Origin of the sequence: Agrobacterium sp. BT-220-3 (assembly GCF_025910175.1) — a bacterium.
Classification (GTDB): Bacteria; Pseudomonadota; Alphaproteobacteria; order Rhizobiales; family Rhizobiaceae; genus Agrobacterium; species Agrobacterium oryzihabitans.
Genome location: NZ_JAPAIX010000017.1, coordinates 1 through 44,096, shown reverse-complemented (window position 1 = coordinate 44,096; position 44,096 = coordinate 1). Strand labels below are relative to the sequence as shown.

The 44,096-nt window shown below is 57.2% G+C and carries 44 protein-coding genes and 3 pseudogenes; 29 read left to right on the top strand and 18 right to left on the bottom strand.

What is annotated here, in order from left to right:
- Both OK142_RS23770 and OK142_RS23765 read right to left on the bottom strand, forming a co-directional pair.
- Positions 1 to 404: pseudogene (locus OK142_RS23770) on the bottom strand (hypothetical protein); the annotation flags it as partial.
- A gap of 32 nt (positions 405 to 436) precedes the next feature.
- The gene (locus OK142_RS23765) at positions 437 to 808 is read right to left on the bottom strand and encodes a YsnF/AvaK domain-containing protein (protein WP_092938732.1); all 372 of its coding nucleotides are present in this window, start codon (positions 806 to 808) and stop codon (positions 437 to 439) included.
- A 460-nt stretch (positions 809 to 1,268) separates the two neighbouring features.
- On the opposite strand from OK142_RS23765, the gene OK142_RS23760 reads away from it, so the two are divergent.
- Positions 1,269 to 1,838 carry a hypothetical protein gene (locus tag OK142_RS23760; RefSeq protein ID WP_244712593.1) on the top strand — a complete coding sequence of 190 codons (570 nt, stop codon included), beginning with the start codon at positions 1,269 to 1,271 and terminating at the stop codon, positions 1,836 to 1,838.
- Positions 1,839 to 1,940: 102 nt separating this feature from the next.
- Here OK142_RS23760 and OK142_RS23755 read toward each other — a convergent pair whose 3' ends face one another.
- Positions 1,941 to 2,495: a recombinase family protein gene (locus OK142_RS23755; RefSeq protein ID WP_092938736.1), complete on the bottom strand. Its 555-nt coding sequence runs from the start codon at positions 2,493 to 2,495 to the stop codon at positions 1,941 to 1,943.
- A 132-nt stretch (positions 2,496 to 2,627) separates the two neighbouring features.
- A complete protein-coding gene (locus OK142_RS23750; RefSeq protein WP_498685623.1) occupies positions 2,628 to 3,788 on the bottom strand; it encodes a site-specific integrase in 1,161 nt (386 codons plus the stop codon).
- 77 nt (positions 3,789 to 3,865) lie between these two features.
- Here OK142_RS23750 and OK142_RS23745 point away from each other — a divergent pair, with 77 nt between their 5' ends.
- Together OK142_RS23745 and OK142_RS23740 are read left to right on the top strand one after the other, a co-directional pair.
- Positions 3,866 to 4,144, top strand: coding sequence for a type II toxin-antitoxin system Phd/YefM family antitoxin (locus tag OK142_RS23745; protein ID WP_077549226.1), 279 nt, complete (start codon positions 3,866 to 3,868; stop codon positions 4,142 to 4,144).
- Positions 4,131 to 4,562: a plasmid maintenance toxin (PemK-like) gene (locus tag OK142_RS23740; RefSeq protein WP_077549225.1), complete on the top strand. Its 432-nt coding sequence runs from the start codon at positions 4,131 to 4,133 to the stop codon at positions 4,560 to 4,562. The genes OK142_RS23745 and OK142_RS23740 overlap by 14 nt, the downstream gene beginning before the upstream one ends.
- A gap of 378 nt (positions 4,563 to 4,940) precedes the next feature.
- Here the strand turns inward: OK142_RS23740 and OK142_RS23735 are convergent, their stop codons facing one another.
- Positions 4,941 to 6,029 carry a tyrosine-type recombinase/integrase gene (locus OK142_RS23735; protein ID WP_112636358.1) on the bottom strand — a complete coding sequence of 363 codons (1,089 nt, stop codon included), beginning with the start codon at positions 6,027 to 6,029 and terminating at the stop codon, positions 4,941 to 4,943.
- Between the two features lie 127 nt (positions 6,030 to 6,156).
- On the opposite strand from OK142_RS23735, the gene OK142_RS23730 reads away from it, so the two are divergent.
- Positions 6,157 to 7,116 (top strand): DUF1403 family protein, encoded by a 960-nt coding sequence (locus tag OK142_RS23730; protein WP_112636391.1) that lies wholly within the window; start codon positions 6,157 to 6,159, stop codon positions 7,114 to 7,116.
- 2 nt (positions 7,117 to 7,118) lie between these two features.
- Positions 7,119 to 7,796 (top strand): SMC-Scp complex subunit ScpB, encoded by a 678-nt coding sequence (scpB, locus tag OK142_RS23725; protein ID WP_112636392.1) that lies wholly within the window; start codon positions 7,119 to 7,121, stop codon positions 7,794 to 7,796.
- Between the two features lie 4 nt (positions 7,797 to 7,800).
- Here the strand turns inward: scpB and OK142_RS23720 are convergent, their stop codons facing one another.
- Genes OK142_RS23720 through OK142_RS23710 form a run of 3 tightly spaced genes read right to left on the bottom strand, consistent with a single transcriptional unit; the run spans position 7,801 to position 11,317 of the window.
- Positions 7,801 to 8,853, bottom strand: a complete 1,053-nt coding sequence (locus OK142_RS23720; RefSeq protein ID WP_112636359.1) for a TniQ family protein — start codon at positions 8,851 to 8,853, stop codon at positions 7,801 to 7,803.
- Entirely contained in the window at positions 8,850 to 9,728 is an 879-nt protein-coding gene (locus OK142_RS23715; RefSeq protein WP_112636360.1) for a TniB family NTP-binding protein, read from the bottom strand. Before OK142_RS23715 ends, OK142_RS23720 begins: the two co-directional genes overlap by 4 nt.
- Before the next feature lie 2 nt (positions 9,729 to 9,730).
- Positions 9,731 to 11,317, bottom strand: coding sequence for a TnsB C-terminal domain-containing protein (locus tag OK142_RS23710; protein WP_279877775.1), 1,587 nt, complete (start codon positions 11,315 to 11,317; stop codon positions 9,731 to 9,733).
- Positions 11,318 to 11,449: 132 nt separating this feature from the next.
- Between OK142_RS23710 and OK142_RS23705 the strand changes: the two genes are divergently transcribed.
- The 10 genes from OK142_RS23705 to OK142_RS23660 all read left to right on the top strand — a co-directional run bounded on the left by OK142_RS23705 (position 11,450) and on the right by OK142_RS23660 (position 21,043).
- Positions 11,450 to 12,571, top strand: coding sequence for an RHE_PE00001 family protein (locus OK142_RS23705; protein ID WP_498685619.1), 1,122 nt, complete (start codon positions 11,450 to 11,452; stop codon positions 12,569 to 12,571).
- Between the two features lie 155 nt (positions 12,572 to 12,726).
- On the top strand, positions 12,727 to 13,689 hold the full coding sequence (locus OK142_RS23700; RefSeq protein WP_498685618.1) for an SMEK domain-containing protein: 963 nt from the start codon (positions 12,727 to 12,729) through the stop codon (positions 13,687 to 13,689).
- The gene (locus tag OK142_RS23695) at positions 13,682 to 13,924 is read left to right on the top strand and encodes a hypothetical protein (protein ID WP_035226358.1); all 243 of its coding nucleotides are present in this window, start codon (positions 13,682 to 13,684) and stop codon (positions 13,922 to 13,924) included. The genes OK142_RS23700 and OK142_RS23695 overlap by 8 nt, the downstream gene beginning before the upstream one ends.
- Entirely contained in the window at positions 13,914 to 14,780 is an 867-nt protein-coding gene (locus tag OK142_RS23690) for an AAA family ATPase (protein WP_107341922.1), read from the top strand. Before OK142_RS23695 ends, OK142_RS23690 begins: the two co-directional genes overlap by 11 nt.
- 155 nt (positions 14,781 to 14,935) lie before the next feature.
- On the top strand, positions 14,936 to 15,874 hold the full coding sequence (locus OK142_RS23685) for a cation diffusion facilitator family transporter (RefSeq protein WP_003501216.1): 939 nt from the start codon (positions 14,936 to 14,938) through the stop codon (positions 15,872 to 15,874).
- A 128-nt stretch (positions 15,875 to 16,002) separates the two neighbouring features.
- Positions 16,003 to 16,641 (top strand): DsbA family protein, encoded by a 639-nt coding sequence (locus tag OK142_RS23680; protein ID WP_035226356.1) that lies wholly within the window; start codon positions 16,003 to 16,005, stop codon positions 16,639 to 16,641.
- Between the two features lie 197 nt (positions 16,642 to 16,838).
- Complete coding sequence (locus OK142_RS23675) at positions 16,839 to 17,513, top strand: peptidylprolyl isomerase (RefSeq protein WP_234797436.1); 675 nt, start codon at positions 16,839 to 16,841, stop codon at positions 17,511 to 17,513.
- Positions 17,514 to 17,612: 99 nt separating this feature from the next.
- Positions 17,613 to 18,611, top strand: coding sequence for a L,D-transpeptidase family protein (locus OK142_RS23670; protein WP_107341923.1), 999 nt, complete (start codon positions 17,613 to 17,615; stop codon positions 18,609 to 18,611).
- Between the two features lie 63 nt (positions 18,612 to 18,674).
- A complete protein-coding gene (locus OK142_RS23665; protein WP_498685612.1) occupies positions 18,675 to 20,321 on the top strand; it encodes a phosphoethanolamine transferase in 1,647 nt (548 codons plus the stop codon).
- Between the two features lie 23 nt (positions 20,322 to 20,344).
- Positions 20,345 to 21,043 (top strand): L,D-transpeptidase, encoded by a 699-nt coding sequence (locus OK142_RS23660; RefSeq protein WP_062428152.1) that lies wholly within the window; start codon positions 20,345 to 20,347, stop codon positions 21,041 to 21,043.
- Positions 21,044 to 21,134: 91 nt separating this feature from the next.
- Here OK142_RS23660 and OK142_RS23655 read toward each other — a convergent pair whose 3' ends face one another.
- The gene (locus OK142_RS23655; protein ID WP_003501205.1) at positions 21,135 to 22,091 is read right to left on the bottom strand and encodes an endonuclease/exonuclease/phosphatase family protein; all 957 of its coding nucleotides are present in this window, start codon (positions 22,089 to 22,091) and stop codon (positions 21,135 to 21,137) included.
- A gap of 227 nt (positions 22,092 to 22,318) precedes the next feature.
- Here OK142_RS23655 and OK142_RS23650 point away from each other — a divergent pair, with 227 nt between their 5' ends.
- The 3 genes from OK142_RS23650 to OK142_RS23640 all read left to right on the top strand — a co-directional run bounded on the left by OK142_RS23650 (position 22,319) and on the right by OK142_RS23640 (position 27,246).
- The gene (locus OK142_RS23650) at positions 22,319 to 24,973 is read left to right on the top strand and encodes a heavy metal translocating P-type ATPase (RefSeq protein WP_137088042.1); all 2,655 of its coding nucleotides are present in this window, start codon (positions 22,319 to 22,321) and stop codon (positions 24,971 to 24,973) included.
- Between the two features lie 161 nt (positions 24,974 to 25,134).
- Positions 25,135 to 25,635 (top strand): copper chaperone PCu(A)C, encoded by a 501-nt coding sequence (locus OK142_RS23645; RefSeq protein ID WP_062428154.1) that lies wholly within the window; start codon positions 25,135 to 25,137, stop codon positions 25,633 to 25,635.
- A 282-nt stretch (positions 25,636 to 25,917) separates the two neighbouring features.
- Positions 25,918 to 27,246, top strand: a complete 1,329-nt coding sequence (locus tag OK142_RS23640; RefSeq protein ID WP_003501192.1) for an Nramp family divalent metal transporter — start codon at positions 25,918 to 25,920, stop codon at positions 27,244 to 27,246.
- 289 nt (positions 27,247 to 27,535) lie between these two features.
- Here the strand turns inward: OK142_RS23640 and OK142_RS23635 are convergent, their stop codons facing one another.
- The 3 genes from OK142_RS23635 to OK142_RS23625 all read right to left on the bottom strand — a co-directional run bounded on the left by OK142_RS23635 (position 27,536) and on the right by OK142_RS23625 (position 29,332).
- Complete coding sequence (locus OK142_RS23635; RefSeq protein ID WP_003501190.1) at positions 27,536 to 27,952, bottom strand: MerR family transcriptional regulator; 417 nt, start codon at positions 27,950 to 27,952, stop codon at positions 27,536 to 27,538.
- A gap of 169 nt (positions 27,953 to 28,121) precedes the next feature.
- Entirely contained in the window at positions 28,122 to 28,634 is a 513-nt protein-coding gene (gene lspA / locus OK142_RS23630; RefSeq protein WP_003501188.1) for a signal peptidase II, read from the bottom strand.
- Positions 28,631 to 29,332, bottom strand: coding sequence for a L,D-transpeptidase (locus tag OK142_RS23625; protein ID WP_003501186.1), 702 nt, complete (start codon positions 29,330 to 29,332; stop codon positions 28,631 to 28,633). The genes lspA (OK142_RS23630) and OK142_RS23625 overlap by 4 nt, the downstream gene beginning before the upstream one ends.
- Before the next feature lie 255 nt (positions 29,333 to 29,587).
- Between OK142_RS23625 and OK142_RS23620 the strand changes: the two genes are divergently transcribed.
- The 9 genes and pseudogenes from OK142_RS23620 to OK142_RS23580 form a co-directional block, all read left to right on the top strand.
- A complete protein-coding gene (locus OK142_RS23620; protein ID WP_003501184.1) occupies positions 29,588 to 29,926 on the top strand; it encodes a hypothetical protein in 339 nt (112 codons plus the stop codon).
- Positions 29,927 to 30,172: 246 nt separating this feature from the next.
- Complete coding sequence (cyoA, locus tag OK142_RS23615; protein ID WP_107341912.1) at positions 30,173 to 31,291, top strand: ubiquinol oxidase subunit II; 1,119 nt, start codon at positions 30,173 to 30,175, stop codon at positions 31,289 to 31,291.
- A 17-nt stretch (positions 31,292 to 31,308) separates the two neighbouring features.
- Complete coding sequence (gene cyoB / locus OK142_RS23610) at positions 31,309 to 33,309, top strand: cytochrome o ubiquinol oxidase subunit I (protein ID WP_003501180.1); 2,001 nt, start codon at positions 31,309 to 31,311, stop codon at positions 33,307 to 33,309.
- A gap of 1 nt (position 33,310) precedes the next feature.
- Positions 33,311 to 33,931: a cytochrome o ubiquinol oxidase subunit III gene (cyoC, locus tag OK142_RS23605; protein WP_003501178.1), complete on the top strand. Its 621-nt coding sequence runs from the start codon at positions 33,311 to 33,313 to the stop codon at positions 33,929 to 33,931.
- Positions 33,928 to 34,314: a cytochrome o ubiquinol oxidase subunit IV gene (cyoD, locus tag OK142_RS23600; protein ID WP_035228678.1), complete on the top strand. Its 387-nt coding sequence runs from the start codon at positions 33,928 to 33,930 to the stop codon at positions 34,312 to 34,314. Before cyoC ends, cyoD begins: the two co-directional genes overlap by 4 nt.
- 177 nt (positions 34,315 to 34,491) lie before the next feature.
- A complete protein-coding gene (locus tag OK142_RS23595; protein ID WP_003501174.1) occupies positions 34,492 to 34,854 on the top strand; it encodes a hypothetical protein in 363 nt (120 codons plus the stop codon).
- Between the two features lie 223 nt (positions 34,855 to 35,077).
- Positions 35,078 to 36,574 carry an IS21 family transposase gene (gene istA, locus OK142_RS23590; RefSeq protein ID WP_498685605.1) on the top strand — a complete coding sequence of 499 codons (1,497 nt, stop codon included), beginning with the start codon at positions 35,078 to 35,080 and terminating at the stop codon, positions 36,572 to 36,574.
- Positions 36,571 to 37,329 (top strand): IS21-like element helper ATPase IstB, encoded by a 759-nt coding sequence (gene istB / locus OK142_RS23585; protein WP_498685603.1) that lies wholly within the window; start codon positions 36,571 to 36,573, stop codon positions 37,327 to 37,329. The genes istA and istB (OK142_RS23585) overlap by 4 nt, the downstream gene beginning before the upstream one ends.
- 129 nt (positions 37,330 to 37,458) lie before the next feature.
- Positions 37,459 to 38,220, top strand: a pseudogene (locus tag OK142_RS23580) (divalent metal cation transporter); the annotation flags it as partial.
- 232 nt (positions 38,221 to 38,452) lie between these two features.
- Here the strand turns inward: OK142_RS23580 and OK142_RS23575 are convergent.
- Positions 38,453 to 38,869, bottom strand: coding sequence for a MerR family transcriptional regulator (locus OK142_RS23575; RefSeq protein WP_035228718.1), 417 nt, complete (start codon positions 38,867 to 38,869; stop codon positions 38,453 to 38,455).
- 123 nt (positions 38,870 to 38,992) lie between these two features.
- On the opposite strand from OK142_RS23575, the gene OK142_RS23570 reads away from it, so the two are divergent.
- Positions 38,993 to 39,502 carry a copper chaperone PCu(A)C gene (locus OK142_RS23570; protein WP_035228721.1) on the top strand — a complete coding sequence of 170 codons (510 nt, stop codon included), beginning with the start codon at positions 38,993 to 38,995 and terminating at the stop codon, positions 39,500 to 39,502.
- Between the two features lie 50 nt (positions 39,503 to 39,552).
- On the opposite strand, the gene lspA (OK142_RS23565) is transcribed toward OK142_RS23570, so the two are convergent.
- The 3 genes from lspA (OK142_RS23565) to OK142_RS23555 all read right to left on the bottom strand — a co-directional run bounded on the left by lspA (OK142_RS23565) (position 39,553) and on the right by OK142_RS23555 (position 41,220).
- Entirely contained in the window at positions 39,553 to 40,062 is a 510-nt protein-coding gene (lspA, locus tag OK142_RS23565) for a signal peptidase II (protein ID WP_051796774.1), read from the bottom strand.
- A gap of 269 nt (positions 40,063 to 40,331) precedes the next feature.
- Positions 40,332 to 40,937 (bottom strand): transglutaminase-like cysteine peptidase, encoded by a 606-nt coding sequence (locus OK142_RS23560; RefSeq protein ID WP_037094250.1) that lies wholly within the window; start codon positions 40,935 to 40,937, stop codon positions 40,332 to 40,334.
- Between the two features lie 73 nt (positions 40,938 to 41,010).
- Positions 41,011 to 41,220, bottom strand: coding sequence for a hypothetical protein (locus tag OK142_RS23555; protein ID WP_137039963.1), 210 nt, complete (start codon positions 41,218 to 41,220; stop codon positions 41,011 to 41,013).
- A 679-nt stretch (positions 41,221 to 41,899) separates the two neighbouring features.
- Here OK142_RS23555 and OK142_RS23550 point away from each other — a divergent pair.
- Positions 41,900 to 42,433 (top strand): hypothetical protein, encoded by a 534-nt coding sequence (locus OK142_RS23550; protein WP_037094253.1) that lies wholly within the window; start codon positions 41,900 to 41,902, stop codon positions 42,431 to 42,433.
- Positions 42,434 to 42,845: 412 nt separating this feature from the next.
- Here the strand turns inward: OK142_RS23550 and istB (OK142_RS23545) are convergent, their stop codons facing one another.
- Positions 42,846 to 43,739, bottom strand: coding sequence for an IS21-like element ISRel5 family helper ATPase IstB (istB, locus tag OK142_RS23545; RefSeq protein WP_037095010.1), 894 nt, complete (start codon positions 43,737 to 43,739; stop codon positions 42,846 to 42,848).
- Positions 43,736 to 44,096, bottom strand: a pseudogene (locus tag OK142_RS23540) (IS21 family transposase); the annotation flags it as partial. The pseudogene OK142_RS23540 and the gene istB (OK142_RS23545), both read right to left, overlap by 4 nt.

The following is a 44,096-nucleotide window of genomic DNA, read 5'->3' as shown; positions in this document are numbered from 1 at the left end:
TCCTGCTGGTTCCAGCCTTCCGAGCGCCAGCTCTCGGCGCGCTGATCGAGATCGATGCTGCCCTCGTCATCGAGGATATCGATAACCTTGTCATAAGAGGCGGCGGTGACGTTGCTGACCGTCACAAGATAGCCACCGCGGCGAAGACCTTCGGAATAGACGGCGCGGTCCTCGTCGGGAAAGAAGAAGTCTTCCAGCTTCTCCCAGAAGCCCTTGTGCTCGGAGGCAACTTCAGTCGAGGTTGTAGACTCCTTGCCGGCGACGACGCGAATGCCGTCGCGGGCAATCCCGTCTTTGACAAGGCGTTCGACGGCGGCATCCGCATCGCTGCGGTTTTCGAAGAAGGCCGTCACCGTGTTCGATGACGAGGCGCCGTATGACGATGTGGTTTCGCTGTCGGTCATGAGTTTCTCCTTTTCTCGGATTGATAATTAGCTCAGGGCTCGTCGCGCTCGATGCTGGCACGTTGCTTGCGCAGTTCGACCGGAATGGAAACGTCCTCGGTGGTGGCGACGCGGCGGATATGGATCTCTTCGACCAGCATCAGACGCTTCTCGACAACGAGAACCTCCTCCATCACAGGTACAATGGTCACGTCACCGTCCGTGCGAACACCCGGCGCTTCTGAGACTTCACGTCCGATTGCCACACGCGTCACCTCGACATTCTCGCTGTCGAGGCGTGCTTCCGCTGCTTCTGTGACAAACTCGGTTTTGGTGCTCACGCGAACGCGGCCGTCGCTCACGGCGCGCTTGTCGATGACAAGCTGTTCTTCGATCAGCGATAGTTTCTTGTCAGGCTCGGCCATGCGGGTTCCAGATCGTTTGTGACCAGCATTGAACGAGCGAAGTCCAACCTTGTTCCTACCAGTTAGTAAGATCTCGAAGGTGAACGGCGTGGTCGGCGGTCCAAATCCTTTCAAGGCGTAGACGACCGCTATCGCACAGAGAAAGGCCACGGCAACAATCCCATCCGGCCAGAACATCAACTATCAAGACGACGAGGGTTGCGGGAAGATGCGGGGGCGCCGGTGGATCCGGCGCCCTTTTTGCTTTACGACAGGTGATGCGGCTTGGTGAGGCCGTAGCCGCAATGCGTTGCTGGGAAGAGAGACACCAGAACACGTTGCCGCTCTGGAAGACCTCCTGCGCGTTACCGGGGGACTTGTAGCAGCTTCGGAAGCGGTTGCCGCAGCCACATGGGAATACCGATACGTGCCAATGAATTTGCGTATACAAGCCGGCGGGCTTGGAGATGCGGGGAACTCGATGAGTATCATTTCCCGCAACTATGGCATCCTTATGCAGTCTATCGAGCAAATGCTGGATCTGTTCCGTGAAGCTGTAGAGGGAATGACAGATGCCATTACTTTCGGTGCCTTCCGTGACTGTGCTGCACAAATCCAGAAAGAGATGGCTGAGGTTTTCTCGCAGGAGCGGGCTGGCGACGCTATTGTAGCGGAGATCAGCCGGCTACAAGAGCTAAGAGATCGTCAGTTAAACGATGCGGCATCAAGGTTAGGTGTCATTCAGGACTGCGCTCAACGGTTCTTTGCTGCCAAGGACGACATGGACCACCTGACCTCCGGCCTAGCCGCGATCAAAGTGATGGGAAAGGTGGAGGGCGCCAGAATCTCTGATGGACAGTTTGGGGCGCTGATCAATGACCTGGAATGTTATCAGCAGGCTATGTCCCGAGGCTTGGCTGAAATAGGACAAGTCAACAACTTCGTCAGGATCCAAATCAGGTATTTGCAGCCTAATACACTAGCACCGAGTATGTGTCATTGTCCTGACTGTGCGTACAGTTTCTCGGCGCATGGCACATCCACAATATAGGCGTCATCTCGCGTTTTTCCTTAAGAGCATTAGGGTCCATGATGGATGAAGTCGCATTTGGTTCCATAATTAGACGCCTTGCTGGGGCGATGTCGCCCTCGACTAGGAGGATGCGACTTCTCTAAGCGCACGATACACGCTCGCCCGGCCTATGCTCAGCCTCTTTGCAATATCTGTTGGCCCGATTCCTTCGGATCTAAGACGGCAGATCTCGGCAACATCGACGTGGGGCTTCCTTCCTTTATAGACCCCTCTGTGCTTGGCAGCAGCGATGCCTTCCATCTGTCGCTCTCTGCGAAGGTTCGTCTCGAACTCAGCAAACACGCCGAGCATATCAAGGAAAGCTTTGCCGGCCGCTGAGCTGGTGTCGATCGGCTGTTCGGTCGCTTTTAGCGTCACCCCTTTTTGCTTGAGCAGCCGTACGATGTCCTGCAGATCCCCAACTGACCGCGCTAACCGATCGACCCGCGTCACGACCAGGCTGTCTCCGTCGCGCATGAATTCCAGGAGCGTATTGAGCTCCTTCCGATCCTGTTTGGTCGATCCAGATTTCTTTTCCGCCCGGATGACCGTGCACCCGGCCTCCTTCAGAGCCGCCTCTTGAATAGCAAGATCCTGATCGATCGTGCTGACCCGCGCATACCCGTAAACAGCCATGAAACGTCTCAATAGGTTCTAGACCTTCAATGAGTAGCGTCTCATAAAAGCAAAATCAACCCAAATGATACACTGATTGGCGTCTCACCGAGGTTGTCTCAAGAGGTATACCTTAGGGAGCCCATCACCGACCTAGAGAAGCCTGGCTGCTCTGCCACTCCGTCTCGTTGCGCTGTTGTAGTATTCGGATGCTTGTTGGACGGATCGATGCCGGGATTGTTCCATAGCTTCGGGGAGGGGAATGCCGCGATTGGCCGCTTCGGTTAGGTAGCCGGAGCGCAGGCCATGCGCTGAATACTCCGCAGGATCGAGACCAGCCATATCTGCACGCTGCTTGACGATGTCGTTGATTGCCTTCGGATCCAGCGAACGCTTGGAGACATTGCCCCAGCGATCAATCGCCCGAAACACACTGCCGCTTTCGATCCTGGCAAGCGCGAGCCAGGCATTCAGCGCTTCGACAGGCCGGCCCGTGAGATAGACGATTTCCTGATTGTCAGCGCCGCTGGTCTTGGTGCGACCGAGATGGATGGACAAGGAGGGCAGGGGAGGCGACCCTTCGACAGGGATGGGTGCTTCCATGACCAACTGCTCCTTGCGCAGTCCGGCAACTTCGCTGCGGCGCCGACCACCGGACGCGAAAGCAACCATCAGGATCGCCTTGTCTCGGATATCGCGCAGGCTGTTGGACCGGCATGTGCCAATCAACTTGGACAGGACATCGCCTGTCACCGCCTTGGCGCTCTTGCGCCGTTTAGGGCGCGGGGTTGCTCGTACTGCCAGTCTTATCGCCGACTTGAGAGCAGGGGAGGCGAAGGCGCCAACCAGTCCGCGCCATTTGGTCAACGTCGACCAGGTGGCCAGTCGACGGCGAACCGTATCCGGGGCATGCGGCCCCGTCTTCCGCAGAAAACCCTGGAGCCGTAGCTTGTCTTCGATGTCGATAGGCATGCCGTGGCCCGGATCTGTCAGGCGTTTCTCAGGATCCCAAAGATGATGGGCGACAAACTTCAGCAGGAGAGCCTCGGGCGCGGGCCAGGGGAGTGACCGGCCCGTGGCCGCCAGCGCCCATGCCTGCAGATATGCGAGATCAGAGGTCAGGGCACGCAAGGTGTTGGCGCCCATGCCCTCATTAACCAGATGCCGAAGTGTGTCGACATCCTGATCCGTAAGAAGTTCGGCCAGTTCGTCGCGGCGTTCCATTGGAAGAACGGCGGCGATAGTGTCCAGTTCTTCCAAACGCCGCGACACCAACTCGTTAGTCGACAGTGATATCGCCGGCTTTCGCATCATGGTTTGATCCCCGGGTAATCAGCAGGTTTGCAAAAGTTCCGGAAAGCCCGTATATTCCGGAACAAAGGAGATCTGCCATGACGTCGATTGTGACGGCAGCTGCCGTTTCGAAGAATTTCGGTGCCTACCAGGATGCAGCCGTGCGAGAGCCGGTCATCATTACCAAGAACGGCCGGCCGCGCACGGTGCTCATGGCCTATGAAGATTACGTCCGCCTGGCCAAGCGCGATCGGCGGGTCGATCTGACAGCTGCGATCAGTGACGACGAGCTTGACGCGATCGAGGCTTCGACGATGGAGCCTGGCTTGGATCATCTCAATACCGAACTGCTGATGGACAAGAATGCTGCCGATTGAACCCAAGGTCGGCTGGGTCTTTCGCTATTCCTATCTCTGGCACTGGCAGCATCTGGACGGACGGGAAGAGGGTGACAAGGATCGCCCCGCTGTCGTGCTGGCCATTGTTGCAATGCTTGAGGACGGGACACCTGCAGTACGTGTCCTGCCGATAACGCATTCGCCGCCGTCTGATCCCCACGATGCAATCGAAATCCCGCCTGCTACCAAGCGCCGCCTGGGTCTCGATGACGAGCGATCCTGGATCGTGTTGACCGAAAGCAACCGCTTTGTCTGGCCGGGGCCCGACGTTCGGCCTGTTGATAGCGAGAGCGGGTATCACGGGCCGCTACCTCCGGCACTCTTTGAAGAGGTGAAGCGCCGGTTCGTTGAGCTCGCGAGAAGCCAGCGGCACAAGGCGACCATTCGCAGCGACTGAGCCGCTCTTCATCCTGTTGTTCGTCATCAAGATCTACGCATCCTGCTGTGGTTTCGCCGTGTTTTGGCACAACATTAAGCCCTCAGAGTCGTCAGATCAATCACTTCCGATAAGGTTTACTTATCGATGGTTTAAAACCCAGCCGTTAATCATACCATGTGACGAACTTGATTATTCAACTAGAGTTCGTTTAGCAAATCGTTTACCATAAAATCAATGGCTTACGATGTTTCAAAAATCAGCATGAATGCCTTGATGCGGCCGGCTTTCGACGCCGGTTGTGGCTTTTACTTCCCGATTTCAATTGAAGCGCTAAGCTGAAAATCCAGCCCGCATTTTTGACCTAACGATTTCATTTCCGGGGCAGGGGAGGGCCTCTTAAAGCCCTGACGCCTTGGTGAGATTGGTGCGGAAGCGGTCGCGTCGGCGCTGATATTTGCGCGTCATCTCGGCCGAGGCGTGGCCCAGCTGCTTCTGGACGTAACGCTCCTCGATCTCGGCCGAGGAGGCAAGGCCGGCGCGTAGCGAGTGGCCGGCGAACAGCCCCGCCCGTTCTCCTTCCGGCAGATCGGAACGGACTCCGGCAGCAAGCGCGGTCTGCTTGACCAGACGGGCGATATGCTTGTCGGAAAGCCGCTCCACGTCGACCGTCTTGTTATCCTTGAAGATGCGGCGGAAGAGCGGGCCTCTGGCGATCCGGCCGAAGCGGATCCAGTTCTCGAGAGCAGCAACGGGGCAGGTCTGGTCCACGGCGCCGCGACCGACCTCGACCTCACGCCAGCCGGTCTTGCCGCGCAGCGTCACCAGCACGCCCTTGCCGGGAAATATCTCGATCCAGCCATGGCCGTCGCTGTGATCGTCGCGGACGATGTCGAGCCCGACGATCTCGGACCGGCGCAGGCCGCCGGCGAAACCCAGGAGCAGGATGGCCCGGTCACGCAGACCGCGCAGATCATGACCGAGCGTGTTGACCATCGCCTTGATGTCTTCGCCCAGCACAGCCTCTTTCTGCCGCGGCGGCTTGGCGTGCTTGCGGCGGATGCCGGCTAGAACCGTCGCGATATGGCGGTCGGAGCGGTCCATCGGCGTGCCGCGCTGGGTAAAGTTCCAGGCGAGGCCGGAGAGGCGCCGCTCGATCGTCGCGACCGACAGGGCAGGGGACTTGTGCTTCGGATCACCGGCAGCGCAAGAACCGATATAGAGGCCGATCACCTGGGTCGACGGCGGCATCGGCTCGAAGCCCTCGCGGCGGCACCAGGCGGTAAAATGCCGCCAGTCCTTGGCGTAGGCGTCACGGGTGTTTTCGGAACTGGCGGCGTTGGCGTAGGCTGTCGCGGTCTCGACCAGCGCCTCCAGCCGCGCCGGCCGCGACGCGGCGCCCATTTCCACGACGAGCTCGACGCCGGCGGGAAGGTCGCCGTCATCAATATCGTCGATTTTGGGCGTGTTTGCCGGGGAAATTTCCATGGTTCGGAAGCCTATCACCATATGTCCGGTAATGGAAGGTTATTGGACATAAAACAATCATGACAAGCTGTGCGGTTTTGTGGGAAATTGATAGCACAAACCGCGCGTCTCGATTATGCTCTGGTGCATGGATTCGCGCCGCCGCTCCCCGTTTGCCACTCCGATCACGCCGGCGGCCGTGCCGCTTCTGCCGGCCTGGGCGACCTCGCGCCACCATGATATGAGCGAGACGGATGCCGCCTTTGCCGCCGGCATCGCCCTGAAATCGTTGGACGATCTGGTGCGCGCCGAACCCGTCTGGGCCGGTTGCTGGCGCCAGCGGCTGGCGCTGAGATGCGCGCAAGCCGCCGTGCAGCTGATCGGCCGCAACGAGGGCGAAGCGGGTTTGCGCGACGCGCTGCTGCTGACCGCGCCCGGCGACGATCCGGGGCCGGCCGGGGCGATGGTTTTGGCCTTCCACAAACTGGCGGGGAAGACGCGACCGGTCGGTACGAAGGTTCTGGAGGAGTTGGCGGCGCTGATCGGCTTGCGCCGTGAGGGTCTCAGTGAGATCGCCGATCTGTTCGACGCCGCGCTGCAGTCGCCGCGCACAGCGCCATTCGTCGCCGCCGATCTCGTGGCAAAAATCTGCGCCGCCCGGCCCGACGCCGAAATCCTGGCCTGGTGGCTGGCCGCTCGGCTGCTGGCGGAAAAACTCGGCTGGGATTGTGGCGTGCCGCTCACGATGGGCGAACGCTATGGCGCGGCGTTGAAGACGTTCGGCGGCCGCGGCCGGCTGCGACCGGGCGAGCCCGCCTTCCCGCGGGCGGTGTGCCTGGCGTTGGTCGCGGGCACCGTCGAGGCGCTGCGGCAGGCCAACGACATCGGCCGGCGGGCCGAAAGATTGCTGGCGGCGGCGCCAAAAGTGCGGACCAAAGGCGCCGGCGTCGTCATCCAGAAACTGCTCGACGAGGATGCCGTGCCGGCGTCCGCGCCGGGCAGCCCTCTCTCCCGCTGGGCCGCCACCCGGCTGTTCGAACGGCTCCAAAATTTTGGCGCGGTGCGCGAGCTGTCCGGCCGAACCTCGTTCCGGATTTTTGGGTTGTGATGATGGCGGGATCGAGCGCGACACGACGCAAGGCACGGCCGCAAGACGAGGTGTTGCTCGATCGCGAGCTTGAGGATTTGCCGCCGGAATTGCGTTGGCGGGAATGGATGCTCCGGGCGGAGGCCGTCATTTTTGCCGCCGCCGAACCAGTCAGCCGTGAAACATTGGCGCGAGTCGTCGGCCGAAACTGCAGCATCGAGCTTTTGATCGACGACCTCAGGGAGGAATTACGTGACAGGCCTTACGATATCGTCGCGGTTGCCGGCGGCTGGCAGCATCGGAGCCGTTCGGCCTACACCTCTGCGATCCGCGCCTCGCAGGCGTCAACGCGGAGCGTCACCGCATCGCTGTCCGAAACCGAGGCCGCCGTGCTGGCGGCGATCGCCTACCTGCAGCCGGTGACCCGCGGCGAGTTGTCCAACATGTTCGGAAAGGAGGTGAGCCGCGACATGATCGCCAGTTTGCGCGACGCCGGCTTCCTCGGCTCCGGCCCGCGTAGCCCGACCCCCGGCGCGCCCTACACCTATGTGACGACGAAGCATTTCCTGTCGGCATTCGGTCTTGAGACGCTACGCGACCTTCCCGATCTGGAACGGCTCGAGGACGCTGGGCTGCTCAGCCGGCAGGCGCTGGGAGAGGGCGCGACTGCTGAGTCTGAGAGCGACTCTGTGGAGGAGTGACTGTTCAGGTCTTGCGTGCTTCTTTACGTTCAATCAACTCCGGTGGCAGGCGACAGCCGGGACCTGGGCTCATTCTGGCATAGGCGCCGAGCAAGTACGGAATCTTTTTGCCTGGTTTTTTGACCTCAGAGGCACCCGGCAGACCTCCTTTTCGGCCGAGAGCGTTGGCAAGCAGCTCGATCCAGGCGCAGTGATCACTCGTCGGCGGAACCAGGCGCCACAGACGGCGAGCTTTGCGGTCGTTTTCATCATCCACGGGCCATTCACTGGGGCGACTGAGATGTTCGGCGCAATATGTCCTCGCGGATGTCGACAGACTGGTGAGCATCATCGTCGAGTAGTGGCCGCCAGCAGCACTCGGCATGCTCAACAGGCGACGAATAAGCAGAGGGCCAGACGAGGCATGGGCGGTTGCTTCCAGACTGCAGAAATTGTCGATGCATCGGTCGAGCGTTCTCGCCGTTGGACTGAGGTAGGGAACCGGTGCGCGGCGCAAGTCATAGCCGCACGCGACACAATAATGTTGCGGCACGAGTTCGGCCTGGTCAAAGACCGCAATGCAGCCGAGGCAGGACGGACATCGGTCGCGCAATCGACAGCCGTGCTCTATGCATGAGAGCCGTGTTGCCAGCCGCCATCGACGCCGAAAATATGGCTGCGCGTCCTCTGCAAGGCAGCGGGAGCAGAACTGCAGCCAGGTCGAACTCCATTGACGGCCGTTGTTGCGTAGCGGCAGCAGGAGTTCCCGCGGCAAGTCATGCGACAACGTCATCGCGGCGAGCTGATTGTGCGCGATACCGGTGTTGGCGCTCAGCAGGTTCGCAACGTCGGCTGGCAGCCTGAGATCAAGGGCTGCCGACCACATTCCCGGATTGAGTCCGAGCACGCGTGCGAAGGCGCGAGGAGCAACCCCATTGGCGTGGGCAAGCCGATGTAGCCAACTCGACAGCAACTCGTCCGGCTGCGGCGCAATGATGCCAGGCCACCGATCGGAAACCATGTCACGATATCGTTCGCGAATGCTGATGACCGGCGCGTGCGGGTCGACCGTCGTCATAGAAGGCTCTCGCGCAAAGCCGAGTTGCGCCGCTGCGAGACCGGCACGTGGCGCAGCTCGTCGATGCTGGCTTTGCTGATGCGTTCGGTCCCGGATCTGATCGCCGCAATGGCTGCCTTGGTGACGATGGTGACGATCTCGCCGATCAAGCCTTCCGACAGGCCGAATATCCGGCGCGCCAGCGGCTCGTTCGACAAATCCGAGGTTTTGGCGAGCGGCAATGCGGCCTCGAGACTGTCGAGCAGCATGAGATAGTTTTCGTCATATTGCCAGCGCGGAACCGCGACCAGCTCGAAGCGGCTCGCCATCTCGCTGGTGGCGTTGATGAAATCGCAGACCGCCACCTCGCCGATCAACACCGGCGAGATGTCGTACTGGCGGCCGATCCGCCGAAGGAAGGCGAAGACGGCTTCGACGTCGCACGCCCGGCCCCGCAACGCATTGTGAAACTCGTCGAAAATTAGCACTCTCGGTTTGAGGCTGGACAGCAAGTGGTCGAGTTGCTCCGCCTTGCGGCGAAGGTCCCATATGTTACCGCCAGGAGCGCGCAACGCCTGCAGAATGCTGGCATAGAAGTGGCCGAGGCCGGCGCCTTCGCGTGTCTGGACGATCCATACTTTTTGCTCAGGCGCCCTCCTCAGGTGCTCGACGGCGAACCGCTCGGCGATCATCGTCTTGCCATTGGCGTAGGGTCCGACCAGCATCAGCCCCTGGGTTCGCAGGGACGGAGGTCGTTCCACGAGCTCGGTCAGCCGCCGATGGCTGTCTTGGGCCGCATGATGTCCGATCCATCGTGGCGCGCGGATATAGGCGATCCTCTCTTCCGGATCACGGTCGAGATACGGCCGGACATGCTCGAGCAAATGATCGGACATGGCTACCAATCCTCGACCGGTAGCCGGCTCTTCCGGCGCGGAGGATGCTCTGCTGGAGACGGCGCCGGTGTCTGCATGACGGCATAAGGTTTTTCCGCGGCGACGGCGTGGGAATTGCGGACAGCATCGCGCAACTGGCGCTTGGACGGTTTGGCAGCTTCAATAATGGCTGAGATCTCGCGGCGGAGCGCAACCTTCTGAGTGCTTGACCGGTGGTTTGCAGCTCGTCGACGGGCGCGTTCCGCCTCATGCTCCCACAGCGTCACTGACGTCAGCTGACCGTCGCGTCGTTCGACCGGTCGAAACTGTCGGGTTTCCGGGTCGCGGACATAGATGTGGCTGACGTCGCGAGGATCGTATCGCACCTCGAGCTTTCCAAGCCGGTCCCGCTCTGGAACGAAGGCGCCCAGCCACGCCGAATAATAGTGCAGGGCGAACATGCTGATCCCTTGTGGCGACAATTGCCGTTTCGTCCTCGGCAGAAACGACAGCAGCACGCGTTGCGGATCGTCGCCGTAGACCGGCAGTGCCGAACTGTTGCGTTGCCATTCCGTCAGCGGCACCTTCAGGGTCTTGGAATTTTCCTGAAGATTGTGATCGATCACGGCCAGCGCAACGCAGCGCTCGAGATTGGCAAAGCTCAGGCATGCGCGCCGCTCGGATGGATATTCGTCGCGGTCGGCCACCGAACGGCCCGAAGAGCCCGGGTAGGTGGCGAGAACCCCGTTGACTTTTCCCAACAGCCGTTCAACCACGCCGCCGTGGTGGACCCTCCCACGATCGCGGGGGCGGATACGAATGCCGTAATCATCACAGCCTTGTTGGAATGCATGCCCCTTGAATTCCATCGCCGAGTCCGCGACCAGCAGCCGCGGTCGACCGAACATCGGCCAGGCATGATCGAGATCGCGCGCAGCAAGCCATGCATCTTTCGGGCACATGGCCTGGGCGAGACATAGCGCGACAGACAACACCGACGGCTTCTCCAGGGTGAGGCAGAAACCGAGAATGGATCGTGTCGCCACGTCGGTGATGACAGTCAGATAAGGGCGGCCGACGAACACACCAGCCCCATCGACAACCTCCACGAAATTGATGTCGGTCGGCGTATGGTCGATTTGGCACACGGCGAGCGGGTGCGGCGCATGGATATAGCCCGGTCTCGGCTTCAGCCGCATCAGGTGCTTCGGATTGGCCGAACGCTTCTTCGCGATCTCTTCAGGCGAAAACAACATCGGGATGCGCCGGGCGACCGTCACATAGGACGGCACGGCAAGACCGGCTTCCTCGCAGCGCGCGCGGATCTCGTCGACCACGGGAGCAAGTCCGGTCGGCTCGAGCGTCAGCCACTTCTCCCGAAGTGTGGTCGCGATGATCTCCTCGATCTGTTCCGACAGCCGTTTGCGCCGACTGACCGCAGTGCGCGGCAGCAGGGCCGTCACCGTCCGATCGGTGCGATATCGGGCGAGGAGATTGTAGATTTGCCGTGTGGTGAGGCGCAGTTCAGCGGCCGCGCGCGTGATGGCAGCCTGCCTCGGGCCGCCGCCATCGAGGATCTTGTCCAGCTCGTGGGCAATGCGACGCGCCATCGACCACTGCTCGTCCGAGATCGGGGGATTCGCCGGCAAGGTTCGATCGTGAAATCGCTTTGGCAAGGGAGCTTCATTTGAAAGCGTTAGCGAAAAATCGACCCGGATTTAGCCCCTAAACCTAACGCCCGTATGACAATTTCCGATTTGAAATGCGAAAGTAAAAGCCACACCGGTATCGCGCTTACGCGTCTCGACGAGCGCATCGCCCGTTCGCCGGTTGGCGCCGGCTTCCTCGAGCGGTCGCAATATGGCGACGCGTGTGCCTCGCTGTGGATCGACGGCGAATTGGTGCATCTCGAGGACCTCGTCCTCCATGACGCCACCCGTGACATCCGTACACCGACCCACGAACTGACCATCGCCCGCGACGTGCTGCGCACTCGCCGGCGCATCGCCGCCCAACTCCCCGGCTGGGCACTGTCCGCAGAGGGTATCCGCACGTTGCGACAAGCATCGGACATTACGTCGGCTGGCGCCGACGCTGCGGAGCAGGCCGGCATCATGCGGTCCGCGGCTGAGGGAAGAAATCCGGAAGGGGAGGGGAAAGAAATCGATGAAGCCGAAGGGCTTCCCGGCGTCGACCTCGCAGCCATCGATGCGCTGCTAGCACGATCGGATGCTGCGATCGAACACGCAAAACGCCGCGACCGTCCTGCGGTCGACAGCCGCGAGCGAGACACGCTCGTCTATGATCTCGACTGGGACGAGGATGCAAGGATCGACGAGTGGCGCGAGGTATTGCGCCAGGCCGAAAATCTGCCGGAGGCGCTGCAGGCCATCATCGCCCTCGATGCCTGGAACGCGCTCGAGGTTCTACAGCACGCACCCTGGCTCGGGAGGCTGTTTGCTGCCGCCATGCTGCGGCAGGCCGGCATTACCACGGGTGCCCATCTGGCTGCGATCAACCACGGCCTCAAAACCATCCCTGTCGATCGGCGAAGGCATCGCGATCGGGAAACACGGCTGCTGGCCATCGCCCACGGTTTGTTGGCGACGGCGGAGATCGGTTTGAAAGAGCACGACCGGCTGGTACTGGCTCGCCAGATGATGGAGCGCAAATTGGCGGGAAGACGCACGTCTTCGAAATTGCCGGAGCTGGTCGAGCTCGTCATGGCAAAACCGCTCGTGTCGGCCGCGATGGTGGCGAAAACGCTGGACGTTACGCCGCAGGCGGCGCGGCGGATCGTGGTGGAACTCGGCCTCCGGGAGATGACGGGGAGGGGCAGGTTCCGGGCTTGGGGAGTTCTCTGATCGCAGTCCTTCAAGCAGGCTAGCTAGGCGCAATCTATTTCAGGGGATTCTAGACAGTCTTTTGCGCTCAAAAGTGGAATCTTCTCCATCAATCGTGATTGAGAATTCAGCCTAAGTCAGCGATAAGTTTTCGGTGTGCGAAGATGGAAGGTCACATGGGAATGCACCGCGCTCAACTTCTGCAAGGTATTATTTACAGGATGACGCATCTGCGGGTCATCGTGGAGCAGTCGAACCAATTAAACTTGCAAGATATAAACGTCCATGCAGAAAATTTCTTCCGTGACCTTCTCAATCTTGCCTTCGACTACGACCTGCAGAACATCAACATCGTCGAGCCAAACGCCACCGCGATTGATCTCGGCTGCGATAGCAGTCGGATCGCGATCCAAGTTACATCGACGCCCGACCTCTCTAAGATCAAGCACACCTTTGATCGCTTTACCGGCAAGGGGCTGCAGACGAAGTACGATCGCCTCGTCATGCTCATTGTAGGCCAAAAGAAAAAATATCGCGAGACGGGACTGGGCGACGATCGGTTTAAATTGTCGTTTGGCGACGATGTCTGGGACATCGCTGATCTTCTTAAAAAAATCGGAGACCTCTCAACCGCGAAGATGGAGGCATGCCACGATTTCCTGTCTCGCGAGTTGCTTGTACGCGAACCGAAGCTTTCTAACGAAGTCGGCACTCTCGTGCGTCTCATCGAGGTCTTGAGCTCCGCGGAAGAGGGGTTGTCGTCAGGAGACAATCGCGAGGATCCTGATCCCGACGGCAAGATTCACGATCGCTTCGCAGATCATGCCCCATTCTTGACGCAGCAGTATGTCGATCTCCATGAACTTTATGGTCGCGTCCTGTCCGAAGTGAACGCGCACACGCATCTCGGCCACATCCGGGTTCGGAAGCTGCAGATCTACCTCATGAACTGGAGCGACCGCGTTCTGACTGAATGCGGAGGCGATCCTCAAGCGGCACTTGAGCTCTTGACTCAGCGAGTTCTCGGTATGATGGGAAGCAGCGACGCTGGGTTCGATGATGGTGCGGTCAGGTACTACCTCATCGATCAGCTAATCATGTGCAACGTCTTTCCGAACAAGAGGTCGCAAAGTGCCTAGCATCTTTCTGAAAGACGAGGCCCTGAACAAATCACCTGCGATCGTCGGCTTCGAGATCGCTCGTTACCTGAAAGATTCAGGTAAGCATCGGGTCAGCATCTTCGACGTGGTGGACCGGTTCAAGCGCGAGTCCTGGTTCTCATCCAACTCCTTTCTATACGGACTGACGTTTCTCTATGCCGTCGGTTTGCTTGATTTCGATGAACCTTACCTGATCGCGCGCGATGCGGATTAAGCGATTATACACAGATCCACCCGCGATTGACCCCATCGTGTTTGGGGAGGGGGTCAATATCATCCTGGGTGAGAGCGATGCGACAAGCTCGAAGAACAACGGGGTGGGCAAATCGCTCTGCATCGAGTTCGTGAACTTCGCGCTCCTGAAGCGCAAGTCCGACAGCCGCGTGACAAGAATTCCGAAGGCAGCCTTCGATCCCGCCACATTTATCTGCATCGATTTCGTAATGCACGGGATCCCTTACACTATCAGAAGGTCTGTCGCCGAGGCGGAGCGCCCGCGTATCACTGTGGCGGATCGCGAGACGACGTTTGCCAAGGTGGAAGACGCAACTGACTTTCTCGCGGCTCGACTGTTCGGGGATGACAGGTCAGAGATTGGTTTCCGCGAGATCCTTGGACCGCTGGTCCGGGACGAGCGGTCGGAGTTCAAATCCATCGTGAGCTGCTTCGACACGAAGTCGCGGATCCCAGACAATTACGCTCCGCATCTCATGCTCCTAGGTATCGATGTCGACATATACCGCTCAATCAAAGGCATTCAAAAGGAACTCGACGACATCGGCACGGAGGAGCGGCGTATCAAGGACAGTGTGCAGCTCGTCAGGCAGAAGGATCTCGACGAGGCTAGGTCCGATCTCAACGCTCTCGAAGAGGAAGTCGACAAGATACGTGAAGGAATCGACGCGCTCGAGAATGCCGCCACCTACGACTTAATTAAGGATGAGGTCCTTGAAATCGAGCACTTGATGGGAGAGCTGAGGGGTCGAAAGGAAGTCCTTTCCCGGCGGTCTGCCCGTCTGGCTCCTATCGCTACGGAGCAATCGGTCAACGGCATTTATATGCTCAGCTAAACTGGGAGCGGAATTTCTCCATTCCTGTTCAACAGCCGGTCAACCATAAAAATTTGCGACAGGCCTGGTTGTCGTAACTGTTGCCGAGCCGCCATTGCGAACAGGGGAGCAGCACCCTACGTTCCGAGCTACTGAACACAACGGATGGAACAACCATGAGCGTAGCCAACGAACACCGGCACGAGCCGGGTGACGATCATGAGCATGACCACGCACAGGTCGTGACAAATGACAACGAACGGCGTATCCGCTTTGTCTTCATCTTCACTATCTGTTACGCAGCCATTCAGGCAGCGGGAGGCTGGCTGTCTGGTTCACTCGCGCTGATCGCCGATTCCGGGCACATGCTGTCTGACGCTGCAGCCCTGCTGCTGGCCTTGATCGCATACCGCATGGCGCGACGGCCAGCCGATGCCACGCGCACTTATGGCTATCACCGCGTGCGCGTGCTGGCCGCGCTAGCGAACGGTGCGACCCTTCTGCTTCTGGTCCTTTGGATAGCCTGGGAGGCCATAAACCGCATCAACCAGCCGGTCGACGTCATGGCAGGACCGATGCTGATCGTTGCCGTCATTGGGCTGCTCGTCAATCTTGCAGGCGCTTGGGTGCTATGGTCCGGCAACAAGGGCGACGCAAATCTGCGCGGCGCATTCCTCCACGTCATCGGCGACCTGCTTGGATCTGTAGGTGCAATTGCAGCAGCGGTCGGCATCATGCTGACCGGCTGGACCATCCTCGATCCCTTGCTCTCAGTTCTCGTTGCCGTTCTCGTCGTCCGCTCGGCATGGGGTCTGGTGACGGATTCGATCACTGTTCTGATGCAAGCTGTTCCCCGCGGCATCAAGGCCCGAAGTGTCGAAACGGGTCTGGCTGCGCTGACCGAGATATCCGAAGCTGGACATTTTCACGCCTGGACGCTGACGGACGATACCATCGTGGCGACGATCCACGTCACTCCGGCTGAAAATACCGATCCGCTATCGCTTCCCCAGCTGGTGGCAGGCTGGCTGAAAGAGCGCTACGCGATCGATCACGTCACGGTTCAGGTCGATCCACCTGGCTCGCTCGTGAAAGCAGAGGGATCAAATACCTAAAATTCAGGCCATGACTATGGCGATCAGCGGAATGTGATGCCGCTGTCGCTCAAAATCTGCATTGCGCCTCTTGCAGCTCAAGCTACTAGAGGTTTTATCTTGCGCGCGATTTGCAGTCGGGAGAGCACATGCAGCGCAGACAGATAATGATCGGGGCAACGGTTACGGCAATCACAGCGCCTTTGTTTTACAACCGCAAGGCTGAGGCGCAGAGCGCACCGGTTGGACTGATGGATCCCGGCCCGCTTCCCGAACGCATATTCGGAGCAGCGGATGCGCCGGTGACGGTCATCGAATATGCCTCGATGACCTGTGGGCACTGTGCGAATTTTCACATCAACATCTGGCCCACGCTCAAAAAAGAGTTCGTCGATACAGGCAAGGTGCGCTTCATCATCCGCGAGTTTCCGTTTGACCCGCGCTCGACGGCAGCCTTCATGCTGGCCCGATGCGTGGGGGATGACAAATGGTACGCGACGGTCGACCTGATGTTTCGCAGCCAGTCGACATGGGCGCGTGCATCCGACGGCAAGCAGGGTTTCCTGTCCGCACTTTCCATGACCGGCCTGGACGAAAAGCAGCTTGAGGCCTGTCTTGCCGATCAGGCCTTGCTGGACAACGTTAACAAGATCGCAGCGACGGGCCGGGAGCTTGGCGTCACTTCCACACCCACGTTCTTCATCAACGGGAATAAGTATGAAGGCGTCATTCCGGTCGATGAATTCCGCTCGATCGTTGAGCCTCTTCTCAAGGAAGCCGGGAAATGATCCACCATCCGCGTCACGCATTCATCATCACCACCATTGCGCTTCTTTGTGCCACCACCGCTTTTTCACAGGATACGGCAAAAGATGTGGCGGCGCGTGTAAATGGCGCCGAAATCACCCAATCGGACGTCGCCTTCGCCGCACCCCTCTTCGGTGACCCGGCTCCCAACATATCCCCCGAAGCCCGCACCTCTGCCGTGGTCGATGCGCTGGTCGACATCAAGCTGCTTGCTGAGGCCGCGCGCAAAGCAGGGATAGATAAAGACCCGGAATATCAACGGCAGCTGAACTTTCTGTCCGAACAGGCACTGCGTTCGACCTATCTATCGCAGCAGCTCGACAAGGCCGTCTCCGATGCAGCGATACGCAAGATCTACGATCAGCAGGTCGCGGCAATTCCGCCCTCAGAGGAAATCAAACTCAGCCATATCCTGCTGAAAAGCCGCGAGGACGCGACCGCAGTCATCGCGGCGCTGACCGCAGGCGAAAGCTTCAAAACATTGGCCGCCAGCCGCTCAACCGATACGGTCACCGGCAGCAAGGGTGGCGATCTGGGTTTTCGTCCCCGCCAGGCACTGCCAGCGGAAATCAACACAGCACTTGATGGGCTTAAGCCGGGCGATTTCGCAAAAACGCCGGTCGAGACAGCGTTCGGCTTCCATGTTGTGCGGCTGGACGAAATGAGAAACACACCTCCCCCTTCGTTCGAAACCGTTGCGCCGCAAATCCGTCAATCTCTAGAGACGGCAGAAATTCGCCGGATCGTCACGGGCTTGCGGTCCAGCGCCAAGGTGGAAAAGCTGGTACCAGACGTCGCATTGCCGGCGGCAAGTGACGACGGTCATAATCACGACGGCCAGAACGCGGAATAAGCCACACTCATGCCTACATCGAAATTCAGCCGTGTCTGTCTTCGCCGCTACGACGCTGTCTGCCGCCTTCCGCGGCTGGCGGCGCTCGCTCTCGCCGGCATGCTCATGTCGGGTTGTGTTGCGATGGACATGGGCCTCTCCGAGCTTTCCTCAGAGCCGCCGAAATTGTCAGGCGCGGTCATCGCGGACATGTCGAAAAAGGGCATGACGCCCGCAAGCCCTGTGCTGGTTCGCATTTTCAAGAAGGAAAGTGAGCTGGAGGTCTGGAAGATCGACCGCACAGGCAATTATGCGCTCCTGAAGACCTACCCGATGTGCCGCTGGTCCGGCAAACTCGGCCCCAAGAAAAGCGACGGAGACCGGCAGGCGCCGGAAGGTTTCTACCATGTCTCCGCTGGAATGCTGAATCCTAAGTCGCAATATTATGTCTCTTTCAATCTCGGCTATCCGAACCGTCTGGAATCGGCGCTTGGCTATACCGGCGATGCGCTGATGGTGCATGGCGCGTGCTCGTCTTCCGGCTGCTACGCCATGACGGATCAGGGCGTTGGAGAGATCTATGCGATCGTGCAGGAGGCTTTGCGAAGCGGACAGGACCGCTTTCAGGTTCAGGCCTATCCATTTCGAATGACGGCCGAGAACATGGCGCGTCACCGCGACGATCCGAATATGCCCTTCTGGCGGACCTTGAAGGAAGGGTACGACATATTCGCGGTGACGCGCCGTCAGCCGAAAGTTTCCGTCTGCGACCGGCGTTACGTGTTCAACACCGAGTTCACGGGCGGGGAACCCAGAGATCCTCTCGCCGCCTGCCCGGCAGGCGTGTCGCAGAATGCAGCAAGTCTCGTTGCGCAACTCGATACCGAGCGCCAGAAAGCCGAAACGGCCTTGTCGGCCTCTTCCTCCGTCGCGGCCCTCGCCTATGTCGATGGCGGTATGCATCCGAGCTTCCGCTCACTGTTGAAGAAACAGGGAGCGACAAAGATGGCGGAGGCGGTATCGGGCATCAAGTATCCCGTCAGCCGGCCGGATGCGGCGCTTGCCGATCCCCATGAGACCTCGAGGTCTTGGAGACCTGTACAGTCCGCGGGAAATTAAATCTTAACTCTTAAATTCAAGGCAACGCACCTCATCTCGTGACGTTGCGGCAAGGGAGCCAGATTGAGGTTCTTTAAAACTTATCGCCCGTCGCTAGACTACCGTCTGCTCGCACTTTTGGCAGCCTTATGTTTCTGGGCGTTTTCAAACGCGACATTCTGGGAAAAGGCCGGGCGTTATCTGGCGGACGAGATGGGCGCATTCTTGGCGCTCAATCTCGTCATAGTTGCGTTGTTTTTTGTCCTGACGATTCTTTCAGCTGTCAAATATCTCTTCAAGCCAGTGCTTGTGTTGCTTGTCTTGCTGGCTGGAGGCGCGTCCTGGTTCATCGACAATCTCGGCGTGTTGATCGATACGGATATGGTGCGCAACGTTTTTGAAACGACCTCTGCCGAGGCCGGGGACCTGCTGACTGCCGGTTACTTCCGGCACATGCTTCTCGTTGCCGTTATTCCCTCTCTCCTCATCTTGTGGGTTCGGGTCAGATTTCCATCCGCCGAACGCGTCGTGTTGTGGAATGTTGGCATCACGGCTTCCTGCATTGCAATCATCGCCGGTAGCGGAGCGCTTTACTACAAGCCTTATTCAGCCGTTATACGGACCAAGCGTGAACTGGCGAAAACCCTCAATCCGGTTACACCTCTCGTCTCTATCGCCAAAGTGGCTCTGGCGACAGGAAATGAAAGAAACGTTGTCGTCAAGCCGCTGGGTGAGGATGCAACCGTGACTACTCCGGGGGACGGCTTAAGCAAGCTACGCGTTGCTGTCATCGTCGTTGGGGAAACGGCGCGCGGTGCTAATTTCTCTCTCGGTTTCTATGAACGCGAAACCAATCCGCTTCTGAAAAAACAGGACGTCACCTATTACTCCAATGTCGCCAGCTGCGGCACGGCAACCGACGTCTCCCTGCCGTGCATGTTCTCCAATCTGAAACGTTCGGGCTACACCCATGCCGGAGGATTAGAGAATGAAACGGCGGTCGATGTTCTCAGACGGGCAGGCATCAACATGACGTGGATCGAAAACAACACCGGCAGCAAGGGCGTTGCGGACCGGGTTCGCGTCGTCAATATTTACAATTCCAACGATCCACGCTTCTGTGCCGATGGCACCTGCGACGACGAGATCGTTTTCGAAAAGATTGATGAGTGGCTCTCAAACGTGAAGCAGGACAGCGTCCTCGTCTTCCATCAAATCGGCAATCATGGCCCGGCCTATTACAAGCGGTATCCTGAAGCGTTCCGTAAATTCGTGCCCGAGTGCACGACCACCGAGCTGGCGAAATGCAAGGACCAAGAAATCGTTAATGCCTATGACAATGCCATCCTTTACACCGATTTCGTCCTGTCCGGCATCATCGACCGCCTGAAAGCCCGGACCGATACGCTGGCGACAGGTATGCTCTACGTCTCCGACCACGGGGAATCGCTGGGGGAAAATGGCCTCTATTTGCACGGCACGCCCTATTTTATAGCGCCCGACGAACAGACACGCATTCCACTGCTAACCTGGTTCAGCCCGGAGTTCGCAGCCTCGATGGGGCTTGATACCCGCTGCCAGCAACAAAGACGCGAAAACACATTTTCGCACGACAACCTGTTTTCCAGTCTTCTCGGCATGATGAATGTATCCACCAGCGTTTACGAGCGTGATCTGGACATGTTTGCGGCCTGCCGTGGCCGCCAACAACAACCCTCTCTCAATAACTGAAATTGCAAATCACGGGGACTTGAATGCTATTCGATGATAAACAGCTTAAACGCCGGGGCTTTCTGCTGGGAGCCGCTTCCCTGACCACGATGCTGGCGGGATGTGCGACGGTAAATCAGCCTGCTCCGACACCGGCTATTGCCCGCAGGCCGATCGGTCCGCCAGGCGAAGCCGAGATGGTCACACGCTTCGCGGCCCTCGAAGATGGCGGCCACAAGCTGCCAGCTGTACCGTTTCAGCAGATCGATCCCAAGTTTTACCGTCAGCGCGTCGAAGATCCGACAGGCGAACCTGCGGGAACGGTCGTCGTAGATACGCCATCGAAGTTCCTTTATGTCGTCGAACCAGGTGGCACGGCCATGCGTTATGGTGTTGGTCTCGGCCGCGCCGGTTTCGCCTGGCAAGGCGAAGGCATCATCCAGTGGCGGCAGAAATGGCCGCGCTGGAAACCACCGGCAGAAATGATTGCACGGCAACCTGAACTGGAAAAATACTCGGTCGAGAACGGTGGACAGGAACCGGGACCAAGCAATCCGCTCGGCGCACGCGCGCTTTATATCTTCCAGAACAGTCAGGATACGCTCTATCGTCTACATGGCACGAAGGAATGGTCATCCATCGGCAAATCGGTTTCCTCCGGCTGCGTCCGTCTGATCAATCAGGATGTCATCGACCTCTATGAGAGGGTTCCCTACAAGGCTCGGATCGTCGTCAAACAATAGACAGCTAACACCAGATTTTATGGCTTCTACCGGGCATATATATGCCCGGCGTGTTGAACCGATGCAAAAACCACAAACCGCCAGCCTGAGTTTAATTAAATGACAGATCCGCAACAACCGGAATGTGATTGGATCCAAAATCGGGGCCGACCCGCCAACTTGCCAGTCTTAAAGCACCCGAAACCGCGATATGGTCAATCATGGAACCGAATCTGAACGGTAGCCGACGGCTGAATCGTGTCATCACAGGAACATTGCTTGCACGTGCGAAGAATAATCCGCTTTTCTCAAAAAATCTCGCAAAGTAGGGTGACCACGGCGGTGTGTTCCAGTCACCGGCAACAATAAGCTTCGCGCCCTCTTTTTCAGACAGGACAGCATCCGCCAATCCGTCGAGATAAGCGTTTCGGCCTTTCCAGCGGGCTGGCGAACGCGGTGTATCGGGATGTAGTGCATAAAGAATCAGCGGATCATTTTCCGTCCCCAGAACGAGGCGCATCGGATATCGCTCATACGCCTGCGCGGACGAAAGCCTGACCTCCGAGAGAATAGGAAGACGCGAAAAGACTTTCATATCGTCGCGCGCTGGCAGGTTAGAACTGCTTTGATAGCCAAACAGGCCGCTAGCCGCGATTGCTTTCTGCCAGCGGTCTTCAGTCTCTTGAAGAAAGAGGACATCTGGCTGTTGCTCCGTCAGAAACCGCAGAAAACCCCCAGGTTCCGCATCATTGTGCATCAGCAGGTTGGCTGAGATAACGCGTAAATTCCTGTCCGCAGCCCCCTGCGGTGCCTGAGGCTGCATAAAGAACGGCATCAGACTTGCCAGAAATGCAAGGGAACACAAAAGCCGCGCCGGTCGCTCCCCAAGAAGGAACGTCGCGAGCAGCAGGCAAAAAGCGGATAGAGTGACGTAGGGCCAGAACAGGAAAACAATATCGAATAGCCAGAGGCTACTTCCGAATATCAATGCAGAAAGAACGCCGCTCAAACTGCAAATCGAAATAAAAAGCAGACTTTTTCCAAGCTTACCGTTGCGGACAGAAGTCATTCATTTCACCACATTGAGCATAAAGAGCCGAGACGGTAAGTTTAACATATTAGCTTTAATAATATATCAAAGCGAGTATGCAATAATCTGTTCGCTTCCGAGAACTCGTCACGGATATCGTGAAATCCAGCAGTTTTCACCGAAATGCAAAAGAGCAAAAATTTCCCATTGCGTCTCTAGTGGCTAGAGGTCGTAAAGCTTGCCGTATCAATATGGGGATACATGATATGGTTGAGCCACTTCAGACGAGATTCCGGATCGAGGGCATGGACTGCGCTTCGTGTGCAACCAAAATCGATACGGCGATCAGGCGCATGCCTGGCGTTCAAGATGTTTCGATTTCCGTCTCCGCCGGGACCATGACAGTCGAGCATGACGACACAATCGATGTCGAGGATATGGGAAAAAAGGTCACCGGCCTTGGATATCCGACGAAGCTTATTCCCGCCAAGTCTAAAGCGGTGCCATCTGCTATAGAACACGTCCATGGGCCAGGCTGTTCCCACGATCATGATCATTCACCTGATGAGCACGCGCAGGCGCACGATCATGGTACGACTCCCCACGAGCATGGCTTTGCTTGCATGAACAAGCATGGCAACGAGACGCACTCCCACGACCATACCCATGAGAACAACGGTGGGCACGATCACTCTGCAACCTCTCAATCAAGCCAGAGGCCGATCCCGGATGGTCAGGCCCGTTTCCACGTTGGTGGAATGGATTGTGCTTCATGTGCAAGCAAGATCGACACTGCCGTCCGTCGCATTCCGGGTGTTGAAGATGTTAGTGTCTCGGTGACCTCGGGGACGATGACGGTCAAGCACGCGTTCGCTGATCTCAAAGCTATTGAGAAGCAGGTTTCTGGCCTTGGATACTCGGTCGCACCGATCATTCCTACCGCGAAGCGGTCCCCCGCTACTTATTCAGGATCGCAAGACGATGCTGGCCATACCAACGGACAGGCGTCAGCGGACGTTGAGTTGGAGGGTCTTCACGGTCATGATCATAGGCCAAGCGAAGGGCCGTGGTGGAGTAGCCGCAAGGGGCGCCTGACGATAATCGCAGGCGGATCTCTGACTGCCGCATATGCTATCGGCAATCTGGTTCCGGCCATAGATACTTACGCCTTCATCATCGCCATGTTGGTTGGCCTTATACCCATCGCCCGTCGTGCTTTTATGGCTGCGAGGGCAGGCACTCCCTTCTCCATTGAGATGCTGATGACGATCGCCGCTGTCGGCGCATTGATTATTAACGCTACCGAAGAGGCGGCGGCCGTTGTCTTTCTATTCCTTGTTGGTGAGCTCCTCGAGGGCGTTGCGGCTGGCAAGGCTCGCGACAGTATCAAGTCTCTGACAAACCTCGTGCCCAAGACGGCTTTGCTGGAAGAGGGTGGGAAGACCCGCGAGGTTCCGGCAGAGGTGCTTGCTGTCGGTTCAATTATACTTGTTCGCCCCGGTGACAGGATTTCGGCCGATGGCGTGATAATGTCAGGTGAAAGTTCTGTCGATGAGGCACCCGTGACGGGTGAAAGCGTACCGGTCCGCAAGGTGATCGGTGATAACGTATTCGCAGGTACCGTCAACGGCGACGCGGCACTGCGCGTTCGTGTCACCGCTGCAGCCGAAGACAACACCATTGCTCGCGTCGTCCGCCTGGTCGAGGAAGCCCAGGAATCGAAGGCTCCGACAGAGCGGTTCATCGATCGCTTTTCGAGATACTATACACCGGGCGTGGTTGTCGTTGCCGCGTTGGTTTCCATCATCCCACCTTTACTTGTTGGCGGCGAATGGAGTGAATGGATTTACAAGGGGCTTGCGATCCTTTTGATCGGCTGCCCTTGCGCCCTCGTCATTTCGACACCTGCTGCCATTGCCGCTTCACTGTCGGCGGGCGCACGGCGCGGCCTTCTCATGAAGGGCGGCGCAGTTCTCGAAGGGGTCGGCAGGGTGACTGCAGTCGCGTTCGACAAGACGGGGACGTTGACCGAAGGAAAGCCCAAGGTGACGGATGTTATTCCTTTCGGCCGCAGTAGTCCCGAGGTACTCCGTTATGCTGCGGCACTTGAAACCGGATCAAGCCATCCGCTGGCGGTCGCGATCCTCGCCAGAGCGGATGAAGACGGGCTCGATGCTCCAGCTTCGACCGATGCCAAGGCACTCGGCGGCAAAGGCGTTAGCGCGGTCATCGACGGCGTGGAAGTCTTCCTCGGATCTCCGAAGGCTGCTGCCGAGCGTGTGACGATTCCGATAGCGCATTCGCTGCAGATTACCTCTCTGAACGAGGATGGCAAGACTGTATCCGTTTTGGTAATCGGCGATGTACTTGCAGGTGCCATCGCCATGCGCGACGAACCCCGAGCGGACGCGATCGAGGGCCTTAAGGCACTGACCGATCTCGGGATCAAAGCAATCATGCTTACGGGCGACAACGCTCGCACGGCATCAGCCATTGGCGCTCAGCTTGGCATTGAAGTTCGTGCAGAACTGATGCCTGAGGACAAGCAGCGTATTGTTGGCGAACTCAAACAGGAAGGTTACGTGGTCGGCAAGATCGGGGATGGCATCAACGATGCTCCCGCTCTCGCTGCGGCAGATATAGGCATCGCCATGGGTGGCGGCACGGACGTCGCGCTGGAGACCGCCGATGCCGCGGTACTCCACGGCAGAGTCGGGGATGTCGCTCTCATGGTCGATCTTTCGAAGCGTACGATGCGAAACATTTTTCAGAATATCACCATCGCGCTCGGCCTCAAGGCTGTGTTTCTCGTCACCACCATTATGGGAATCACTGGCCTCTGGCCCGCTATCCTGGCAGATACGGGTGCAACTGTGCTTGTTACGATAAACGCCTTGCGCCTCCTGCGCCCCATACGTTGAAGGCAGTAAAATGATCAGGAAAATTGTATTTGGAGGGATCCTGCTGATGGTAGCGACCTCGGTCGTATTCAGTCTGGTCGGGGTCCTCGCTGTCTGGAATCCAAAGGAGCTTTTCCAGTACCAAGACGGTCAGACGGTGTCGCAGTGAGAAGGAGGAAGCAATGAACAAGAGATCGAATTCGACAATCCGCGTCGCCGCGACAATCTTTGCATGTCTGCTTGCTGGAACGGCGTTTGCACATGACTTCAAGGCAGGAAAGCTGGAACTTAGGCACCCTTGGTCGGCACTGGCTCCTCCGGTCGCTCCGGTGCTGGGTGGCTATGTGACGATCGTCAACACCGGACAGGAGTCTGACCGTCTTGTCGGTGGCACGACTAACATCGCCGAGAGACTGGAAATCCACGAGTCCTCCCTGGTGGATGGGGTAGCGAAAATGCGTCCGGCGAAGCAAGGCCTCGAAATTGCCCCCGGTGCTACCTTGGCGCTTCAACCCGGTGGAACCCACATAATGCTGGTCAAGCCCATAAATCGGCCGGTCGAAGGTGAGAAGTTCAAGGCGACGCTCCTGTTCGAGAAAGCAGGAGCAGTGGAGGTCGAGTTCGTTGTGCAGAAGCCGAAACGAGAGTCGGGCGAGGATCATTCCGGCCATCAAGATCCATGATTAGTGGCCTAGAGCGTTTTCACAGGACCTCTATCAACCTCAGGGTCGACAATCCCTCCGCAGTTGTCTGGTGAAGCCTCAGGCGACTGCTAATATGGTTGAGTGCGATGATACTTGCTGGGTTCCTCTTGTATTTCGATGCTGAACGGCATCAGAGCAGGTGCGACCCGAGCAGATCCCGGTTCATCGCCCGCCTTGGAAAATGCACTTGTCAATTCTCAAACTTCATGCGAATGATTTGCAATAGCAACTAAGCAAAAACCAAGAATCGTAGGTGAATCTATGGACAGTCCGGTAAAGGGCTGGCGGCGGGCCGGAGGGGAAGCGTCGCTGTCTGACGTGCATCGATCCATCGCGGTGGCGACCGGGCAGGGCACATTTCGCCGGGCCATGGCTTTCTTTGGTCCAGGCTACCTGGTGGCAGTCGGGTATATGGATCCTGGAAACTGGGCGACCTCTCTCGCCGGCGGATCCCGCTTCGGCTATGCGCTTTTGACGGTAGCACTTGTGTCGAACATCATGGCGATCGTGCTCCAGTCGCTCTGCGCCCGTCTCGCGATCGGCTCCGGGCGAGACCTTGCGCAGGCTTGCCGCGATGCCTTCCCTCGACCGGTCGGCATCGTCCTCTGGATCCTGGCAGAAATAGCGATCATCGCTACCGACATAGCGGAGGTGATCGGCACTGCGATCGGGCTCAACCTGATCTTCGGCATCCCACTGGAACTGGGAGTCGTCATCACGGCACTGGACGTCTTCCTCATCCTGTATCTCCAGAAGCTAGGTTTCCGTTGGGTCGAAGCGCTCGTAATCACGTTGCTGGGTGTGATTACCGTCTGCTTCACCATCCAGATCGCGCTTGCGGATCCCGACTGGGGACAAGTCATCCTCGGATTTGCCCCGACCACAGAGATCGTCACCAACCCGGATATGCTGTACCTCGCGCTAGGGATTCTTGGTGCAACCGTCATGCCGCACAATCTGTATCTCCACTCAGGGATCGTGCAGACACGCGCTTACGGCACAACAGTCCCCCAGAAGCGGGAGGCACTCAAGTTCGCCACCCTCGACTCGACAATCGCCCTGATGTTTGCGTTGCTCGTGAATGCCTCAATTCTGATCCTCGCAGCGGCCACATTCCACAAGACAGGCCAGACGACGGTGGCCGAACTCGGTGAAGCGCATAGCCTTCTTGCACCGCTGCTCGGTCTTGCAATCGCCCCAACGTTGTTCGGTATCGCGCTCCTATGCTGCGGTATCAATTCGACGGTTACGGCGACACTGGCTGGACAGATTGTCATGGAAGGCTTTTTGAACATCAGGCTCGCGCCCTGGCTACGACGATTGATCACACGCGGTATCGCCATTATTCCGGCTGCCGGGGTTACGATATTGTTTGGAGACGGTGGAACAGCGCAACTCTTAATCCTGACACAGGTGGTGCTCAGTCTTCAACTCTCGTTCGCAGTGTTCCCGCTTGTGATGTTCACATCCGACCGGGCGAAGATGGGGGAACTGACGGCTCCTTACTGGCTGACTGCTTTCGCTTGGCTGATTGCAATCGTGATCGCCCTCCTGAACATCAAGCTTCTTGTGGATTTCGTCGCGTCCTAACGTAACGAAATTCGCCCTCTGACACGGAAGGATGCGAAGATGATTATGATTTATGATGGGCCGCCAAGTATATTCTCATGGGCGAAAAAACCCTGAGCTTCCTGAGACTGGCGAGAAGGCTTCAGACCCTTCTGCTATCTTCATTTCCTATACTGAAAATAGGAGCGCTTTCCGGCGGCAGCGGCCTCATCTCAACGGAAAGCCCTAATGTAGGCGGTGGTTGAAAGGGTCATGAGTTACCCAGATTGCAGACGAGATGAACGAAACGTAGCGCGAAACGAGCAACCTGTCAGTCGTGTTCCGTCGAGCAAAGACAGTGGTTGGCAAGAGCCCGAATTACGTAGCAGTCGCGTACCTGGTTGGAATTGCAGTGCGTTGAGATCCGCTCCAGTTCTGCTTCCAATTTTTTTAGGCGCTGGATCTTCTCACGGACGGTTACGAGTTGCTTGGCGGCAATACCGTCAGCTTCCTCGCAAGGTTTCTCCGGATGCTGACTAAGATCGATGAGTTCGCGGATGGCCTCGATCGTCAGTCCAAGCTCGCGTGCGTGCTTTATGAAGGACAGCCGCTCACCTTCCGTCTTCGAATAGCGTCGCTGATTTCCTTCCGAGCGTTCCGTATGCGAGAGAAGCCCCATCTGCTCGTAATATCTGATCGTCGGAACCTTTACCCCAGTCGTCTTCGATAGATCACCGATTGTCAGCATATGAATACTCCAGTCATGACATGCAGCGTCGAACCACTGCGGTTTGTTCGAGTTTGAAAAGAAACTGACGCCATCGAGACGTGATGGGGGTATCCAGCACAGAATTTTGATATGAGGATTGAGTTGTTGAGATCAAGTTCCACTGCGATCGTGTCGCTACGCCTGACAATCATGTCTTCGCCAACGAAATCGCATGTCGGTCCGGACGCAACGAGATCGCGACAAGAAGGAAGGCCCCACAGACGATGAATACGTCTGCCAGATTGAAGGCTGGCCATGACCAACCGAAGGCGTGGAAATCCAGATAGTCCGTGACGCTCAGGTTCCAGAAGCGATCGATGACATTGCCGCTCGCGCCTCCTGCAATCGCCGTGATCGAAACCCTCTCTGCAGCAGTCTTTGCCATTACCGCCCAGATCACCAGCGCGATCACGATTACGCCCTGAAGCAGCGCGAACAGTCGTGGAGCCGATCCCATCGTGTCGGAGAAAAGGCCGAAGCTGACACCCGGGTTATAGGCAAGCACCAGGTTGAAGAATGGGGTTACCGGGATTACTCTCGGTGGATCCATCAATTCGGTTACAACCAGATACTTCGTGGTAAGATCGATCAAGCATAGCGCGGCAACCCAGAGAAGGACGAGAGCGGCTCTGGCTGTGATCTTGTTTAATGATGCCTTCATCGGATTCCCTGTTGCATGACGACAATCCGGGCCTTTGACGGGACGGTTTCATAAAGCTCCATCACATCCTGATTGATGAGGCGAACGCAGCCTGACGAAACGGCGTGGCCGATTGAACGCCAGTCCGTGGTGCCGTGAAGCCGGTAAAGCGTGTCCTTGCCATGCTGGAAGATGTAAAGAGCACAAGCACCAAGCGGATTATTGGGGCCGGGTGCCTGGCCGCCGTTCGCATATGAATATTTCTGTAGCTCTGGTTGTCTCGCTATCATCTCCGGAGGCGGTGTCCACCGGGGCCATTTCTGCCGCCACTGGATTATTCCTTCACCCGACCAGGTGAAGCCCACGCGCCCGATACCGATACCGTATCTCATTGCCGTGCCAGCATCTTCAGTGAGATAGAGGAACCTGCTGCGAACATCGACGAAAACAACGCCCGCAGGCTCGCCGGTGAGGTTTTCAACGCGCTGCCGATAGTATCTCGGGTCGATCTTTCGAAAGGGAACTCTAGGTAACCGGTAGCCGCCGTCGCTCCTTGCAGCGTAGCGGGCCTCAAGCTCACGTTCGCTCGGTTCCATTTGACTGGCGGGCCTGACGACAGCCGCCGCTGTAGAAACCGGGCTTCCAAAGACGGCTGATGCCAATGCACCACCAGATAGAGCGACGAGTGACCGACGTTTCATCAGACGCGGTTTGAGCATGCATATCCCCATTTGAAGGACACGTTTGAATCCTCCACATTACTGATTCCGTACAATTCTACGATCTCTAGTAGCTTGAGGTTCAAGCGCTTGCTGACAGCTAAGGTCGGGTCTCAACTAATTGTGTAAGGCTCGTGATGGAGTGCGCCTTATCATCAGGGACAAATTGGCGCAGTCCCAGATTCGCAGCTTTTGTTTCAGTTCGACCTTTGCTAGTCATCTGTTGATTTATGTCATTTTGCTTGTCTGGAACGAATGATCCGCAGCGTTTTAACCAGTTGGAAGACCGTGGCTGTCCTGACGATGATCTTCATTCAGATCATCTCCGGAAGCCTCTGCTCGACTCCGTTGGAAAATCGCACATTTGTTCCGCCCGGTGTCGCTACCTTCGTGCAGGAACGAGGTTCACCGGTGGATAACAGGAAACTCCTCTTGTCTGAGGCCGACCATCACGTCCGCTGCGAGCAGCGGTCTCTACAAGCAGAGCTGTATGATTTTAGATTCTCGGAAGGACTGCGATATTCCGTATCCGCGGACCTCCTTCGTGAAAGCCAGATCTATCTGATCTCGCGCCCGCCAAAATACCTGAGCTAAGGCAATCTGTTCGGCACTGCGCACGTACGTCTTACTGAATCAGTTCGACCATGGATCTCTTACGCCCAAGCCATTCTTCGCCGATATCTGGCGGAGCGTGTGAGCTACGTATCGGGACTTCTCAAGAGCAGCCGGATTCCATCCTGAACTCATAATCCCTTACATCGGGAGTCGAAGGTGTCTTTGTCAAAAAAGCTCTTTCTCCTCGCTGTTGGCACCTTTTTGCTCCCGCTCGGTGGATGCAAGATGGTCGTAATGTCGCCATCCGGCGATATTGCACGTCAGCAGGCGGATCTCATCGTCATCGCAACCGTGCTGATGCTCCTCATCATCGTACCGGTCCTGTTTCTCACCTTCTATTTTGCCTGGCATTACCGCCATTCCAACAAGAAGGCGAAATATGACCCGGAGTGGCATCACTCCGTAAAACTCGAGATGGTGATCTGGTCAGCGCCGCTTGCCATCATCATTGCGCTGGGAACTATCACGTGGATCAGCACTCACAGACTTGACCCATATCGCCCACTCGACAGGATCGATGCAAATCGTCCTGTTACACCCGACATCAGGCCGATCACCGTAGAAGTGGTCGCACTCGATTGGAAATGGCTGTTCTTCTATCCGGAGTACGGAATTGCTACGGTTAATGAGCTTGCTGCGCCCGTAGATGTACCGATCAACTTCAAGCTAACTGCATCATCGGTCATGAATGCATTCTATGTGCCGGCGCTCGCCGGGATGATCTATGCCATGCCCGGAATGCAGACGAAACTCCATGCCGTCATCAACGAGACCGGCACCTACGATGGTCTTTCTGCCAACTATAGTGGAGACGGCTTCTCTCAGATGCGGTTCAAGTTCCTTGGATTGAACCAGGGTGATTTCGATCAATGGGTCGCGCGTGTCAAACGGACCGGCACGGCACTCAACCGGGACAGTTACTTGAAGCTTGAGAAACCGAGCACGGCCGAACCTGTACGTTATTACTCCACGGTGCAGGAAGGTCTCTACCGCTCGGTGCTCAACATGTGCGCCCGTGAAGGCCAGATGTGCATGGATGAGATGATGCACATCGACAAGATGGGCGGGGCAGGTGTGGAGAGCCGGGAAAACCGGGCGCGCCTGGAATACGACAACCGCCGGACGACCGGCGCAGCCGAAGACAACGATGTCGCACCCGCCCCTGTCACAGGCACCCCGACCCGCGGCGAGAGCCCCGCGAACGTCATCGATAGCAAGGTGAGCCAGCCGTCGATGCCGATGAACCATAGCATGAAGAACATGCAGCATCCCACCACACCCGAAAGCGATGAGAGCGGGCAGGCACCCGACCGGCTCGACGCTGAAGTGCCCGCAAAACCCTGAAGGATTCGACAGATAAGATGTTCGAAAATCTAACACTCGCTCAACTCGTCTTCGGGCGGCTCACCTGGGAAGCGATCCCTTACGATCCAATCATCCGCAGCACGTTTGTTGCCGTGGTTATCGGTGGCCTGGCCATCGTGGGATTGATTACGAAATACAAACTGTGGGGTTATCTCTGGAGGGAATGGTTCACATCTGTCGATCACAAAAAGATCGGCATCATGTACATCGTTCTGGCGCTCGTCATGCTTCTGCGCGGCTTCGCCGACGCGATCATGATGCGTATTCAGCAGGCCATCGCCTTCAACGGCAACGAGGGATACCTGAACGCCGACCACTATGATCAGATATTCACCGCCCACGGCGTGATCATGATCTTTTTTGTCGCCATGCCGTTCATAACAGGGTTCATGAACTACATTGTGCCGCTCCAGATCGGTGCTCGCGATGTGTCATTTCCGTTCCTGAACAATTTCTCATTCTGGATGACGACGGCGGGTGCGATCATCATCATGATCTCGCTATTCGTAGGAGAATTCGCAAAGACCGGCTGGTTGGCCTATCCGCCGTTGTCGGGTGCCGATTACAGCCCTGGCGTCGGTGTGGACTACTACATCTGGGGTTTGCAGGTAGCCGGCATCGGAACAACGCTGTCGGGCATCAACCTCGTTGCGACCATCGTCAAGATGCGCGCACCGGGGATGTCTCTGATGAAAATGCCTGTTTTCACCTGGACCTCGCTTTGCACCAACATCCTGATCGTGGCGACATTCCCGATATTGACGGCAACGCTTGCGCTGCTGACCGCAGACCGCTATCTGGACACCAACTTCTTCACGAACGATCTCGGCGGTAACCCGATGATGTACGTGAACCTGATCTGGATGTGGGGTCATCCGGAAGTTTACATCCTGATCCTCCCGGCTTTTGGCATCTTTTCGGAAGTTGCATCTACGTTCTCGGGCAAGCGGCTGTTCGGCTACGCGTCGATGGTCTACGCGACATGTACGATCATGCTTCTTTCTTATGTGGTCTGGCTGCATCATTTCTTCACGATGGGAGCAGGTGCGTCCGTCAACGCCTTCTTTGGAATAGCAACGATGATCATTTCGATCCCGACGGGTGCGAAGATGTTCAACTGGCTGTTCACGATGTACAAGGGAAGGATCCGTTACGAACTGCCGATGTACTGGTTGATCGGCTTTATGGTGACATTCGTCATCGGCGGTATGACAGGCGTCATGCTGGCTATACCTCCTGCTGACTTTGTGCTGCACAATTCGCTCTTCCTGATTGCCCACTTCCACAACGTCATCATCGGCGGCGTGCTGTTCGGCCTGATGGCAGGAGTAACCTATTGGTGGCCGAAGGCCTTCGGTTTCAAGCTCGATCCGTTCTGGGGCAAGATGAGCTTCTGGTTCTGGCAGATCGGTTTCTTCGTCGCCTTCATGCCGCTCTATGTGCTCGGACTAATGGGCGTGACGCGCAGAGTTTCGCAGTTTGATGATCCCTCGTTACAGATCTGGTTCATCATCGCCGCATTCGGGGCGGGCCTGATTGCACTCGGTATCCTGTTCTTCATTATCCAGATGGTCGTCAGCGTGAGGAGACGCGACCAGCTCCGCTGCACGACGGGCGATCCATGGGGTGGCCGAACCCTGGAATGGGCTACTTCCTCGCCGCCGCCAGAATACAACTTCGCTTTCACTCCAGTGGTCCATGAGATGGACGCATGGCACGACATGAAGGAATGTGGATACGCGAGACCACTGGCCGGATACAAGGCGATTCACATGCCCAGAAATACTGGTGCCGGTGTCATCCTTTCCGGTATCAGCATCGCGCTCGCCTTTGCGCTCATCTGGTACATCTGGTGGCTCGCCATCGTATCATTCGCAGCGATCATTATCATCTCGATCGCCCACACCTTCAACTACAACCGCGACTTTTATATCCCGGCAGCAACAGTTGCCGAGGTCGAAGACGCACGTTCGAAGCTGCTCGCCCAGGGGAACTGACATGGCAAACCCGATTCACGCCCCCCGGGCTGACAAGAAATTCCATCTCGATGAGGAACATCATCCTGAAGGAAGCACGAACCTGGGCTTCTGGCTCTATCTGATGAGTGACCTGCTTATTTTCGCGGCTCTCTTCGCCACCTATGCGGTGCTCGGTCGTAATTACGCGGCCGGTCCTGCACCTGGCGATCTTTTCGATCTCAGGTTGATCGGGGTTGCGACGGTAATCCTGCTGGTGTCATCGATTACCTATGGTGTTGCGATGATCCGTGCCGAGAGCAATGCAAAGGGTGCGACGATCTTCTGGCTTGGTGTCACAGGCCTGCTCGGCCTCGCATTCCTGGGGCTGGAGGCATACGAATTCTATCATCTGATCGCGGAGGGTGCTGGTCCCCAGCGGTCCGCCTTCCTGTCGTCATTCTTCGCCCTCGTCGGCACGCATGGCCTCCATGTCATGTTTGGGGTCATCTGGCTTGTGGTGCTTATGATACAGGTGTCGAAGTTTGGCCTCACTCCGGAGAACCATCGACGACTGATGTGCCTGTCAATGTTCTGGCACTTCCTCGACCTCATCTGGATCGGTGTCTTCTCAGTGGTCTATCTTATGGGAGTTGTCGCATGACGTCGAATTCTTCTCATAATGGAGCACACGGAGGGCATTCCGGTCACCGCTCGGGGCGTAGTTCTCTCAAGAGCTACATGACGGGATTCATCCTGTCGCTTATTCTGACGGCCATCCCGTTCTGGCTTGTGATGGGCGACGTCATCGAGTGCAAGATGATAACGATCGCGGCGATCATGATCCTTGGCGGCATCCAGATGCTTGTCCACATGACCTACTTCCTGCACATGAACAGCCGCTCTGAAGGAGGGTGGACCATGATGGCACTGATTTTTACGATCGTGATCCTTGTCATCGTGCTCGTCGGATCAATCTGGGTTATGTATCACCTCAACACCAACATGATGCCCATGTCACCGGAGATGATGAAAAATATGCCGTAAGAGCGCTGACTTCATCCAGTTTATCAAGCTAATTGCTCATTCGTGTGTTCGGTAAACCGTTGGTCCATACCGAACACACGGACCAAATCACAAGTCTGGATGCAGTCATGGGGAAGCCTCCGGGCGCGATCTGACTGTCTCCGGCTCTCTTTCACCTCGAGAGTTGTTGGCGAGCGAATGCCATTTTTTCTTGTCACCCATCGATCACTCGTTGAAGCTGATAGCGAGCAGGCCGCTGCTGTCAAAGCTCTCGATAAAATTGAAAGCAGTCGGAAACTCGAGTTCGAAGTGAAATTCGATGAAACGACGATCACCTGCGTAATGCTGGACAGAGCACTGGAGGAGATGGATTCATCATCTCCAGAAGGCCAGGCACTGCATCAGGAGCCGTTAGCCGGGACTACCAACGCTGGTCAGTCACCCGACGAGAACTCATCGCGGACAACGATACCGGAACGCCCGAACGCGCGGACGACCACGATGGTTGCGGCCTTTCTTGGGGGGCTGGTGCTGGCGACGTTCATGCTTGCAGTATTGTGATCGTCAACAACGACGGTCAGAGTACAACATGCCGCTGATCACCGAATGCCGCCCACGGCAATCGTATCACGACCGTCATTGATTTTCACCCACTTGCCGGGTGAGAGCGGCGGTGCAAAAGTCGTCCACGGTAGCGGCGGCATAATGCTTCTGCGGGCGGAGTAAAATCCGGCCACCTATTTCCTTTCTGCAATGATCGCAGGAGGGACAGGGGATCTACACCGTGGAATTATACCTCAAGGTTCGCCTGGCTGTTTCCGAAGGGATGACGCAGCGTCAGGCAGCAAAGTATTTCAACATATCGCGCGACAGCGTGGCCAAGATGGTGGCCTATTCGACGCCGCCCGGCTATCAGCGGCGATCACCGATCCGGCGTCCGAAGCTTGATGCGTTCGTTTCGACGATCGACCATTGGCTCGATGAAGACCTGAAGGTGCCGCGCAAGCAGCGCCATACGGCCAAGCGGGTGTTCGACCGCCTGCGCGACGAATGCGGGTTCACCGGCGGCTACACGATCATCAAGGATTATATGCGCGATCGGGATCAGCGCCGACAAGAGGTGTTTGTGCCGCTGTCGCATCCGCCCGGCCATGCGCAGGCGGACTTCGGTGAGGCGACGGTCGTGATTGGCGGCGTGGAGCAGAAGGCGCGCTTCTTCGTGCTCGATCTGCCGCATAGCGACGGCTGCTATGTGCGGGCCTATCCGGCGGCGGTGGCCGAGGCCTGGGTCGACGGCCACATCCATGCATTTGCCTTCTTTGGGGCCGTGCCACAGTCGATCGTCTACGACAACGACCGCTGCCTCGTCGCGAAGATCCTCCCCGACGGCACGCGCAAACGGGCAGCGCTGTTCAGTGGCTTCCTATCTCACTACCTGATCCGGGATCGCTACGGTCGGCCTGGCAAGGGCAACGACAAAGGGAATGTCGAGGGCCTTGTCGGCTATGCCCGGCGCAACTTCATGGTGCCGATCCCGCAGTTTCCGACATGGGATGCGTTCAACGCTTTTCTGGAAGAGCAATGCCGTAAGCGTCAGCGCGACAGGCTGCGCGGCGAGAGCGAGACGATCGGCGAACGATTGCAGCGGGATGTTGCTGCCATGCGGCCTTTGCCGGCGTCGCCGTTTGACGCCTGCGACCAGGCCAGCGCCATTGTGACGGCACAGTCTCTGGTGCGCTACAAGACCAACGACTATTCCGTGCCTGTCGCCTACGGCCACCAGGATGTCTGGGTTCGCGGCTATGTCGACGAGGTGGTCATCGGCTGCCGCGGCGAGATCATTGCCCGCCATCCCCGAAGCTGGGAGCGCGAGGATGTCATCTTCGATCCTGTCCACTACCTGCCGCTGATCGAGCAGAAGATCAATTCTCTGGATCAAGCTGCACCTCTCCAAGGCTGGGACCTGCCCGGAGAGTTCGCCACACTGCGCCGGCTGATGGAAGGCCGCATGGCCAAGCATGGCCGGCGGGAATACGTGCAGGTTCTCCGTCTTCTGGAGAGCTTCGAGCTTGCGGACCTGCATGCGGCCGTGAAGCAGGCCATTCAGCTCGGCGCGATCGGCTTCGATGCGGTCAAACATCTGATCCTGTGCCGGGTCGAGCGCCGGCCACCGCGATTGGACCTGTCGATCTATCCGTACCTGCCGAGGGCAACTGTCGAGAAGACCTCGGCGAAGGCATATATGCGCCTCCTGTCGTCTGATACGGGAGAAGCGGCATGAGCACCGAAGTCCCGGAGATCCTGCTCGCCCATTATCTCAAGACCCTGAAGCTGCCGACCTTCCAGCGCGAGTATCAGAAGCTGGCCCGGCTCTGCGCCACCGAAGGTGTCGATCATGTCGGCTACCTCTTCCGGCTTGCCGAGCGGGAGATGATCGAGCGGGACCGGCGCAAGGTCGAGCGCCGGATCAAGGCGGCCAAATTCCCGGTCGTCAAAAGCCTCGACAGTTTCGACTTCGCCGCCATCCCAAAGCTGAACAGGATGCAGGTGCTGGAACTGGCGCGCTGCGAATGGATCGAGCGCAGGGAGAACGTTATCGCTCTCGGCCCCAGCGGCACGGGCAAGACCCATGTGGCGCTCGGCCTCGGCCTGGCCGCCTGCCAGAAGGGCTTGTCCGTCGGCTTCACCACGGCCGCCGCCCTGGTCAGTGAGATGATGGAGGCGCGTGATGAGCGGCGTCTTCTCCGCTTCCAGAAGCAAATGGCGGCCTACAAGCTACTGATCATCGACGAGCTGGGCTTCGTCCCGCTATCAAAGACCGGCGCGGAGTTGCTGTTCGAGCTGATCTCGCAACGCTATGAGCGCGGTGCCACCCTGATCACCAGCAATCTGCCTTTCGACGAATGGACCGAAACCCTGGGATCCGAGCGTCTGACCGGCGCGTTGCTCGATCGCATCACCCACCACGTCAACATCCTCGAGATGAACGGCGACAGCTATCGTCTCGCCCAGAGCCGCGCCCGAAAGGCCGGCTGACACCTCTCAAAAAATCGCCGCCCCCGCCTGAGACCCCCGCTCGGGCTACGCCCTCCCGGCGGTCTCAGGCGGCCGCCATAGTGGCCGACTTTTGCTCCGCCCCGTGGCCGGTTTTTACTCCGCCGTTGACAGATCGCTCTTGCCGATCCGGATTGGGGTCAGGTGATCCTCGGCTTTGCTCCAACGACAGAGATTATCACGAATCCCGACATGCTGTATCTGGCGCTTGGCATACTCGGTGCGACCGTTATGCCGCACAATCTCTACCTCCACTCCGGTATCGTGCAGACGAGGGACTTTGGCGATACGTTACCTGAAAAGCGCGAGGCTCTGAAATTCGCGACGATCGACTCCACAGTCGCATTGATGTTCGCTCTGCTCGTCAATGCTTCGATCCTCATTCTGGCGGCCGCTACGTTCCACGAAACCGGGCGGACTTCGGTCGCAGAACTGGGTGAGGCTCATAGTCTGCTAGCCCCGTTGCTCGGTTTGGCCTTCGCACCGACATTGTTCGGAATCGCCCTTTTGTGCTGCGGTATCAATTCAACGGTTACCGCGACGCTTGCGGGTCAGATCGTGATGGAAGGGTTCCTGAAGATCCAGCTTGCACCTTGGCTTCGCCGTCTGATTACCCGGGGGATCGCCATCATACCCGCAGCAGGGGTCACTATAGCTTTCGGAGACAGCGGCACTGCCCAGCTTCTGATCTTGACCCAGGTCGTGCTTAGCCTCCAACTATCCTTTGCGGTTTTCCCGCTGGTGATGTTCACAGCCGATGCTGATAAGATGGGAGAGATGAAGGCACCTCTTTGGCTCTCGGCTTTTGCCTGGATCATCGCCATCGTAATCGCTTTGCTGAACCTGAAGCTGTTGGTCGATTTCGTTTCCTGATGCGCTCGCACCGAGCTGCCCATTACTTCCGGAGGACTTTCAAGCACTCAGTGAGCTGGCGGGCAGCCTGATGTGACCCTCACGAACTAGGCGATTGCGACCCCTGATGCAGTCTCTTGGTCTGGACGATCTGTGCGACTTGGAGCTCGCCACCAACCGCCCCGATCATTCAGATCGGTACCAACTGGGATCGCCGTGTACTCAGAGGTATTTGGGCAGTGAAATGCTGTAGTCAGTCGTGCTCGGTGGTGCACATATCGTGGTTTGCCAAGGCCCTGATCACATAGCAATCGCGCACTTGATTCGAATGGCAGTGTGTTGAGATCCGTTCCAGCTCGGCTTCCAGCTTCTTCAATCTCTCGATCTTCTGTCGGATTGTCACAAGCTGTTCGGCAGCTATCTTGTCGGCCTCTGCACACGGCTTTTCCGGATGCTGGCTCAGCTCTATAAGCTCGCGAATAGCTTCGATCGTCAATCCAAGGTCGCGGGCATGTCGAATGAATGAGAGGCGTTCCTGCTCGGTCTTCGAGTAACGTCGCTGATTGCCCTCAGAACGTTCCGGCGGTGAGAGCAGCCCCATCTGTTCATAATATCTGATCGTTGGTACCTTGACACCCGTGGTCCTGGACAGATCTCCAATGGTGAGCATGCTACCTCCCTCTCCAAATGCGGCAGGTGCAGGCCGCGACAAATTAGCCCATCACGCGAACCTGAACCCTCGAACAACCGAGAGGTATGTAAGCAATGGCTCGGAACATGTGAGGATTTATAAATGGCAAATCAAGCAAAACGTTGGTGTGTGGCAGCCACTGCATTTCTTTTCGCCGGTCAGAGCGGCGCCTGGGCTAACGTGACAAATGAACCTCATCAAATCGACTACGACGCCTTGACTATCGAACATGCCGAACTGGTCTTAGCGCCGGACGGGGTCACGGATAAAGCATATGTCACTGTCTACAATGGTACGCCCGATGACATGGCGATTGTCTCTGTCAACGTCACAGGGTACTCGACTGCAACACTCGTGAGCCCGATGGCCAAATCCAAGGGCTTCGAACAAGTGCCGCTGTCGGACACCTACGTCGTGATCCCCCGAAAAGCGGAACTGGACATGGGACAGGATACGGTTTTCATTTCACTGATGCGAAATTCGGGTCCTCCGAAAGCCGCAACGATGACGCTAAAATTCGATGACGGTACCTTGCGTGCTGTCCCGCTTGATATTCTTGCTCCAGATGCCGCGGAAACTAATCATCACCATGGAGAACCAAATCGCGAATAAAGGCTACTACAAAACCGAGAGTTGACGCCTTTTCCTTGCGCCGCACCCCGTCAGGAGTTCGTGGACGCATGCTCGTTTTTCGTCTGAACTACCGACGCCGCCACAAGGACAATGGCACCGCAAACGATGAACACATCTGCAATATTGAAGGCAGGCCATGACCACCCGGAGGCGTGGAAATCCAAATAGTCGGTAACCCTCAAGTTCATCAAACGATCAACCACATTTCCGCTCGCACCCCCAGCCATTGCCGTTATGGCCATTCCCTCCAGGACACTGTTGGCGAATACTGCCCAAATGACGAGTCCGACTACGATGCCCCCTTGAAGTGTGGCGAACAAACGGGGCGCTGACACGATGGTGTCCGAAAATAACCCGAAGCTAACGCCCGTGTTATAGGTGAGTTTCAGGTTGAAAAAAGAGGTCAACTCGATTGTTCCAGTCGGGGTTGCCAGAAGCTCCGCCATGACGAATTTGACGGACAGATCGATACCGCAGATTGCGGTAACCCCGAGGACGATGACGGTAAGCCTGAACATGGCTTTTTTCGAGAACAGCATTTTCGGTTCCAGACTGAGCACACTCTTACATTCGCTACGATTTGGCAGATTGGCCGCGAGCGGGATTTCACGCTCACTTGGTTTGCCATGCGGCCTCTAGGAACTAGAGCTTCAAGTGCAAAATTTTGTGCCAGTTGCTGCATCAAGGAAAAGTGTAGTGGCGGCCGGGGCTCATCATCTGAGCTGGGGCGCCAATCATTGCGAGGTTTCACCTCGTCAGGCACCCGGCTGACTGCTGCAGGATCGGCCGGTCTAATTTGTCACCTCGATTAGCGAATGCCGCTGACCGCTGTTGTGTCTCGACCGTCCCTGATCTTCACCCATTTGCCAGGATTGCGGGAATCCTGACGCTTGAGATATGTATATTCTGTTTCCGACCAATTTCTGATTTCACCACGCAAGTTGTCGAGAATGAAATCGCCTATTTCCGACCGCACCGTCAAAACAGCATGCCCGGATCCGTCCGGTTGAAGTACAACTGTGATCAGCAGATTGGAGACCGCGATCCCGCGCCTCATCAAAAGCTTGCGCTTCAGCAGAGCAAAGTCCTCGCAGTCGGCTGCGGTGGTAGGATAATTCCAAAATTCCTCGACGCCATAGATCTCGATATCCTCGATAGCCGGAATTGTATTGACGACCTGGTTGACCTCAACGAGGCTATTCCAGATTTCCTCTGTGAGCTTCAGGCGTGCGCGATCTGCAGCGTTAGGCTGGCATTCTTCGGGATATCTTTTACAAAATTCGAAGTGGCCGATCGGTTGCGACGTCGCCCCGGCGACAGGCATGGAATCCCATGTTGCCGCTTCCGGTTTCCAAGCGGCGCCTGTCGAAATGAACGTTATGGCGAAAATTGCGAGCAGGAATCTGAAGGTCATAACTCGTCCCTATGTGTTGGGACGAGTTATGCGGATCGAACACGATCATCACGCAAAGAAATTCAGTGCAATTTTATCGGCCTGTGTCGAATTCAGGCACTTTTTTATGAGATCGCCAGCTTGTGAACGACAGATAGGCCTCTATGCCGATCCAGCCCCCAAGGCCGATGGATGAGACGATGCCCGCGATGGCCTCGAAGGAGTCATGTCCTATGCCCCAGCAAACGACGGCAAAAACAGCCTTGACGAACACAAATCCCACCAGCGAAAACGCAGCGATCATGCCAAGTTTTTTCGAGATATGTGCGACTGAACCGATCATATCTCGACTCTAGAGGCTATGGTCACATATGGGGAAATCAATTCTTATTGTCTGCGTCCTCCATTGTGCGGCGGTGCCTGTGCACCAGCTTCAGGCAATCTCAGACAGGTTAATTGTGACGTGTGATGATGTCGCGGCTTGGAAAATCGATTCGGATTTTGTGTATGGCACTGCTGTTGGCAGTCGCTATTGTGAGTCCGCATGGATCAGTCGCACGGGATCTCATCTCCGGGGCGACGATATCCAGAACCGTCCATCAAGGGACTGCGTCTGCTGGTACCCACGCGAAATGCCAGCATCTGGTCGAGCATTCTCACGAGCTTCTGGCTTGCCTGCAGGAAAGCGCTGCAATTTCGGAACGAATGCTCTCTGCCTACAGAGTTTCACCAAATCGGTTCCGTGTCTTTGCAGGCATTGATCCCCTTGATCCTCCTCCCCGAGCCTGATCTTACCGTTAATACCGCCCGGAGATCGTAACCAGGTGTCTGCTGCGTTGGACTATGTCCAACACGCGGCTTGAGAGCGGCTCTCATCGACTAAGGGATCGAGCACTGTCCAATCACGCCTGAATGCGATGGCAGCACAGCGATCGGTGGAGGATCCCGGCGTAGCTCCGGTTGATCCTCATGGAGATTAGTAAATGTGGAAGATTGCATGCTCCGGAGCGTGGTGTGTCTTGGTGTGCTTGGTTGCTGTCTACGCTGGTTTCCAGTGGGCCCCAGCGCCCAAACAGGTTGAGACGCAGTCTCCCGGGCTAACCGAACATGAGGTGGTCAAATCGGCGATGGTGACCGTCCCGATTATTCGGGAGAGAAAGGTCGACGGTTACGTCGTTGCAGAAGTGACGTTGACCGCAAATGACGAGGCACTGCGTGCTAGTCCCAGCCCGGAGGCAGAACTGACGGACGAATTGATCGCGACACTGTTGTCTGGACCGGTGCTCACAGACCCCGAATTCGCCGCCGATGCCTTAAGGTTAGATCTGGTGGCGCGGATGAACAAGCGGATTGGTCTGCAAGCCTACTATAAAACTCTGATCACCAAGCTCGATTACCTCACTGCAGCAGATCTGGAGCGGATGCGCACCTCCGGAGCAAACCCAATGAAGGTAACCCCCCTGGTTGATAAATCTCTGCTCGATGTTGTGCCTGGTCCCGTGCCCAAAGATGAGTAGATGGTTGGGTGGGAGGAGCGTTTAGCCTTTCCTGGGGCTGCCCCTTGTAGCTCTAGTTACTTGAGGTCCTATATTTGTACCGGTGGCTAAGGGTTTGTTCGATGCGGCGTCGTGCGGTCGTGCCCCCCTTCCTGTATTGCCGGCTGCCGTGGTGCGCTCGGCACCTTATTGGTGATGTCGGCACGGTTTCATTGAAAGCGCGAAGAGTGACGAAATGAATTGGTTTCAGAATTTGAATCAGCGAGCACTTCTGATCGCGCGGAATGCCTGCCTTGGAGCCCTTATAGCTATCCCCCTATCCGGATGTGTTTCAGACATGGGGCTAGACGACCTGTCCAGCATGGCCCCCGAACTGTCGAGCATATAGCGCGGCGATTAGGATGAGACGCGGGCGACAATCTGGATGAGATTCTTAGGTCGCGGTCGGGGTCAGATTATCATGCTGATTGTCGCTGACAAGTTCTTCGTCATTTTCTGATTGCCGCTCCGCGACAGACAGCGTTGAGGTCCTGATTGTCGCAAACGAAGCGGGTCGGCCTCGCTGGCGCTTTTCCTCAAGTGCTGCTCTGCGGCGATAGCTTTCGACATTCATCTCGAAGATCGTGGCATGGTGCACGAGCCGGTCGACTGCGGCGAGTGTCATGGCAGGATCGGGAAAGACCCTGTTCCACTCTCCGAACGGCTGATTGGCGGTGATCAGGATCGACCTGTGCTCGTATCGGGCCGAGATCAGTTCGAAGAGCACACTTGTTTCCGCCTGGTCCTTGGTGACGTAGGCGAGGTCATCGAGGATGAGCAGGTCGTATTTGTTGAGTTTGTCGATGGCTGATTCAAGCTGGAGTTCTCGACGGGCAACCTGAAGCTTCTGCACAAGATCGGTGGTTCGGGTGAACAGGACCCGCCATCCGTTCTCAATCAGCGCGAGACCGATGGCAGCAGCAAGATGGCTCTTTCCTCCGCCGGGCGGACCGAACATGAGGATGTTCGCTCCCTTGGCGAGCCAACTGTCGCCGGCGGTAATTGCCATGACCTGCGCCTTCGAGATCATAGGTACAGCGTCAAAGGCGAAGCTGTCCAAGGTCTTTCCAGGCGGCAGGTGCGCTTCGGCGAGATGCCGTTCAATCCTGCGATTTGCACGTTCTGCCAGCTCGTGCTCGGCAATAGCCGACAGGAATCGAGCTGCTGGCCATCCTTCCCGGTCCGCCTGCTCGGCAAATTGCGGCCAAAGCGTTTTAATTGTCGGCAACCGAAGTTCGTTGAGCATGATACCGAGCCGTGCTTCATCGATGGCGTGTGCGTTCTTCATGCGGCTTCTCCCGTCCCGATCAGGGCCTCATAACCGTTAAGCGATGCGAGTTGCACATGAACGGTCGGCAGCTTGGCCGGGTCCGGACCGAAGAGCGCTCGCATGGCAGCCAGGTTGGGTAACTCACCAGCATCGAGTGTCCTGGCCAATTCTTCGGCAAGTTCGCGTTCGCAGCCGCGGTCATGCGCCAGTGCCAGAAGCTCAACGGTGATCTTGCAAGCCTGCTTATCGGGAAGATTGTGATTAGGCATGGAATAAGGACCCCGCACATGGGGTGATCGGCGTCCAAACGGGACCCCCATTTGCAATGGGGTTACAACAGCCTCCGGTTTCATCGGAGGCTTTTTGTTCGGATGC

Bases quoted from the DNA above. Each gene is read 5' to 3' on its own strand.
- OK142_RS23765 (WP_092938732.1), bottom strand. From the start codon at position 808: ATGGCCGAGCCTGACAAGAAACTATCGCTGATCGAAGAACAGCTTGTC.
- OK142_RS23760 (WP_244712593.1), top strand. From the start codon at position 1,269: ATGAGTATCATTTCCCGCAACTATGGCATCCTTATGCAGTCTATCGAG.
- OK142_RS23755 (WP_092938736.1), bottom strand. From the start codon at position 2,495: ATGGCTGTTTACGGGTATGCGCGGGTCAGCACGATCGATCAGGATCTT.
- OK142_RS23750 (WP_498685623.1), bottom strand. From the start codon at position 3,788: ATGATGCGAAAGCCGGCGATATCACTGTCGACTAACGAGTTGGTGTCG.
- OK142_RS23745 (WP_077549226.1), top strand. From the start codon at position 3,866: ATGACGTCGATTGTGACGGCAGCTGCCGTTTCGAAGAATTTCGGTGCC.
- OK142_RS23740 (WP_077549225.1), top strand. From the start codon at position 4,131: ATGCTGCCGATTGAACCCAAGGTCGGCTGGGTCTTTCGCTATTCCTAT.
- OK142_RS23735 (WP_112636358.1), bottom strand. From the start codon at position 6,029: ATGGAAATTTCCCCGGCAAACACGCCCAAAATCGACGATATTGATGAC.
- OK142_RS23730 (WP_112636391.1), top strand. From the start codon at position 6,157: ATGGATTCGCGCCGCCGCTCCCCGTTTGCCACTCCGATCACGCCGGCG.
- scpB (WP_112636392.1), top strand. From the start codon at position 7,119: ATGGCGGGATCGAGCGCGACACGACGCAAGGCACGGCCGCAAGACGAG.
- OK142_RS23720 (WP_112636359.1), bottom strand. From the start codon at position 8,853: ATGACGACGGTCGACCCGCACGCGCCGGTCATCAGCATTCGCGAACGA.
- OK142_RS23715 (WP_112636360.1), bottom strand. From the start codon at position 9,728: ATGTCCGATCATTTGCTCGAGCATGTCCGGCCGTATCTCGACCGTGAT.
- OK142_RS23710 (WP_279877775.1), bottom strand. From the start codon at position 11,317: ATGGCGCGTCGCATTGCCCACGAGCTGGACAAGATCCTCGATGGCGGC.
- OK142_RS23705 (WP_498685619.1), top strand. From the start codon at position 11,450: ATGACAATTTCCGATTTGAAATGCGAAAGTAAAAGCCACACCGGTATC.
- OK142_RS23700 (WP_498685618.1), top strand. From the start codon at position 12,727: ATGGGAATGCACCGCGCTCAACTTCTGCAAGGTATTATTTACAGGATG.
- OK142_RS23690 (WP_107341922.1), top strand. From the start codon at position 13,914: ATGCGGATTAAGCGATTATACACAGATCCACCCGCGATTGACCCCATC.
- OK142_RS23685 (WP_003501216.1), top strand. From the start codon at position 14,936: ATGAGCGTAGCCAACGAACACCGGCACGAGCCGGGTGACGATCATGAG.
- OK142_RS23680 (WP_035226356.1), top strand. From the start codon at position 16,003: ATGCAGCGCAGACAGATAATGATCGGGGCAACGGTTACGGCAATCACA.
- OK142_RS23670 (WP_107341923.1), top strand. From the start codon at position 17,613: ATGCTCATGTCGGGTTGTGTTGCGATGGACATGGGCCTCTCCGAGCTT.
- OK142_RS23660 (WP_062428152.1), top strand. From the start codon at position 20,345: ATGCTATTCGATGATAAACAGCTTAAACGCCGGGGCTTTCTGCTGGGA.
- OK142_RS23655 (WP_003501205.1), bottom strand. From the start codon at position 22,091: ATGACTTCTGTCCGCAACGGTAAGCTTGGAAAAAGTCTGCTTTTTATT.
- OK142_RS23650 (WP_137088042.1), top strand. From the start codon at position 22,319: ATGGTTGAGCCACTTCAGACGAGATTCCGGATCGAGGGCATGGACTGC.
- OK142_RS23645 (WP_062428154.1), top strand. From the start codon at position 25,135: ATGAACAAGAGATCGAATTCGACAATCCGCGTCGCCGCGACAATCTTT.
- OK142_RS23640 (WP_003501192.1), top strand. From the start codon at position 25,918: ATGGACAGTCCGGTAAAGGGCTGGCGGCGGGCCGGAGGGGAAGCGTCG.
- OK142_RS23635 (WP_003501190.1), bottom strand. From the start codon at position 27,952: ATGCTGACAATCGGTGATCTATCGAAGACGACTGGGGTAAAGGTTCCG.
- lspA (WP_003501188.1), bottom strand. From the start codon at position 28,634: ATGAAGGCATCATTAAACAAGATCACAGCCAGAGCCGCTCTCGTCCTT.
- OK142_RS23625 (WP_003501186.1), bottom strand. From the start codon at position 29,332: ATGCTCAAACCGCGTCTGATGAAACGTCGGTCACTCGTCGCTCTATCT.
- OK142_RS23620 (WP_003501184.1), top strand. From the start codon at position 29,588: ATGATCCGCAGCGTTTTAACCAGTTGGAAGACCGTGGCTGTCCTGACG.
- cyoA (WP_107341912.1), top strand. From the start codon at position 30,173: ATGGTCGTAATGTCGCCATCCGGCGATATTGCACGTCAGCAGGCGGAT.
- cyoB (WP_003501180.1), top strand. From the start codon at position 31,309: ATGTTCGAAAATCTAACACTCGCTCAACTCGTCTTCGGGCGGCTCACC.
- cyoC (WP_003501178.1), top strand. From the start codon at position 33,311: ATGGCAAACCCGATTCACGCCCCCCGGGCTGACAAGAAATTCCATCTC.
- cyoD (WP_035228678.1), top strand. From the start codon at position 33,928: ATGACGTCGAATTCTTCTCATAATGGAGCACACGGAGGGCATTCCGGT.
- OK142_RS23595 (WP_003501174.1), top strand. From the start codon at position 34,492: ATGCCATTTTTTCTTGTCACCCATCGATCACTCGTTGAAGCTGATAGC.
- istB (WP_498685603.1), top strand. From the start codon at position 36,571: ATGAGCACCGAAGTCCCGGAGATCCTGCTCGCCCATTATCTCAAGACC.
- OK142_RS23575 (WP_035228718.1), bottom strand. From the start codon at position 38,869: ATGCTCACCATTGGAGATCTGTCCAGGACCACGGGTGTCAAGGTACCA.
- OK142_RS23570 (WP_035228721.1), top strand. From the start codon at position 38,993: ATGGCAAATCAAGCAAAACGTTGGTGTGTGGCAGCCACTGCATTTCTT.
- lspA (WP_051796774.1), bottom strand. From the start codon at position 40,062: ATGCTGTTCTCGAAAAAAGCCATGTTCAGGCTTACCGTCATCGTCCTC.
- OK142_RS23560 (WP_037094250.1), bottom strand. From the start codon at position 40,937: ATGACCTTCAGATTCCTGCTCGCAATTTTCGCCATAACGTTCATTTCG.
- OK142_RS23555 (WP_137039963.1), bottom strand. From the start codon at position 41,220: ATGATCGCTGCGTTTTCGCTGGTGGGATTTGTGTTCGTCAAGGCTGTT.
- OK142_RS23550 (WP_037094253.1), top strand. From the start codon at position 41,900: ATGTGGAAGATTGCATGCTCCGGAGCGTGGTGTGTCTTGGTGTGCTTG.
- istB (WP_037095010.1), bottom strand. From the start codon at position 43,739: ATGAAGAACGCACACGCCATCGATGAAGCACGGCTCGGTATCATGCTC.